The 57,671-nt window shown below is 34.8% G+C and carries 46 protein-coding genes, 2 pseudogenes and 1 riboswitch; of the genes and pseudogenes, 41 read left to right on the forward strand and 7 right to left on the reverse strand.

All coding sequences use genetic code 11. From position 1 onward, the window contains the following. From mobP2 to ACN6NE_RS29175, 11 genes and pseudogenes are all read left to right on the forward strand, one after another. Positions 1–951, forward strand: a 951-nt coding sequence (gene mobP2, locus ACN6NE_RS29125; protein WP_474328872.1) for a MobP2 family relaxase, incomplete at its 5' end; no start/stop codon positions are given. Next, on the forward strand, positions 951–1,385 hold the full coding sequence (locus ACN6NE_RS29130) for a hypothetical protein (RefSeq protein WP_474329142.1): 435 nt from the start codon (positions 951–953) through the stop codon (positions 1,383–1,385). The genes mobP2 and ACN6NE_RS29130, both read left to right, overlap by 1 nt. 50 nt (positions 1,386–1,435) lie before the next feature. After that, positions 1,436–1,711 (forward strand): hypothetical protein, encoded by a 276-nt coding sequence (locus tag ACN6NE_RS29135; protein WP_474328874.1) that lies wholly within the window; start codon positions 1,436–1,438, stop codon positions 1,709–1,711. After that, positions 1,704–2,705: pseudogene (locus ACN6NE_RS29140) on the forward strand (ArdC-like ssDNA-binding domain-containing protein); the annotation flags it as partial. The gene ACN6NE_RS29135 and the pseudogene ACN6NE_RS29140, both read left to right, overlap by 8 nt. Positions 2,706–3,113: 408 nt before the next feature. Beyond that, positions 3,114–4,148 carry a guided entry of tail-anchored proteins factor 1 gene (locus ACN6NE_RS29145; protein WP_474328876.1) on the forward strand — a complete coding sequence of 345 codons (1,035 nt, stop codon included), beginning with the start codon at positions 3,114–3,116 and terminating at the stop codon, positions 4,146–4,148. Between the two features lie 80 nt (positions 4,149–4,228). Beyond that, on the forward strand, positions 4,229–5,218 hold the full coding sequence (locus ACN6NE_RS29150; RefSeq protein WP_474328878.1) for a toprim domain-containing protein: 990 nt from the start codon (positions 4,229–4,231) through the stop codon (positions 5,216–5,218). Beyond that, positions 5,211–5,876, forward strand: coding sequence for a restriction endonuclease (locus tag ACN6NE_RS29155; protein WP_474328880.1), 666 nt, complete (start codon positions 5,211–5,213; stop codon positions 5,874–5,876). The genes ACN6NE_RS29150 and ACN6NE_RS29155 overlap by 8 nt, the downstream gene beginning before the upstream one ends. Positions 5,877–6,306: 430 nt before the next feature. After that, a complete protein-coding gene (locus ACN6NE_RS29160; RefSeq protein ID WP_474328882.1) occupies positions 6,307–6,867 on the forward strand; it encodes a L,D-transpeptidase in 561 nt (186 codons plus the stop codon). Positions 6,868–6,979: 112 nt separating this feature from the next. After that, entirely contained in the window at positions 6,980–7,198 is a 219-nt protein-coding gene (locus ACN6NE_RS29165) for a hypothetical protein (protein ID WP_071277214.1), read from the forward strand. 55 nt (positions 7,199–7,253) lie between these two features. Then, positions 7,254–7,568: a hypothetical protein gene (locus tag ACN6NE_RS29170; RefSeq protein WP_474328885.1), complete on the forward strand. Its 315-nt coding sequence runs from the start codon at positions 7,254–7,256 to the stop codon at positions 7,566–7,568. A gap of 22 nt (positions 7,569–7,590) precedes the next feature. Continuing rightward, complete coding sequence (locus tag ACN6NE_RS29175; RefSeq protein WP_474328887.1) at positions 7,591–8,217, forward strand: hypothetical protein; 627 nt, start codon at positions 7,591–7,593, stop codon at positions 8,215–8,217. A 381-nt stretch (positions 8,218–8,598) separates the two neighbouring features. Here ACN6NE_RS29175 and ACN6NE_RS29180 read toward each other — a convergent pair whose 3' ends face one another. After that, positions 8,599–9,168 (reverse strand): RBBP9/YdeN family alpha/beta hydrolase, encoded by a 570-nt coding sequence (locus ACN6NE_RS29180; RefSeq protein WP_474328889.1) that lies wholly within the window; start codon positions 9,166–9,168, stop codon positions 8,599–8,601. Positions 9,169–9,622: 454 nt separating this feature from the next. Between ACN6NE_RS29180 and ACN6NE_RS29185 the strand changes: the two are divergent. The 7 genes and pseudogenes from ACN6NE_RS29185 (at position 9,623) to ACN6NE_RS29215 (ending at position 20,459) form a co-directional block, all read left to right on the forward strand. Beyond that, positions 9,623–10,200 (forward strand): annotated as a pseudogene (locus tag ACN6NE_RS29185) (YdeI/OmpD-associated family protein). Between the two features lie 191 nt (positions 10,201–10,391). Further along, positions 10,392–11,780 (forward strand): aminotransferase-like domain-containing protein, encoded by a 1,389-nt coding sequence (locus tag ACN6NE_RS29190; RefSeq protein WP_474328891.1) that lies wholly within the window; start codon positions 10,392–10,394, stop codon positions 11,778–11,780. A 1,038-nt stretch (positions 11,781–12,818) separates the two neighbouring features. Beyond that, a riboswitch (SAM riboswitch) is annotated at positions 12,819–12,924 on the forward strand. Positions 12,925–13,505: 581 nt separating this feature from the next. After that, positions 13,506–14,924 carry an amino acid permease gene (locus ACN6NE_RS29195; protein WP_474328893.1) on the forward strand — a complete coding sequence of 473 codons (1,419 nt, stop codon included), beginning with the start codon at positions 13,506–13,508 and terminating at the stop codon, positions 14,922–14,924. A gap of 545 nt (positions 14,925–15,469) precedes the next feature. Further along, the gene (locus ACN6NE_RS29200; protein ID WP_474328895.1) at positions 15,470–16,657 is read left to right on the forward strand and encodes a M20 metallopeptidase family protein; all 1,188 of its coding nucleotides are present in this window, start codon (positions 15,470–15,472) and stop codon (positions 16,655–16,657) included. A 27-nt stretch (positions 16,658–16,684) separates the two neighbouring features. Continuing rightward, positions 16,685–17,497 (forward strand): VOC family protein, encoded by an 813-nt coding sequence (locus ACN6NE_RS29205; RefSeq protein ID WP_474328897.1) that lies wholly within the window; start codon positions 16,685–16,687, stop codon positions 17,495–17,497. A gap of 462 nt (positions 17,498–17,959) precedes the next feature. After that, positions 17,960–19,162 carry an aminotransferase-like domain-containing protein gene (locus tag ACN6NE_RS29210; RefSeq protein ID WP_474328899.1) on the forward strand — a complete coding sequence of 401 codons (1,203 nt, stop codon included), beginning with the start codon at positions 17,960–17,962 and terminating at the stop codon, positions 19,160–19,162. A gap of 166 nt (positions 19,163–19,328) precedes the next feature. Continuing rightward, a complete protein-coding gene (locus ACN6NE_RS29215) occupies positions 19,329–20,459 on the forward strand; it encodes a flavin monoamine oxidase family protein (RefSeq protein ID WP_474328901.1) in 1,131 nt (376 codons plus the stop codon). 1,073 nt (positions 20,460–21,532) lie between these two features. On the opposite strand, the gene ACN6NE_RS29220 is transcribed toward ACN6NE_RS29215, so the two are convergent. Further along, positions 21,533–22,225 carry an SDR family oxidoreductase gene (locus ACN6NE_RS29220; RefSeq protein WP_474328903.1) on the reverse strand — a complete coding sequence of 231 codons (693 nt, stop codon included), beginning with the start codon at positions 22,223–22,225 and terminating at the stop codon, positions 21,533–21,535. Between the two features lie 301 nt (positions 22,226–22,526). Between ACN6NE_RS29220 and ACN6NE_RS29225 the strand changes: the two genes are divergently transcribed. From ACN6NE_RS29225 to ACN6NE_RS29240, 4 genes are all read left to right on the forward strand, one after another. Next, on the forward strand, positions 22,527–22,850 hold the full coding sequence (locus ACN6NE_RS29225) for a proline racemase family protein (RefSeq protein ID WP_474328905.1): 324 nt from the start codon (positions 22,527–22,529) through the stop codon (positions 22,848–22,850). A gap of 624 nt (positions 22,851–23,474) precedes the next feature. Beyond that, positions 23,475–24,998 carry an alanine/glycine:cation symporter family protein gene (locus ACN6NE_RS29230; protein ID WP_474328907.1) on the forward strand — a complete coding sequence of 508 codons (1,524 nt, stop codon included), beginning with the start codon at positions 23,475–23,477 and terminating at the stop codon, positions 24,996–24,998. A 490-nt stretch (positions 24,999–25,488) separates the two neighbouring features. Then, positions 25,489–25,674, forward strand: a complete 186-nt coding sequence (locus ACN6NE_RS29235) for a YolD-like family protein (protein WP_474329144.1) — start codon at positions 25,489–25,491, stop codon at positions 25,672–25,674. 62 nt (positions 25,675–25,736) lie between these two features. Beyond that, complete coding sequence (locus tag ACN6NE_RS29240; protein WP_430136115.1) at positions 25,737–25,886, forward strand: FbpB family small basic protein; 150 nt, start codon at positions 25,737–25,739, stop codon at positions 25,884–25,886. 273 nt (positions 25,887–26,159) lie between these two features. Here ACN6NE_RS29240 and ACN6NE_RS29245 read toward each other — a convergent pair whose 3' ends face one another. After that, positions 26,160–27,041, reverse strand: coding sequence for a LysR family transcriptional regulator (locus tag ACN6NE_RS29245; RefSeq protein WP_474328909.1), 882 nt, complete (start codon positions 27,039–27,041; stop codon positions 26,160–26,162). A gap of 570 nt (positions 27,042–27,611) precedes the next feature. On the opposite strand from ACN6NE_RS29245, the gene ACN6NE_RS29250 reads away from it, so the two are divergent. From ACN6NE_RS29250 to ACN6NE_RS29325, 16 genes are all read left to right on the forward strand, one after another. After that, a complete protein-coding gene (locus ACN6NE_RS29250; RefSeq protein ID WP_474328911.1) occupies positions 27,612–29,234 on the forward strand; it encodes a PucR family transcriptional regulator in 1,623 nt (540 codons plus the stop codon). 186 nt (positions 29,235–29,420) lie between these two features. Further along, a complete protein-coding gene (locus tag ACN6NE_RS29255) occupies positions 29,421–30,878 on the forward strand; it encodes a CoA-acylating methylmalonate-semialdehyde dehydrogenase (protein ID WP_474328913.1) in 1,458 nt (485 codons plus the stop codon). 45 nt (positions 30,879–30,923) lie between these two features. After that, entirely contained in the window at positions 30,924–32,264 is a 1,341-nt protein-coding gene (locus ACN6NE_RS29260) for an aminotransferase (protein ID WP_474328915.1), read from the forward strand. Between the two features lie 1,065 nt (positions 32,265–33,329). Beyond that, positions 33,330–34,811 carry an alanine/glycine:cation symporter family protein gene (locus ACN6NE_RS29265; protein WP_474328917.1) on the forward strand — a complete coding sequence of 494 codons (1,482 nt, stop codon included), beginning with the start codon at positions 33,330–33,332 and terminating at the stop codon, positions 34,809–34,811. Between the two features lie 302 nt (positions 34,812–35,113). Then, positions 35,114–36,643, forward strand: coding sequence for an aldehyde dehydrogenase family protein (locus tag ACN6NE_RS29270; protein WP_474328919.1), 1,530 nt, complete (start codon positions 35,114–35,116; stop codon positions 36,641–36,643). Positions 36,644–36,670: 27 nt separating this feature from the next. Continuing rightward, positions 36,671–37,864, forward strand: coding sequence for an NAD(P)/FAD-dependent oxidoreductase (locus ACN6NE_RS29275; protein ID WP_474328921.1), 1,194 nt, complete (start codon positions 36,671–36,673; stop codon positions 37,862–37,864). 57 nt (positions 37,865–37,921) lie between these two features. Then, a complete protein-coding gene (gene dapA, locus ACN6NE_RS29280; protein WP_474328923.1) occupies positions 37,922–38,848 on the forward strand; it encodes a 4-hydroxy-tetrahydrodipicolinate synthase in 927 nt (308 codons plus the stop codon). Between the two features lie 76 nt (positions 38,849–38,924). Continuing rightward, positions 38,925–39,719: an aspartate/glutamate racemase family protein gene (locus ACN6NE_RS29285; protein ID WP_474328925.1), complete on the forward strand. Its 795-nt coding sequence runs from the start codon at positions 38,925–38,927 to the stop codon at positions 39,717–39,719. Between the two features lie 325 nt (positions 39,720–40,044). Beyond that, positions 40,045–40,317, forward strand: a complete 273-nt coding sequence (locus ACN6NE_RS29290) for a (2Fe-2S)-binding protein (protein ID WP_074683159.1) — start codon at positions 40,045–40,047, stop codon at positions 40,315–40,317. Further along, complete coding sequence (locus ACN6NE_RS29295; protein ID WP_474328927.1) at positions 40,314–40,649, forward strand: (2Fe-2S)-binding protein; 336 nt, start codon at positions 40,314–40,316, stop codon at positions 40,647–40,649. The genes ACN6NE_RS29290 and ACN6NE_RS29295 overlap by 4 nt, the downstream gene beginning before the upstream one ends. Further along, positions 40,646–41,857, forward strand: coding sequence for an NAD(P)/FAD-dependent oxidoreductase (locus ACN6NE_RS29300; RefSeq protein ID WP_474328929.1), 1,212 nt, complete (start codon positions 40,646–40,648; stop codon positions 41,855–41,857). Before ACN6NE_RS29295 ends, ACN6NE_RS29300 begins: the two co-directional genes overlap by 4 nt. 193 nt (positions 41,858–42,050) lie before the next feature. Beyond that, positions 42,051–42,584 carry an NAD(P)H-dependent oxidoreductase gene (locus tag ACN6NE_RS29305; protein ID WP_474328931.1) on the forward strand — a complete coding sequence of 178 codons (534 nt, stop codon included), beginning with the start codon at positions 42,051–42,053 and terminating at the stop codon, positions 42,582–42,584. Positions 42,585–42,893: 309 nt separating this feature from the next. Beyond that, positions 42,894–44,027, forward strand: a complete 1,134-nt coding sequence (ald, locus tag ACN6NE_RS29310) for an alanine dehydrogenase (RefSeq protein WP_474328933.1) — start codon at positions 42,894–42,896, stop codon at positions 44,025–44,027. Between the two features lie 407 nt (positions 44,028–44,434). Then, positions 44,435–45,256 (forward strand): pyruvate, water dikinase regulatory protein, encoded by an 822-nt coding sequence (locus tag ACN6NE_RS29315; RefSeq protein WP_474328935.1) that lies wholly within the window; start codon positions 44,435–44,437, stop codon positions 45,254–45,256. Further along, complete coding sequence (gene ppdK / locus ACN6NE_RS29320) at positions 45,253–47,928, forward strand: pyruvate, phosphate dikinase (RefSeq protein ID WP_474328936.1); 2,676 nt, start codon at positions 45,253–45,255, stop codon at positions 47,926–47,928. Before ACN6NE_RS29315 ends, ppdK begins: the two co-directional genes overlap by 4 nt. Positions 47,929–48,078: 150 nt before the next feature. Continuing rightward, positions 48,079–48,729 carry a YczE/YyaS/YitT family protein gene (locus tag ACN6NE_RS29325; RefSeq protein WP_474328938.1) on the forward strand — a complete coding sequence of 217 codons (651 nt, stop codon included), beginning with the start codon at positions 48,079–48,081 and terminating at the stop codon, positions 48,727–48,729. Positions 48,730–49,194: 465 nt separating this feature from the next. Here the strand turns inward: ACN6NE_RS29325 and ACN6NE_RS29330 are convergent, their stop codons facing one another. Beyond that, positions 49,195–49,413, reverse strand: coding sequence for a hypothetical protein (locus ACN6NE_RS29330; protein WP_474328940.1), 219 nt, complete (start codon positions 49,411–49,413; stop codon positions 49,195–49,197). Positions 49,414–50,142: 729 nt separating this feature from the next. Between ACN6NE_RS29330 and ACN6NE_RS29335 the strand changes: the two genes are divergently transcribed. Then, on the forward strand, positions 50,143–50,340 hold the full coding sequence (locus ACN6NE_RS29335; protein WP_074683420.1) for an IDEAL domain-containing protein: 198 nt from the start codon (positions 50,143–50,145) through the stop codon (positions 50,338–50,340). A 243-nt stretch (positions 50,341–50,583) separates the two neighbouring features. On the opposite strand, the gene ACN6NE_RS29340 is transcribed toward ACN6NE_RS29335, so the two are convergent. The 3 genes from ACN6NE_RS29340 to ACN6NE_RS29350 all read right to left on the reverse strand — a co-directional run bounded on the left by ACN6NE_RS29340 (position 50,584) and on the right by ACN6NE_RS29350 (position 54,770). Next, positions 50,584–51,525, reverse strand: a complete 942-nt coding sequence (locus ACN6NE_RS29340; RefSeq protein ID WP_474328942.1) for a sugar phosphate isomerase/epimerase family protein — start codon at positions 51,523–51,525, stop codon at positions 50,584–50,586. A 320-nt stretch (positions 51,526–51,845) separates the two neighbouring features. Further along, entirely contained in the window at positions 51,846–52,748 is a 903-nt protein-coding gene (locus tag ACN6NE_RS29345; protein WP_474328944.1) for an AraC family transcriptional regulator, read from the reverse strand. Positions 52,749–53,750: 1,002 nt separating this feature from the next. Further along, entirely contained in the window at positions 53,751–54,770 is a 1,020-nt protein-coding gene (locus ACN6NE_RS29350) for a LacI family DNA-binding transcriptional regulator (protein WP_474328946.1), read from the reverse strand. A 645-nt stretch (positions 54,771–55,415) separates the two neighbouring features. Between ACN6NE_RS29350 and ACN6NE_RS29355 the strand changes: the two genes are divergently transcribed. Continuing rightward, the gene (locus tag ACN6NE_RS29355) at positions 55,416–56,756 is read left to right on the forward strand and encodes a 2-hydroxycarboxylate transporter family protein (protein ID WP_474328948.1); all 1,341 of its coding nucleotides are present in this window, start codon (positions 55,416–55,418) and stop codon (positions 56,754–56,756) included. Positions 56,757–56,833: 77 nt separating this feature from the next. Continuing rightward, entirely contained in the window at positions 56,834–57,667 is an 834-nt protein-coding gene (locus ACN6NE_RS29360) for a DUF6282 family protein (protein WP_474328950.1), read from the forward strand. Positions 57,668–57,671 lie beyond the last annotated feature (4 nt).

The raw sequence follows: 57,671 nt of genomic DNA on the forward strand, positions 1-57,671 counted from the left end.
GAAAAAGCGCAAAAAAACAACAGTATTATGTGGCAAGATGTCATTACATTTCATAATCCTTGGCTCCAAGAAAATGGTTTATATGACGCTCATACTCATACAGTAGATGAGAAAAAATTAATGGACATTACCCGTGAGTCCATGAAGGAAATGCTTAAAAGGGAAAAGTTAAATGAATCGGCTATTTGGTCAGCTGCTATACACTATAACACTGGGAACATTCATATTCATATTGCAACAGTAGAACCACAACCTACTCGTGAGCGAGGCAAAAGAAAGCCTAAAACATTGGATGTAATGAAGTCAACAGTCGTGAATCAAATTTTAAATCGAGGTGAGCAGCACCAGAAGATAAATGAGTTAATTCGAAATGATATGGTCGGGAAAAAGAAGCAGGATTCTTCATTAAGGTGGAAGAATCGTGACATTCAACCATTATTTCTCCAAATCTATAGTCATCTTCCAGAAGATAAAAGGCAATGGCAATATAGCTATCGAACATTAAAACCAATGAAGCCATTTATTGATGTGCTGAGTCAAAAATATATTGAAAAGTATCATCGCAATGAGTATCAACAATTACTTAAAAAATTAGATAAAGAAGTAGACGAATTAAAGAAATCGTATGGAGAAGGAAAAGGAGATGAGAAGCGTTACAAGGACTATAAGCAAACGAAAATTGATGATCTTTATAAACGAATGGGCAATGCCTTTTTAAAAGAAATGAAAGATTATGATAAGCAGCAGCAACAGATTAAAAGAATGGTAGAAAGCGGGAAACAATCAAAACGTCCTGAAAGTTTTAATCAACATGTCTCCATGCATTTTGCATTAAAAAAGATGGAGCGAGCGTTTAAATCAGAATATGACAGTTGGAAAAATCAAAAACATTATGAGCAATTGCAAAAAGATATTGAACATAATCGGGAAGCTGAAAGGGGTTATGAATGATGGAGAAAAATCGACGTACCATTTCATTAGATACGAAAACAGATGAATATATTCAAGCTTATATGGAAGAACATCACTTTCGTTTTCCTGGGGAAGCAATTATGGATATTTGCCAAAAGTACCAAGAAACCAAGGACAAGGAATGGTCATTACAATATATTTCGGAAGTGGTTAGCAACAACTTACATCAAGCACTAAAAGAGGAATTAACTAGGATACGTCTTGGAGCAAACAGTGCCGATAAAAACTCACAAATTTTAATTGAATATATGAACGGTCTTTTCTTTCATCACGGTTTTGATGGATTAATGACAACCGATTTACAAGAGTTAGATAGCACAAAAGTTGCAAAGGAAGCTGTTGAAAAGCGTATTGCAAATCAACGTCAAAAACGAATTGATTGGGAAGAGTCCAAAGGGAAACAACCATCTTAATGATGGTTTTATATAAATATAGATTTTAAAAATTAAAGGAGGAATCATTCATGTTTTTTAACAAAGATTTAGTGTTAGCTTCGATTAAAGCTGTAGGAGAGGATCATGCCATTGTGCAATATCAAGACAAGGAAGTAGAGGTGAATTTAAGTCCAGAAGAAGCGAAGGAGTTTCATCAATATGTGGTGCATCAAGAGAATATGTTGGTGCCCATGAATACTAAAACACAGAAGCTTTTTGTGGATTTAGAAGAACCTTGGTATGAACAAGAATTAGAAGAGCTTAAGGGGATCTCCTATCAAGAAGAGGAGGATGAAAATGAGTAAAACGTATGCGAAAAAATCCGTTGAGGATAAGCGTAAAGAGGTTGAAGAGTTAACGAAAGGTATGGAGAAAAAAGTGGAGCAGCATTTTCATTCTGCCGAAGAACTAAAAGACTATTTATCTTTTATGGGTAAGTTTTATCAATACTCCATGTCAAACACAGCTCTTATTCAGGAACAGTTTTTTGGTGCTCAAGCTGTTGGATCATTTAAGTTTTGGAAAGATAAAGGGTTCTCTGTTAATAAAGGGGAGAAAGGCATTAAGATTCTTGTGCCAAATAAAACGGTTCCTAAATTTAAAGATGAAAATGGGAAATTAAAGTCCATTAATAAAGCTACTCCTCAAGAAAAGAAGCTAATTCAAGAGGGAAAAAAAGAAGTCACTCAAGGCCGACTGTACTTTTCAGTCGGCCATGTTTTTGAAATTTCGCAAACGAATGCAAAAGCGAGTGATTTACCTAGGATTTTCCCGAATCGTTGGTTAGAAGGCAACGTGGAGGACTACAAAGTACTTTATAAAGGAATGGAAGCCATTGCCGAAAAGAATGGCATTTCTATTATTCAACCAAAAGAGGAGCTTGGAGCTGCAAAAGGGGTTAGTTACACTTTAACAAAAGAAGTTGCGCTAAATCCTCGTAATTCAGAAAAGCAAAATGTAAAAACGCTTTTGCATGAACTCACACATGCCAAACTTCATACAAAGGACACATATCTAAACTATACAGCTGCGGAAAAAGAATTTCAGGCAGAAATGACAGCTTACACAGTTTCATCTTATTTTGGGATCGACACCAGTTCTTATTCGTTGGATTACCTCTCAAATTGGACAAAAGGAAAGACCTTTGAGGATAAAACAAAACTTTTAAAAGAAGTACATGAAACATCAGTTGGCTTTATTGAAACAATAGAAGAAACGTTGGTAAAAGAACGAGAAAAAAATCAGTCACCAGAAAAGAGCGATGAAAAACAGAAGCAAGCAGATCCTCTTTCTTCTGAAAATGTACAAGAGAAAATGAAAGAAGGATATGAAGATTATAAACAAAAACAGCAACAGGAATCGGCACAAAATGTAGATAGCATTTTAGATCGTGTCACGGCTGAAGAAAAATACTATTCAACCAAAACACAAGCGATCAAAAATGGATGGATGACAAAGGAAGAAGTCGTGAAACTTGAGCATCAGATTGATTCAACCATGACTAAAAACGAGAAGGGAGTCATCAATGGTCAAGTTCAGGAACAATCTCTTACTTTTCAAGAACGTGTTGAAGTGGGTAATCACATGCAATTCCAAAAACGTACAGGCACCGTCAAAAAGCAAAAAGAAGAACAGGAACTCGAAAGGTAAGGGAGCGTAGAAAGCTCCCTTTTTTATTGCCCAAATACTACTTAAATGGAGGAATATATGATGAAAAAAATTACGTCTCTTTCAAATGACCAATTTAAAACGCTTATTTCTGATAAACGAGAGTTAAAGAAGTTTATGAAACACCCACAAAATGAAAAGATCGAGGCAGGTTGGGCAAATATCAGTGGTGAACAGCTGCAAGACATTCCTTCTGGTGCTGTTTACTTAACACAGTCAGCTTTAGGAGAGGAAAAACCGCAGGTTTTACTTGTTTCTACGGATGAAAAAGGACAAAAACAAGCCTATAAAAGTGAAGCAACACTTGATTTTTTGAAGGGTCATGATGTGAATCCTGTTTTAGAGAAAGATCGAGAAACACAGCTCAAAACAAGCTATATTACGTTTTTACAGGTGCATGACAAAGAGAAACCTCAAGATATTGATAGTATGTTAGCCCGTGTGAATGCAGAAAACGATTATGTCATGTTGAAATCCAGTGCTTTAAAGGAAAATACGTTTACTCATGACCAGTTAAAAGGCATGGAGAATGAACTTTCTCATCAGTTTCAAGCACGAAAACAAGCACAAGAGAAGGATCAATATCAAGAAGATTACAAACAAGAAGTACTAGAAGTTATGCAGCAGCCTAGTGAAGAAACACAGTATAAGCAGCTATTTAAACAAAGCTTGTTAACTCAATTAGGCATATCGGATGAAAAAGATTCTTCTAAAGAAGCGAAAAAGGAAGCTGAAGCAGAAAAAGCTCCTGTTGAAAAGCAAATCAAGCAAGAAACACCTCAAGAAAAAGAGCAGCGTTTGGTCAAAATGAAGGAGTTTGAACAAAAGCATTCCTTTGATAAGGTGTACAAATTGAAAAAAGAGGTGCTGCAGGAATTAAAAGAGCTGAATTTGACTGATTCTCAACGTGAGAAATTAACAAAGCTTGAAAAAGCGTTAGATATGGAGAAAAAAGATCATGACAAGCAGAAAAAAGAAGAGAAATCGCAAAATGGGTTTACCAAGTTTTTCGCACGGAATAGTGGAGCAAATTCTTCAAAAAAACGAAAAGAAACGCAAGAAATAGAACGCTAAAAATGGCGAAAGATTGGAAAAGAATGAGGGGGGCTGAAAAGCTCCCTTTTTTCATATGGTGAAGTGAGGGAGGGATTTAGATGGGAGAACGAAAACACGTCAAGGAGGAGGAGGTTATGAAAGCGCGAGATGTTGATTTGTTGTCGTATCTGGAAGCCAAAGGCGAAACCTTTGTAAAAGAAGGAAAGTATTATCGTCATACGGAACATGATAGCTTACTCATCAAAGGAAATATGTACGCTTGGAATAGCCGGAATGAAACAGGATACGGGGCAATCAGTTTCGCTCAAATGTATTATGGGATGTCGTTCCCACAAGCTGTATTAGATATTAATAAAGGAGATTATAAAGAGCTTTCTCATTCTCACGAACAGCAGCCTATTTCCAAATCAAACGAGCCTTTTCGCTATCCAAAAGAGTTAGAAGTGAAGGATCAAAGCAAAGTAAAAGATTATCTCATAAAAGAGCGTAAAATAGATCCTCGACTAGTTGACTGGCTCCTTCAAAAAGATTTAATCGCCCAGGATAAACGGAACAATGTGGTGTTTAAATGGCGTGAACATGGAGGAAAAGGAAAAGTGATTGGGGCGGATCGTCAAGGAACAGCTTCGATAAAGAATAAGCGAGGTTCTTTTAAACAAGTCTTACCTAACGATAACCCCCATACCGGATTTTCAATTGACGTTGGTCGCCCAAACAAGATTCATTTCTTTGAAAGTCCAATTGATTTACTTTCTTATTGGAGTATACAAGAAAACCAATTGCAGAATACACGCCTTATTAGTATGAATGGTTTAAAGCCTAAAACCGTTGCTCAATCTTATATCGAAGCTCGTAGAGAAGGATTAAGCATTCAAGAAATGGTGTTAGCTGTCGATAATGACCAAGGAGGAAAAGAATTTATTGACAAAATGAACCAAATCGTTAATGCTGATTTAGTAAAAGCAAATATTCCAAAGGGAGCAAAAGATTGGAACGAGCAATTAAAGAAGAATGGAAAAACCATTCAACCTGTGGCATCACGTCTCCGGAATAAACAAACAGAACAGGAGCTTTCAATGAATGGATAAAGTGTTTCAAAGTGTATTTTATCTTTTTCTTATTATGATTTTATTTAAACTTTCTACATTTGCTTACCGTGTTCTTCGTGAACGGAAGTATATGAAAGAGTTAGCCCAATCAGGTATGCCTTATATTGATAAGATGGATGGGTATCAATTTGAGGTATATTTGCGAGCCCTTTTTCAACAACTAGGATACAAACCACAGATAACGCCAAAATCAGGTGATTTTGGGGCTGATCTAGTGATGAAAGGTAAAGAAAAGGTTGTGATTCAAGCCAAGCGATATAGCGCTAAAAATAGGGTCAGCCTTTCAGCAGTACAAGAAGTATACGCAGCAAAAGCATATTATAAGGCTAATCAAGCTTGGGTCGTGACCAATAGCTATTTCACGAAACAAGCAAAAGAGCTTGCAGCTGCATGTGATGTGACCTTAGTGGATCGTGCGGATCTTCAAAAGTTTATTAATGAAGTCAATCCCGTTTTTAAGGCACGAGAAATCTTTGAAAATATCACACCAGAACCTCGTAAGTGTTCGAAATGTGGGCAGGATCTAGTCGTACGAGATGGGAATGGTACTCGTTTTTTTGGCTGTTCCTCTTTCCCTTCTTGTCGTCATACAGAGAAAATTAATAAGGAAGTAAGTAAGAGCAGACCTTCATTATAGTAAGGTCTGTTTTTTCTTGCTCTAAAAAGGAGCCGATGTTATGAGTTCATACACTAGTCTTAACTGATTAGTGAAAGGGTATTTTTTATGTATAACTCATTAGAGTCATCACATAATAACAGTGTAATGGTATTGTTCTCTCTTCAAAGAGATTCAATCACACTTACCCTACTTCAATCTTCCTTCTAACTGATTGAGTGGGGTTCTTTTTTATGTATATTTTTAAGATGCTGAAATCTGCATCGAATGAGTACTTATACGCAAAATAAAAGTTAATTTCCTCAGAGAGCGTTTCTCTGCATGTTAAAACCGTCGATTAACTAGGTTTTTATTTATAAATGATTGTGACGAAAAAGCACCTTTCTAATTCATCTAATTGGAAGGTGCTTTTTTCGTTTCCTATAAAAATATAAAAAAGAGGAGAGTTTCTATGAAGAACATTTTTATTAAATCAATGACCGTTCTTACATTACTAATGGTCGCATTATGTGGGGGAAATCAAGGGAAAACAGAAGCAGCAAGTAAAGCTGCGAATCAAGATTTGATTATTATTAACAAATACTACAACAAGCTTGCTTATTTTCATAATGGCTATATTGAAATTGTTGATCCAGTAGCAACGGGAAAAACGTGGGATAAAACACCTGTTGGATTTTTTAAAGTGGTAAACAAAATTAAAAATCGCCCTTACTATACAGGACATATTCCTGGGGGCGATCCTCGCAACCCATTAGGAAACCGTTGGTTAGGATTAAATGCTAATGGTACGTATGGCGATACATACGGCATTCACGGCAATAACAATGAAAGCAGCATTGGAAAGTATGTGAGCCAAGGTTGTGTGAGAATGCATAATGCAGACATCGAAAAGCTTTATGATAAAGTTCAAGTCGGCACACCTGTTGCGATTACGTATTCCTATAAGAGCTTTGTTGATTTAACAAAAGTATATGGGTATCAGTTCAAAGGATACAAGTTAAAAAATAACTAATAATTAGGCAGCATTTCGTGTTTATCACGGAATGCTGTTTTTTCTTTGTCTTCTTTCCATATAGCCCTTATCATAGAAATAGATGAAAAATATGGTGAAGGAGGATATGGTTATGCGAGCAAAAATCGAAAAGGCTAAACATGTGGTAATGTTTAGAGCTACAGGAGAGTTTTATGCGCATGAGGTCAATCAAGATAAAATAAGAATGGGTTTTTTTGTCTGTCCTTCATGTGAAGTCACAGTACATTATAAACACGATCATTTCTTTTCCCGTGAACATAAACGAGATTGTATCTATGTGAAAGAACAATTTAAGAAAAAAGCCTACTAGGTAAATGAATATTCAATGATTTTATATGAGACTACGGAGAAAAGGAGGAAAGGATATGAAAAATCATGTTTACCAAAATGGACGCTTAATTCAAACGAATAAAAAGTTTTCAGCATTAAAGCAAAAGCAGAAAGAATGGATAACGAACGAATTAAGACAACGTTATATTAGTGCAATCAACTACCCTCATGTCAAATTAAACCCCCGGAAACGAGATCGAGTTTTAGACGAAGTTTATGATCTGATTGTAGCAAAGGACACATGGATACCATTTCATGAAGTGAAAAAACATTACTTTAGAAAAATCCCTTCTTTTATAAGTAGTCATCGAAAAATGATGGAAAAGCAAGAAGATGAGGAAACTGAGTAATTATTTTAAAGGGGAGTATCTAATGAATGTAGAAATAGGGTTTCTTCGGAAAAGTTATATAAGTAAAGTTCCAGCAGACGGTGATTTTTTTCCATTTGGAATAGATGGAGAAGGATCTTATATCATAGAGTACTACGAAAGCCAAGAGTTAGATCAAGAGTTAGATATAGAAGTCTTTTTTAACAATTGGATGGCACAGTTAAACAAATTTCCCATATACACAATTTTTTCATATGGAAAAGTCGATGAAGAAGAAATAGATCATACATTTTCATCTGCTAATATTGAGTATGTAAAACTTAAAATAAAAAGGGAACGCTTTATTAAATCTAAAGTACAAGACAATAAGCAATTTGAAATTGTTATGTCTTACTTATATAGACAAGGAAGTATCAATGATTTTGCTGGTTGGTCTCTTTCTGAAGACTTATTTAGCTTTGACAAACGAGATATGAAAACCTTATTTGGGAGAAGAAAAGTTCATATGCCCGTTGTTACACTTCAAAAAGACTCTACAATGTTTTGGATTTGTCATGATGGAAGCTCTGTTATTTCCATTTCCAATGACACCCTATTTTCTACATTTGATTCAATTATTAGCTCCTTTCCAACAGGTGTTAAAGGAATTAAATCTGAATATGAAGAGTAATTTCAAATTGTATATCGCATTCACTACTAGTTAACATAGTTCAGGTTCTCGGAAATAAAAAGCCTTTGTAATTTACAAAGGCTTTTTATTATAGATGATTCAAAAAGGTACACCTTTTTAGACTGTGTAGAATCAAATGACAGAACGTCTATTTATTCAATGAAATAAACCTTTATGTACGTATGAAAAGTAATTTATCTTTATAGACGATATATCATATTCAATTTTAGTTAACATAAACAACGTTAGAGGAAGTTGGTACTGTTTCATGACAAAAAAAGTTGTTTACTAGAACAGGCTACTTTCTTCAATAATCGGGCCAGATTGTTTAGGAACATTTTTTAACTTTAAGGTGTCACGACAAGGTGACATCCTCATTATTTATACAGTTTTCATCATGTTATTTAAAATATCATAAACCACTGGGAAAGTAATGAATCCATCATCTCCTCGAAAATGACCACCCTTTTCAACAGGATAAAATGATGTATCCAATTCTTTTGATAAATTTTGACTTAATTGAAAAGGAACAATATAGTCATCTTTTGCAGCAATAACAGCACGTGAATTCGTTGCAGAAATTATTTTTTTAAAATCCACCTTGTTAAGTGTAAAAGGATTTAGTGATGAGGGTAAGGATGATAATGGTTCAGAAAAGCCCGCAACAAGAATAAAGCCTCCAAAGTTTGGTAACGGGTCTAATCGTTCTAGATAGTTCAATATTGTGATACATCCTAAGCTATGTGTTACAAAATAAGTGTTATTATCTAAATTCTTTATTTTATTAGCTAATGTTTCCAACCATTCTTCCTTCTTAGGGTCAGATGAATTTGGCATGTGAAGAATCGAAACTTGATTATCATCTGCTATTAATTTTTCTTTTAACCATGGGAACCAATTTTTGTCTGGTGAAGATCCGTACCCATGGATAATATATACTTGTTTTCCCATTGCTACTAACTCCTTTAAATTTAACCTTTATATCATGCTTGTTCTCAAACTCTACCTGTTTTTTATTTGATATATCGCATCATAAATCCCATTAGCATTAATTAATAAGTCTCAATGGTTTTTATTCGTATCAAAAGTAAAGGTATACTGTTTCGTTAATCCAGTCTCTCCACTTTTCTTAATAATAGATTTAGGTCACTCAATATTCCTCACTATATTAATCGGAATAATAAGGAATGTCAATGGAAACGCGGTTGATATTTTTCTTTTTTTTCCCACTTTATCATGTGATGAGAAGAAAAAGTGCATTGTATATTCTATACACGTCCAGTTAACATAACCATGGTTATGTAAAATTTCATATTAACTAAATCACTTCGACAATATATGTAATGATTAACGTACTTTAGTTAAAATAGCGTTACTGCTTACTTATTTTGTAGAAAATAGTAGAATGAATCCTAAGGTTGATGAATTTTTAAGTAAAGCTAAAAACTGGAAGGAAGAATATGAGACGTTGAGAAACATTGTTCTTGACTGTGAGTTGACCGAAGAATTTAAGTGGATGAATCCTTGTTATACGTTTGGGAAAAAAAACATCGTTTTAGTACATGGGTTTAAAGAATATTGTGCGCTTCTGTTTCCTAAAGGTACTTTGTTAAAGGATTCTCATGGGGCTCTAGTCCAACAAACGGAGAATATACAAGGGGTGCGTCAGATTCGGTTCACCAATGTGCAAGAAATAGTTGAAATGGAAGCCATCTTGAAAGCTTATATTCATGAAGCCATTGAAGTGGAAAAAGCCGGTTTGAAAGTGAAAGTTAAAAAGCCTGAAGGATTGATTATTCCTGAAGAACTTCAACATAAATTTGATGAAATCCCTGTTTTGAAAACGGCTTTTGAATCATTGACTCTAGACGGCAAAGAGCATAAATTCTTTATTTTTCTACAGATAAACAATTTAAGACTCGAGAATCAAGGATTGAAAAATGCATGCAGAACATTCTCAATGGAAAAGGGTTAAATGATTAATGTTATTTAAAACATAGCCAATATAAGAAGCCACTTGTATAAAACAAGTGGCTCTTTGCTACGTTGAATACATTAGATCGTTCACGTATCATTCCTACTACTATTATAGCATAACTTATCTATATCAAAGAAGATTATAATTGTCTTAAGACTGGTACAATTATATAATTGTGTGAAAAAGGGTGCGTATTATGCCGATTAATTCTTTTGAAAACTATCAAATGAGCTGGAAACCTTCTATTGATAAAACTAAAAAGCCAATTTATAAGGTACTCGCAGAGCAATTGGAACGAGATATTTTAAACGGAGTTTTATTACCTGGAACAAAACTCCCCCCGCAGAGAGAACTAGCTGATTATTTGGATTTAAATTTGAGTACGATTTCAAAAGCATTTAAAGTGTGTGAGTTAAAGGGCTTGTTAAGTGCAACTATTGGGAGTGGCACATTTGTATCATATGACGCGTTGTCGAATGCGTATTTACTTGAAGATATAAAGCCAAGTCATTTAATTGAAATGGGTGCAACACTACCTGATAATACTTCATATGAGCCACTACTACTGCAACTAAAGAATATGCTACAAGAGACAGATTATGAAAAATGGTTTGGTTATGGGCGTCCAGGCGAAAGCCTTTGGCAAAAAGATGCTGCTGTAAAGCTAATCCAAAGAGGCGGATTTCAAACAACCGTTGACCATATTCTATTTGCTAATGGAGGACAAAATGCAATAGCTGCAACCTTGGCTAGTCTTTGCCAGCCTGGAGATCGCATTGGTGTTGATCACCATACATACCCAGGTTTAAAAACGGTTGCAACAATGCTTAGTATACAATTAGTACCAATAAAATCAGAGAATAATGAAATGAGTCCAACTGCCTTTGAATATGCTTGTAAAAATGACAATATTAAAGGCATTTACTTGATTCCAGATTATCATAATCCGACAGCTTCCTGTTTGTCTATGGAGAATCGAAAAATGATTGCAGTGCTTGCCAAAAAGTATAATCAGTTCATTATTGAAGATGCGACATATCATCTCCACAAAGAACAACCACTTCCAGCAGTGGCCTCATATGCACCAGAACAGGTTATCCATATTGCAAGTTTATCGAAATCAATAGCCCCAGGGTTACGGTTAGCCTATGTAGCAGCGCCGAGTCGATACAAGGAGCCAATATCAAAGGCACTTTATAATTTAAATATATCAGTTTCTCCATTATTAGCAGAATTGACTGCACGCACTATTGTATCGAATCAGTTTGAAATCTTAATCGAGAGGCATCGGGAGCAAGCAATTCGCAGAAATCAGGTTGTAAATCAATATTTTGCAGACTATACATGTTTAGGTGCTGACACAGGAATCTTTCGTTGGTTGTTACTACCAGGCAAGATTACCGGTGCTGAATTTGAAACATTAGCTGCGCAGCAGGGTGTACAAGTATATGCAGCAGAACGTTTTGTAGTGGGAAATAGTTGTCCAGAGAGAGCTGTAAGAATTGCTGTTTGTGCACCAGAAACACTTGAAGAGCTTGAACAAGGATTGATTATCCTTAGACGTTTGCTAAACGATTTCTCCTAATATTTTTAGCCATGCAATTATAATGTTGTATGGCTTTTTTACGTTTTATGATGACTCAATGTGTAAAATTGTGGATAATAAGTTTTTTCTGAAAAATACTTATTTTATTTGAATATAAAAATATCTAATCGGTTAATTAGACTTAATACAGAAGATAGGATAAGATAGTATACAATTTTGACGAATTTATTGACAGAAAAAATACAAATGCAATGAGTACAGATGATTTCCAAGGCTATATATTCGGCGCCAATGATTTGATGACTTTTCCTTATAAACATGTGAAGCTTGTCAGAATGTGAATTGCATGAAGAAATACGGAAACAGAGAGTCAGTACAAGGTTCGGAAAACTGCTAGGGAAGAGGAGTATGGTGAACAAAATTGAAGGTTGGTAAACGTTAGCCCGAAATCATGCAAAGGTTCACTTGGATTTTGGCAAGAGAAAAAGCAGATTCATAAGGCTACTTTTCTGCGTCCCACATCCTGTTCGGAGTAAAGAACCCACCTAACCTCTCTGTGTCTATAGGATGCGAAACTTGGTAAGCCCTATGTCTTCTGTGAGAACAGTAGGGAAATCGTATGGTCAAATGATGTGTTAGGAGGTAACGGATACGAGATAAGACAAATGCCATCATCTTGAAAGAGAACAGGAAAGCAGGAAACTGTATAACTGTACGGGTACTGTGGTACCTACGGACAATCCCATGACGGGTCCGAAAGGGAGCCCGCTTCTTGTTGGTCTCTCGCAGGAACATAAAGTTGTGACTATCCTCTGACGAAAAAATAAACCGTTATGTATACCTCCAATAGGAGCATCAGCTTACGATTTACTCACCTTAATGATATGTGAAGAAGGTACGTCATTGAATGAAATGGCAATAAGAGGCTTGAGCAGGATAAATTGAAAGGTTCCATTCCGGTTCTTAGGGGGTTGTGCTACAAGAAAACAGCTTTTCCCATAATGCTAGTGTCGTATATGCGATTGACTTTACTTATTATTCCGATTAATATAATAAGAAATATTAAACTCCTTAAATCTCTTATCAAGAGAGGTGGAGGGATTGATCCAATGAAATATCAGCAACTACAGTTTTATTCTATACGGTGTTAATTCCAGAAGAGCTTAGCACTGTAAAATAAGCAAGGGAAGCTTTTACGAACTATGGGTGGATGATTATTTAGACTTATATATTTATGCCCGAAGCATTGGTGATATATGATGCAACAAGAGATTATTAAAAAAACAAAAAATTCCCATAATAAAATTAAAAAGAAAACACCATCCTTCGCACTTAATAACCTTTTGAAAGAATGCAAACATATTAATGAGCAAATTCCTATAGTTTACCACCAATTGCGAGATTGATCTCCTAAGATCTATTTACAAGAGAAAGCTTTGTAAAACAATAGCGTATTTCATTAGATCGCCAGATTCATTTAGCAAGAAATCAATCTCTAGAGATTATGTAGTATACAATTGAGATAGCGCCATCATTTCGTGGAGTTTGTACGCTAAGGCTGAACCCCTTAATACATAAGGAATCCGGAGTATAAGTATTAAAAAATTACTTTTATGGTACTTGTATTATTAATCTTCCAACATCTCAAGAAACTTGTGAAAGGGAACATAGTTTTTTTGCTGGCAAGGTTCGTTGAGGTGTTAACATTATCTGTTTGGCACAAGAAAAAAATGAAATGCACAAAGTAATCAGGGGGAAAATGAAATGAGTGAAAGAATACACGTACAGTCTTACGAGAAAGAAGACTTGAAAAGAGGTCTGTCAAATCGTCACATTCAAATGATAGCTATAGGAGGGTCAATTGGTACTGGGCTTTTCTATGGTTCTTCCTGGGCCATTAGCGCAGGAGGACCTGCAATTCTGCTAATGTATTTAATAGTTGGGATAGCCATTTACTTTATTATGAGGGCTTTAGGAGAAATGGCTGTTGAAGAACCTGTATCAGGAACATATGTTTCTTATGCAAATCGTTACATTCATCGCTTTGCGGGGTTTCTATCTGGCTGGAACGCATTTATCTTTTTAATTGCTACAAGTGCAGCTGATTTTAATGCATTTGGAAGATATGTACAGTTTTGGTATCCTGGTATACCCATATGGGTTAGCTCTTTAGCAGTGGTATTAATCTTGTTCACCGTTAATATTATTGGCGTATCAATCTATGGAGAAGCTGAATTCTGGTTTTCTTTGATTAAGGTCACAGCAATTGTTCTTATGATAATATTTGGAGCTTTAATGATACTTTTCGGAGTCGGAAATCATGGTAACCCTATCGGGTTAGGTAATATTGTGAATCAAGGAGGCTTTTTCCCAACGGGAATGAGTGGGTTTGTATTATCGATTGTTATGGTGGCTTTTGCATTTGGTGGAGTTGAAAACCTTGGATTTGCAGCCGGAGAAGCAAAAAATGTAAAGACTACTGTTCCTAAAGCTGTTAACTCTGTATTCTGGAGAATTATGATTTTCTATGTTGGAGCCATATTTATTTTGGTAACACTTTTTCCATGGAATACTGTTGGTTCAGAAGGGAGCCCTTTCGTTGAGGTGTTTACTAAAATGAACATTCCAGCTGCGGCATCAATTATGAATATTGTAGTTATTTCGGCAGTATTATCTGCAGTAAACTCTAGTGTATTTGCTAATTCCCGTACATTCTACAACTTATCTTTACAGAAGAATGCTCCAGCCATCCTTAGTAAGGTTAACCGTAAAAATATACCGTTTGCGGGAGTAATGCTAGTTTTTGCATCAATGCTTTTTGGTGTTTTAATGAATTACTTTATTCCTGAAAAAGTTTTTTCATTATTTGCTTCAGTTACTGTTTTTGGTTTAATTTGTAACTGGTCTGCGATTCTAATAAGTCATTTAAAATTCAGGAAGATTAAAATTAAAAATAATGAAGTGGACAAACTTATTTACAAGATGCCTTTTTATCCGTATAGTAATTATTTCAGTCTGTTCTTTATGGCTACGGTAATAGTATGTATGGGCTTCCTGCCGGATATGAGAATTTCTTTGATAGTGTCGGCTGTATGGGTCGCAATAGTTTTTGTAGCATATAAATTCTATACAAAAAAGGATAAAAAAGAGGATATATTAAATAAAGAAAATTATAGTGCATAATTATTACTTTAGAAGGTCACTTCATTGGATTTAACAAGAATAATTGACAGCTCATAACGGAACATCATCGAAGCTATTTGGTATATTGTCAGGAAAATACCCTAATTAAACACAATAAGAGCATGTTTTGATCTATCTTTTTCAAAGCATGCTCTTTATATTTATTGGTTTATTAAAGCCAATGCTTTACTTAGATTAAGCTTTATTCTAAAGCTACATCATTAAATTCATTTTGGGATCGTATAAAAAGGTATTTTAAATTATCTAGTGATAATACTAGCCTACAATCCTACCTAACATTGTTATTCATGCAATTATAATATTGTATGTTTTTTTTCGTGTGCTATGATTCGTGTTAGATTTATCCAAATAAATGAAAGAGGGGTTGATAGCATGATTATAAAAGCCTATTTAGAAATTAAAATGAGTATTAAGGAAGCAACCAAAAAAATTGTTTGCCATACAATTATAACATTGTATGTGTTTTTAGTGCGTGTTAAGATGTTAAAATCTAGTTGGAGGATTATAAATAATATATGTAAAGGATGAAAGAGTTGGAAATTGATTTCTATAAAGAACTTGAAAATTGTTATGAAGAAATTGTTTCGTGGAGACGATATCTGCATCAAAATCCCGAACTATCTTTCGAAGAGTCCGAAACTTCTAAATTTATTGCTGGAAAGTTAAGAAGCTTTGGAATTGATGTACGGGAACGAGTTGGAGGAAATGGTGTTATGGGGGTTATTGAAGGTAACACCTCAGGGAAGACGATTGCGTTTCGAGCAGATTTTGATGCATTACCGATTCATGATGAAAAAAGTGTGCCCTATAAGTCAACAATTGATGGAGTTATGCACGCTTGTGGTCATGATGGTCACACATCGAGCTTACTAGGAGTGGCAAAGGTATTGAGCAAGCATCGTGATCAATTAAATGGAAAAGTTATGTTTCTATTTCAGCATGCTGAAGAGAAACCCCCAGGCGGAGCGAAGTTTATGATTGAAGACGGTGGTATAGATGGTGTGGATGTTATATTTGGGGGACATTTAGCAACGGATATTCCAGTTGGAAAAATTGCGACAAGACAAGGTCCAGTGATGGCGTCTGTTGATGCATTTAAAATTAAGCTTCAAGGAAGGGGAGGACATGGAGCCCAACCTCATGAAACCATTGATGCTGTTACAATTGGTAGTAATCTAGTGAGCCATTTACAGCAAATAGTCAGCCGTCGGATTAACCCAGTGGAACCAGCTGTTGTAACAATAGGTAGTTTTCATGCAGGTAATGCATTTAATATTATTGCAGATTCTGCACAGATTGAAGGTACTGTTCGTACGATAAACGCGGAAGTTCGTATGCAAATAGAGTCTGAAATTCGTGCCATTCTCGAGGGGGTCAGAAAAGCCGACCACATTGACTACAGATTAGATTATACACATGGTTATCCAGTTTTAGTAAATCACAAAGAGGAAGCTGCGCTTGTTGAAAAAATCATAAAAGAAAACATCTCGCCTGATTCGTTCGTAGAAAAGCAAATAGCACTTGTAGCTGAAGATTTTGCTTATTACTTAGAACATAGGCCAGGCGCCTACTTTTATGTTGGGGCGAGAAATGATCAGCCACAAACACAGTTTTCTCATCATCATCCACGATTTGATTTTGATGAAAAAGCATTGTTAGGGTTAGGGAATGTGTTTTTACAATTGGCAAAGCATTATTTAATTTCAAGATAGATCTTAATAATGGAAAGGGGAATGATTATGGGATTTCGATTTGATCATGTTGTACATTTAGTAAATAGTCCAGTGATGGCAATCGAAGAACTCCAAAAACTAGGCCTATATGCAGTTGAAGGAGGGAGACACGAAGATTACGGTACGTATAACTCCCTTAGCTATTTTGATTTGAGTTACGTAGAATTAATTGGTGTGTTCAATCAACAGTTAGTGGAATCAGTGGATGGAATAGAATACAGCTTTAGAGAGACATTCAAAAATGACAATTATGTAGAAGGTATGGCCAGAATAGCTCTTCGTTCGAAGAATTTAGAAGCTGATGCGAAGCGTTTCCGAAGTCTTGGTTTGGAAGTATATGGTCCTTCACGACTAAGCAGGAAAAGACCGGACGGTAGCCTTATCAGCTGGAAATTACTATACGTGGGAAAGCCTGGTGAACAGCTCGAGTTACCATTCTTTATTCAGTGGGATGAAGGGGATGAAAAGCGTAAACAAGACTTAATCAATCGGTCTGTTATAGCTGAGCATCCGAAAGGAGATATTTCATTATCATCAGTTGCATTTGCAGTCCACAATGTCGAGAACATAATTGAGAAGTGGTCGAACTATTTAGAATTAGAGGCTGAAGAGCCATTTGTGGATAAATCTTTGAACGCCAACGGTCAAAGATTAAAATTAGACGGTGGAGATATAGTGTTTTACAGTCCAATCGGGAAAGGGGTCGTCTCAGAAACTTTATATAACCGAGGGGAAAAGCCATTTTTGGTAGAGTTTTCTGGTTCAGATCAAGAAGAAGAATTTCAAGTGCTAGGCGCTACATATCGTTTTTCTAAATAGAACAAATAAAGGGACGACGCAGAACAACCATTAAAAAAGAACGAAACTTAGAGGTAAGAATTATATGTACTAATGTTTTTACAGAACTTACTTCATTTGGACTTGGCTGAAATTTTAATTTAATTAGTGGCACAACAATGCTTGTAGATGCAACTCCACCCTCTAATCGGGCTAAGTACAGCCTTCTGTAGATATTTTGATTGCTTTGTCAGGAGCATTTTGGAAGGAGGTTTATATGGAATAGCTGGAGCACATTCTATTTATGTACCCCTGTCCATTATTGGTATTGTGCTTTTATTACTACTTATCTCAATTGGTATTTAGGTAGTAAATGAATAAGGTCTAACGAAAATATAACTGAAAATTCGATATATTATTAGATTAAAAATATCCTATTAAATCTTTAAAATAGTTATCAAATAAATGTAAACAATTGTAAAAAAAGAAAAGGAATGCTTATAAATGGAAAATAAATTTGCGGAGAGAACTCATTTAGTAAAGTCTTCTGAAACACGTGAAATCTTAAAAGTAACAGAAAAGCCAGAAGTCATCTCTTTTGCAGGAGGTTTACCAGCTCCGGAACTTTTTCCTGTAGAAGCTATTAAAAGTGTATGCAATGCTGTATTAAATGAAGAAGGTGCAGCTTCTTTGCAATATAGTACAACTGAAGGATATGTTCCTTTGAGAGAAACTATTAGTCAAGGAATGCAAGTTATGGGTATTAACTCTTCGATTGAAAATATTCTTATTACATCGGGATCTCAACAAGCAATTGACCTTACCGGAAGATTATTTATCAATGAGGGAGATACTATAATTTGTGAAAGCCCAACCTATCTTGCAGCAATTAATGCATTTAAGGCATACAATGCTAAATTTGCTGAAGTAGCTATGGATGATTATGGAATGATTATGGAAGAGCTAGAGAAAAAGCTACAAGAGCATCCTCATACAAAATTTATCTATACTATTCCAGACTTCCAAAACCCTACAGGTCGTACATTAAAACTTGAAAGACGAAAAAGAATGATTGAGCTTGCTAATCAATATGATGTGCTAATTGTAGAGGATAATCCCTATGGAGCTGTAAGATTTGCTGGAGAGGAGCTCCCACCTGTGAAACATTTTGACACAGAGAGTAGGGTAATTTATATAAGCACTTTCTCTAAAATTTTCACTCCTGGTCTTCGACTGGGCTGGATTTGTGCAGACGAATCTTTGATTGATAAGTACGTTGCTTTTAAGCAAATAGCTGACTTACATACTGACAGCTTTGCCCAAAGAATAACAGCAAAGTACTTTGAACTTTACGACATCGAAAAGCACATTAATAAAATTAAAGGTGTTTACAAAGAAAGATGTACAGCAATGTTATCTTGTATCAGAGAATTTTTCCCGCAAAATATAAACTATAGTGTGCCGGAAGGCGGATTATTTATTTGGATTGAGCTTCCAGAGTCTGTTGATTCGGAGGAGTTATTTGCTAAATGTTTGGAAAATAATGTTGCGTTTGTTCCTGGTACCCCATTCTTTCCGAATGGAACAAAGAATAATACTTTGCGTTTAAACTACTCGAATATGCCTAAAGAGAAAATTATTAAAGGTATGAAGCGTATAGGAGAAGTATTGAATCGTGAATTAGAGAAAGAGACAACCCTTTTATAATTCAAAGCAGACAGTTTAAGTCAGGAGGATACACAAAGAAATAAAGCCGTGTGCTCCGATTTTATATATTTTATGCATTTCTTTTAAAAGGGAACTATATAAAAAGGAATAACCCTTTTAAAAGTACATTTATGCAACATGGACATAGTCAGAAGGAGGACAAAATATGAATAATCCTGTAATTATTGTTGGTGCTGGTTTAAGTGGCCTACGTGCTGCATCATTACTTACTGAACAAGGTATTAAATGTAGAGTTCTGGAGGCTAGAGATAGAATTGGTGGTAGAATTTTGAGTGCTTTTGATCCAAACAGACCTGACCTTGGCAGATTTGACCTTGGCCCAACGTGGTTTTGGCCGCAGTATGAAAGCCATATTGCCAATCTTGTTAAAGAACTAAATTTAAAAACCTTCGTTCACTATAACAAAGGAGATATACTTTTAGAGCGATTCCAAATCAAGCCACCAGAACGCTGCATTCTACAAGAGAATTCTGATGAAAAATGGATGCGATTGACTGGTGGTGTGCAGTCCCTTATTGATGCTCTAGTAGAGACTATTCCCTCAGAAATAGTGGACCTAGAAACTCGAGTTAAGAAAATTCAGCTGAATGAAGCTGGTGATATCACAGTTGAAGCAGAACTTGCTGATGGAAAGAGAGAAAAAATTCTTGCTGATACTGTTATTTTAGCGTTGCCTCCTCGCCTTGTAGCGCGCTATATTGAATTTTCTCCCTCTCTTCCGCCAAATCTTATGAATGACATTTTAAAGAAACCTACATGGATGGCTAATGAAGCCAAGGTAGTTGCAGTCTACGAACGTCCCTTCTGGAGAGAATCAGGACTTTCTGGATTTGTATTGAGTTCCGTTGGTCCTTTACAAGAAATACATGATGCTTCCCCTGATAAAGGATCTGGTGCATTATTTGGTTTCTTCGGAATGCCTGCGGAAGTACGTCAAAAGATGGGAAAAGATAAAGTTTTAAAGTTGGTTACTGACCAATTGGTTAAGCTCTTTGAAAGTGAGGCTAAAGACATAAAGGCTATTTTTTATAAAGATTGGTCCAATGATTCTGAAACAGCTGTTGAGGAAGACTGCAGCCCTCTTAAAGATTACCAGAGCTATGGCCAACCGCCGGTAGAAGGCGTATGGGAAAAGAAAATTATTTTTGCTGGTACGGAGACTAATTCACAATGTAGTGGGCATCTTGAGGGGGCACTTCAGTCAGCTGAACAGGCAGTTATTGAAATCGTTAATTTAAATAATCAGCCTTTAAGTCACAATCCTTTCAATAAATAACTTCTACAAAATAATTATATTTGTAAGTATTGTGTCTGAATTATGGGGGGAGTATATGATGAAAATGATGAGAGCTTTACCATACTTAAATGGTAGAGCTCTTTTATATCGGTCTCGTTTTATCCTTTGTAGAAATCGTAAAATACAATTCATTATAATACTGACCTTGATTCTTATTACCTTCTATTTTGTAAACGAAACATATTTTTATCCCTTGCCCATTCCATAAAAAATAAAGGCCAATAGTTCAGCCCAAGTATATAAAAATCGAGCATATTTTACATCAACACATACTCCTTAATGTAGTAAGGTTCCTTTTTTATTTTTTGAATGGACAGGCAAGCTTACTGCCGTAGTTATATATTATTTAAAGAAGTATAACCTCATTATTTATACAGTTTCCATCATATTATTTAAAATATCATAAATTAATGCGAGAGTAATGAAACCATCATCTCCTCGAAGATGGCTACCCTTTTCAACAGGATAAAATGATGCATCCAATTGATTTAATTAATTTTGAATTAATTAAAAGGAGAAAATATAGTCATCTTTTACAGCAATAACAGCACGTGAATTAGTTGCAGAAATTATTTTTTATAATCCACTTTTTTAAGTGTAAAAGGATTTAATAATGGGGTAAGGATGATAACGGTCCAGAAAAGCCAGCAACAAAAATAAATGCTCCAAAGTTTGGTGATGAATCTAATTGTTCTAGGTAGTTTAATAGTGTGGTAGAGCCTAAGCTATGTGTTACAAATTAAGTGTTATCATCTGAATTTTTTATTTTATTAACTAACGTTTCCAACCATTCTTCCTTCTTAGGATCAGATGAATTGGGCATCTAAGGAATCAAAACTTGATGATGATCTGCTATTAAAATTTTTTTAACCAGGAGAACCAATGGCTAGCTGGTGAAGCTCCATATCCATGGATAATATATACCTGCTTGCCTATTGTTACTCTCTCCTTCTTTTATAGATATAGAGAAATTATATTACTAATCCAAACCTATATGATAGGACGAACCCTTAAATAAGCAACTAAAAGAATTTTTTAAACACAGATCCTTTTCAATGCTTATTTCTACTATCTCTGATAACAACTTCTTCAACCAATACATTTTTTCGCGATTTGATGCTTTCCATGATGACATCTGCGACGTCATCCGGGTCCATGTAAGATTCTTCTGTATAAGCACCATCCCACAATTCAGTTTTCATATTCCCCATATAAGCTCCTAATACTCTAATGGCACTATCTTCAAGTTCAAGTGCCAAATTTTCGGTGAATCCCCTTGTACCAAATTTACTTGCACTATAAACTGATTCCGTAAGTTTTGCTCTCTTACCTGATAAAGATATAACGTTAATAATATAACCTTGATTTCTCTTTTTCATATCGTTTAATACTGCTTGAGTACAAAAGATGGTGCCTTTTAAGTTAGTGTCGATCATTTGATGGACAGAGTCTTCATCCAAATTTTCTGTTAGATTAAAGACGCCAACTCCTGCATTATTAATTAATAGATCAATTTGTCCATCTTCTTCTTTAATTACTTGCATAACTTTTGTTACTTCATTCTTAGATGAAACATCCACTTCATAAATAGAATGACTATGGTTTAATGTTTCAGCTGTTCGAATAAGTTTCGTTTTCGTCCGACCAAGCAAACATACATGACAGCCTAAATCTGAATACTTTTTTGCCAATGAAGCTCCTAATCCACTTCCCGCACCTGTAATAACTACGACCTTAATATCCATATGGATTTTCCTCCGTTTTCTCTGTAAAAGGATAGACTTCTATCCAATTTGTCTTTCTCATGTACTTTTTATCGCGGCACTTCTCTAATTCTTTTAGTACCTTCATTTACTGGTTTTAAAGATAAGCGTTAAATAATTTCTAATCCACATTTATAAATATAATTTATCTTACAAGCATCCAAATTAGACATAGTGTTAAAAAGTTAGGGTTATTAATTTCACATTAAAATTGGAGTGGATATAGTAAAATACTCAGTATTCTTTTGTACATCAAAAGAACAGTTGTGATTGAGTAAGATTAGTGAATGAGCAATCAAAAATTATTTATCCAGAAAATGAGAAGGTTCGTAATATATCAAGTAGTATATTTGAAGAGCCAATTCATCGTACTGGTAATAGTATTAAAGGTAAAAATTGTAGCGTCGTTCCTCATGGAAGGCTCAATCAATCCCCATGCGGAACCGGAACTAGTACTCGATTGGCAGTTATGGTTACAAAAGAATTATTCATTAATGAACCTTTAACAGGAACGAAATTTGGAAGCTATAACAACGAGCGTCGGAAAACAATTGCTCAAAAAAAAGCAGTAATACCAGTGAAAACAGGGCAAGCATGGATTGCCTGATAGGATAATTGATCATGGTATTGATTCAATAGATTCAATAGCTTATGGTCACCAGGTAAGTGATATTTGATTTTAAATTAAACGTTCCCCAAAAAGTGCTAAAGGCTGATTTTTTGGAGATCTTTTTATCTTTTGACAAAAACAATAGCATGTACATCAATACGAATTTTATTAATAATCATTTTATAATAGAATTTTAAATTCTTTTGTTTTTTAGGTGTAATGTCTAACTAATCAATTACCTTTTCATTTTTAAGGTTATATCCAGCCGTGGGGTATCCTGTCTCCTAAGCAATTCTATTAGACTCTTCATTATTTCTTGCCTATTCTACATCTATAGTTACTCTAAGCAATTCATTTTCTAATAGTAGCATAAATAAACTCCTTTCTTTTTACGTCACCCTTTCTTCTTAATTGGACTATAACTACCTTATTAAATTTGAAAAGAAATTAAACTGTACAGGCCTTAATTCATACCTATATTCATATTTACCAGTGACAGAGGGTAAGGTGAATTTAAATAAATTCTTACAAGTTGTCTAAAGCAAATAATAGTATTCCTTATATAATAATTTTTGTATTCAGAATTATCTGATTACAAAAAATGAAAGGTAGTGATATTCTATGTTGGAAATGGTCAATTTGTTAAATAATTTTGTTTGGAGTAATGCTCTAGTATTTCTATTCTTAGCTGTCGGACTATTTTTTACTGTTCGAACCAGATTTGTACAGGTCCGACGCCTTAAAGACATGGTTACTTTACTATTTGAAAAGAACAACGACAATGCAGGTATTTCCTCTTTCCAAGCATTAGCAATGTCTTTAGGTAGTCGTATCGGGACTGGTAATATCGTTGGCGTGGCAACTGCTATTAGTTTAGGCGGACCGGGAGCAGTCTTTTGGATGTGGATTACAGGATTTTTCGGGAGTGCAACTTCTTTTATCGAGATTACACTAACTCAAATTTATAAAAGTAAATTAGAGGGTGAGTATCGTGGTGGTACACCGTTCTATATTTACAAGGGATTAAATTTAAAACGGTTCTCTGTTATTTCAGCGATTATTTTAACAGTAGTAATCGGTATTTTCTGGCCTACTGTACAAGCTAATACAATAGCATTAACTGTCCAAGATTCTTTTAATATTTCACCTTTGGTTACAGGAACTTTATTAGCTTTATTAATCGCTGTTATTATCTACGGTGGTGTTAAACGTATTGCGACTGTTTCAGAATATTTAGTTCCGTTTATGGCGTTTGGATACGTCGGTATCTGTATCGTATTATTAGCTATCAATGTTTCTGAAATTCCAGCTATGTTTTCATTAATTGTTTCTAGTGCATTTAATTTAAATGCTACGTTCGCTGGTTTATTAGGTACTGCAATTGCTATGGGTGTACAGCGTGGAGTGTTTGCAAGTGCTGCAGGTCTTGGTACTGAGACTTTTGAGTCTGGAGCGACAAGTGTATCCCATCCTGCAAAACAAGGTTTGGTGCAAGCGTTATCAATATATATTGATACTTTCTTAATATGTACTGCAACTGCTTTTATGATTTTAATTACAGGAATGTATAATGTTATTCCTAACGGTGGAGATACTATTGTTAACAACTTACAAGGTACTGGTCCGGAATTATATGCTCAATTTGCAATGGGAACTTTAGTTTCACAGACCTTTGGTCAATATTTCATGACTGTTTCATTATTCCTATTCTGTTTTACAACTTTAATTACTTATTTCTACAAAATGGATACAAATATCGCATTTGTTAAGGAAACACTTAATCTTAAAAGTTCGAGCAACTTTGTTAACCACTTAGCACGATTCGGGCTTCTCGGAATGGTGATTTTTGGTGCTATTAACTCTGCTCCATTAATCTGGGGTATTACTGACTTAGGTGTTGGACTTCTCGGATGGATTAACGTAATCACAATTTTTCTCTTATCTAAAATTGCTATAAAAGCGCTCAAAGATTACGATGAACAGAAAAAAATAGGACTCAATCCTGTCTTTCGTCCAAGTAAAGTTGGTATAAAAAATGCTGATTTTTGGGAAGAGCTTGAAGCAAAGGAAAGTGCAGCTATGTTATCTAAACCAGTCAATAAAAACTTTAGTGATCCCAAACACTCAGACGTTTTTCTAAAGTAACGAAAAAAGCCCAATTTCTCAATTATAATATTGAGAAATTGGGGCTTTTTAGTATTATAATTCCCTTAACATTTATAAATATAATTTATATTACAAGCATCTAAATTAAACAGGGTGTTAAAAAAATTATAGCTATTAATTTTATATTAGAGTCGGAATAGATACAGTAAAGTACCCAGAATCTTATATTTAAGAAAAATGCTGAGATTGGATAAAAGTAAATTTTTTGAAGAGTATCTTCATTATTTATCAGTCATGGTGTAGAAAAAATTTAAAAATTTCTTTACACGCTGTCTAATGTCAGTATTTTTTATTGAAAATATAATTAAATTGTCAAACAGTGGAATTTCCAAAAGAACATAAAAACCTTCCACATCTCTTAAAGTGAAATAATTTCTTACATAATTCTGTGTTCCTCTTTTTAGCTTTTTATTAGTACACAATAATAGTGGCTCTATTATGCGGGATATGGATTAGAAAGGAGATAAATATAATGATTTTAAAGGAATTAACAAAAAATCGTCAAATCACTATTAGTTATTATAAAGACGGATTGTTGAGCACATGTAAGGGCCGTATTTATAATCTGGATTTACAGCAACAAAGTCTTTTTATAAAAGATGGACATCAGCAGATTTGCTCTATCCGGTTGGCTAGTATTAAGGAAATTTGTTGATTATCTCTAACAGCAAACAATATGAATAACGCATATTTTAATTAAGGCAGGAGATTAATCAAATGTTTAATAGACGATGCAATCATAAAAATCTTGAAGAATTAATAAAAGAAAATAAAGAAGAATTACTTAAGGATAAAAAGGCATTAGAAGTAATTGAAAGACGTATCGAAAAACGTCATGATTTCTCAAATAAAGTATTAGGTAGGTGATGATATTGTTCTTCGATTTATCTGTCGAACCAAGACTAGAGAAGAATTCTTTTTTAAAAGATATATAAAACCTTGGACAGTTGATAAACAAGGTAGCTTTTGAAGGAGGTTTTGCAAGTATTAATACTATTAAATTAAGCCGCAGATTAGATTTACTTTTAAGTAAATTAGAAACAGCTAGCCAAAGATGAAACCTGAACGGATTTGAAAATGCATTCAGGTTCTTTACTACTTGAGGCCTTAGTAGCATATAAGGATGTTAATTTTATAAAACTAATCGTCTAGTAAATTATGTTCCTTTAACCATGACTGGGCATAATCAATAAATTTCCTCGTTGCTGGAGAAACATTAGTTTTTGTTGCAATGCCAATAAGACGAAAACAATCCTTTTCCAAGTTAACCTTACGAACATGGTCAGGGATATAAGATAAAGTCATCTCTGGACGAATACTAATACCCAAATTATTTTGCACCATAGCCATAATTGTTTGGTCATCTGAAACCTCAAATTTTACATTTGGTTTTATATTATTTTCTCGAAATATTTGACTTATTTCATTATCCCAGCCTTCTCTAGGCATAATTAAGGGTTCTGATTCTATTTGCTTAAAAGAGATTTTATCTAGTTTATGAAAAGGATGTTGTTCTGATAAAATACAAACCATTCTATCCCTTTTTAAAGGTAAAAATTTAAAAGATTTTGATGAAGGTAATACCAGTAAACTGCAATCAATTACTCCACCTGAAACCCACTGTTCTAAAGTAGAATAATCACCTTCAAACAGTTTGATCTGAATGCCTGAATAATGGTCTTGGAACTGCTTTATAATATAAGGCAACCATTGAGTAGCGACACTTGTAAATGCACCTATTCTTACAACTCCCACTTCTAATCCATTAATTGCGGCAGCTTCTTGTTTCATTCCTTCATTCAAGATTAAGATATCACGTATATATGTAAGCATACGCTCACCATTGTTGGTTAAATGGATACCTGATCGATTTCTCGTTAGTAAAGAAAAACCTAATTCCTTTTCAAGGCTAGTAATAGCATGGCTTATACCAGATTGCGTTAATTTTAACATTTCTCCAGCTTTGGTTAGACTCCCGCATTGCACTATAGTGTAAAAGACTTCAAATCTGCTAAGGGTCATTTTCTCCCTCCTTATTGTATGAGATAACTTCATGTTTAAAATGATAAACATTCATTTTACTAATGTAAAGCAGTTAAGCTATACTAGAAATAATTCATAGGCTTCACAATATGAGCTTGAAATTAAACGAAACAATAAAGTGGTATGCAGTGGAGAATGTGCATATCATCAATATTGTTTATTTTGTGAAAGATGAAAATGTTTTTTTAAAATATTTGTAAGCGCTTTAAAAATAAGTGGTACGTACTGTATATTTGGTTGTTTTCACTTGATTAATTTATTGGAAACGTTGGTTTTAAAGATTTTTAAAAATGTATGTAAGGATTTGTGACCTAATAGTTGAATCTATATTTAGTTTTATTAATATATTTTATATTGAAGGAAATAATTAAAGGTAGTTATTGAAATCCCGATTATTTAATAAAGATTAAGCGAAAAAATAATTTCAATGTACTCTGACTATGCACCTTAGATATTAAGCTTACTTGAGGTAGAAGGTGAATCAAAGCTGTAAAGTAGATTCATAAAATTATCTAGTGTTTTTATATTCTAACCAGGGGGAAATAGCTAATGAATTTCGAAGTTAAATTATCGGTTAAAGAAATTTTAAAGAATAAACAATTTAAACACGCAAGGGTAATAGCTGGAAAATCTGGCCTCTATAGATTGGTTAGATGGGTGCATGTACTGGAAATAACCTCTATTGAAAATCTTTTAAATGGAAATGAGCTTATTCTCTCTACAGGGGTCGGATGGAAAGGGGATATAGGTTCGTTTAGCTCGTTGGTTCAACAGTCTATTGACTCTAATGCTGCTGGACTCTGTATAGAATTAGGAACTTATATATCTCAGATTCCTCAACATATTATAGATTTGGCGGATTCTTGTAAATTCCCTATAATCGTTTTCTTTAAAAAAGTAAAATTTATTGATATTACACAAGAAATTCATAGTTTACTAATTCAAAAACATTATAAAGTGCTTTCAGATTTAGAGGAATATTCGAGTAGATTAAATCAATTACTTCTTTCTTCTAATCCACATGAAAAAATTTTACAGCTTCTACATGACTATTTAAAAGTAACAGTGCTCTATGTTTCTAGTCGAGGCGAAACCCAAGTTATTTCAAAAAAAACAACGACAGAACAAGAACAAGTAATCCACCTTTTAAGGGAAGGTAAGGTGCCGGATCATATAAATATTGCCCATCAATCTGTACAGGCTTTAAATCAGACTTTTGCAGATTTGTTTATTATTTCAGAATGGGAAGAAATTACTGAATTTGAGTCTTTAATTCTAGATCGTAGTTCAACAGCCTTAGCCCAAAGTTTGCTACGAGAACTATATATTGAAGAACAAAAAAAGACTCATGAAGCAGAGTGGGTATGGAATTGGCTTCATGGAGACAGTAGCGATGAACAAATCTATAGGTATCTTTCAGAGCTAGAACCTAACTTAGAGCCGAATAAATGCACAGTATTACTTTGTACAGCTAATAACTTAGAGAAAATAAGTTCGGAACATACTTATTTAAAATTGTATATTCGTTCTATTTTTGAAAAAAAGGGTATTTTTCTTTTATCTCATCACGAAAAGAATAAGATGGTTTTCATCCTCCTTAACATGCGTGAAGATACTAGTTTTAAACATAGGGTACAAGAAGGAATAGAGTGTTTAAATGAGTCTGAATTTATAAAAAATAAGAAACTTTCTAATTTATCTTTTAGTGTGGGTAAACTTGTAAATAACCTAAGTGAAGTCAAAAATAGTTATTATACCGCAAAGGAAACAATGAATATTAGAGAAAAAATGTCAAATTTACATAGTTATTTCTATGAAGATTTATATATTTTTCGACTAGTTCTAGCAGCTAATGACCAAGGTGTTCTGTATGAATTTATTCACGACTATATAGGACCTGTACTATTGCATGATCAGCAAAATAATGGAGAGTTACTAAAGACCTTAAAAATATATTTACAATGCAAAGGGGCAAAAAAAGAAACAGCTGAACAACTCCATATAGTTCGTCAAACACTTTATCATCGACTTGATAGATTATATGAGCTAATTGGCAAAGACTTTATGGAATCTTATAAACGTCAAGCAATTGAAGTTTCTATTTCTGCATATGAATATGCTTCTACATCCAAATTTCCTTATGAATATGTGCCTATAGTTAAGTCATCTTGATTTATAAAGAAACCCCTAATAGGGGTTTCTTGTTGTTTAACAATGTGTAAAAAAAAATAGAAATATAATACATGTTGTAGAAAAAAACTCATTTAACATTTTACATAGTGTCTAATGATAGGCATTTTTATAAGAAATATAATTACCTCATAGAATTTCAATAGTCTTAAAACAGGAGGATTCACAATGGCGATAATACAAACAATACAAAAGCTAAAGAACTATATAGGAGGACAATGGGTAGAGTCTGAAACTAAACATATTGAGGATGTTCCTAACCCTGCTACAGGAGAAGTAATAGCTCGTGTACCATTCTCTACTCAAAAAGAATTAGATCAAGCTGTTTCTGTTGCTAAAGAAGCATTCAATAAATGGAAGAAGGTTCCTGTTCCTCGACGTGCTCGTATCTTATTTCGCTATCAACAACTTTTAGTAGAAAATTGGGAAGAACTAGCTAAATTGGTTACTTTAGAAAATGGAAAAAGTTATGACGAAGCTTACGGTGAAGTTCTGCGTGGAATTGAATGTGTTGAATTTGCAGCAGGCGCACCAACCTTAATGATGGGCGATCAACTTTCTGATATTGCTACGGGTGTTGAATCAGGTATGTATCGTTACCCTATTGGAGTAATCGGGGGGATAACACCGTTCAATTTCCCTATGATGGTCCCATGCTGGATGTTCCCACTTGCAATTGCATGTGGAAATACTTTTGTATTAAAGCCATCTGAAAGAACGCCATTATTGGCGAATCGCTTAGCAGAATTGTTTAAAGAAGCAGGGCTTCCAGACGGCGTATTCAATATCGTACATGGTGCGCATGATGTGGTTAACGGCATATTAGACAATGAGGATATAAAGGCTGTATCTTTTGTTGGTTCACAACCTGTAGCTGAGTATATCTATAAAAGAGCTGCAGCTAACGGTAAACGTGTACAAGCACTTGCAGGAGCAAAAAATCATTCGATTGTCATGCCAGATGCTGATTTAGATATTACTGTGACTAATATTATTGGTGCTGCTTTTGGATCTGCAGGAGAACGTTGTATGGCAGCTTCAGTAGTGGTGGCAGTTGGGGATGTTGCAGATGAATTAGTAAGTCGCCTTCAAAAAGCTGCGGATGAAATCAAAATTGGAAATGGAATGGATAAAGGTGTATTCCTTGGACCAGTTATTCGAGAGTCACACAAAAATCGTACGATTAGCTATATTGAAGTTGGTGAAGAACAAGGTGCTTCTCTAATTAGGGATGGAAGAAAAGACGCAGAAGGTGAGCAAGGATACTTTGTTGGCCCTACGATTTTTGACCACGTAAAGTCCGACATGAAAATTTGGCAAGATGAAATTTTTGCACCTGTATTATCAATTGTTCGAGTAAATACCCTAGAGGAAGCTATTGAGCTTACAAATAAATCAGAATTTGCCAATGGTGCCTGCTTATATAGCGATAGTGCTAAAGCAATCCGTGAATTTCGTGAAGAAATCGATGCAGGTATGCTTGGTGTCAATCTTGGCGTTCCGGCCCCGATGGCATTCTTCCCGTTCTCAGGCTATAAGAAATCTTTCTACGGCGACCTTCATGCCAATGGAAAAGACGGTGTAGAATTCTATACTCGTAAAAAAATGCTTACTGCTCGTTATTAAGATAGAAGTGTAAGGTCACCAAAAAGTAGAAGGAGGTTATTTATTATGCAAACAACAGAAGAAACAAAAAACTTACAAGCAATAGATGAAAAGTACCTTTGGCATGCAATGAAAGGATCAAATGCAAATCCCTCAAACTTAATTATTACGAAGGCAGAAGGTGCTTGGGTGACTGATATTGATGGAAATCGCTATCTAGATGGTATGTCTGGTCTATGGTGTGTTAATGTTGGGTATGGTCGAAAAGAACTTGCAACAGCAGCTTCGAAGCAACTTGAAGAAATGCCATATTTCCCTCTAACACAAAGTCATATTCCGGCTATTAAACTAGCTGAAAAATTAAATGAATGGCTTGGCGATGATTATGTCATTTTCTTTTCTAATAGTGGTTCAGAAGCGAATGAAACTGCTTTTAAAATCGCTCGTCAGTACCACCAACAAAAAGGAGATCATGGACGTTATAAGTTTATTTCAAGATATCGTGCTTATCATGGAAATTCAATGGGTGCACTTGCTGCAACAGGTCAAGCACAACGTAAGTATAAATATGAGCCACTAGGACAGGGTTTTTTACATGTAGCTCCTCCTGATACGTATCGAAATCCCGAGGATGTTCATACACTTTCAAGTGCAGAAGAAATTGATCGTGTTATGACATGGGAATTAAGTCAGACAGTAGCTGGTGTAATTATGGAGCCTATTATTACAGGCGGTGGAATTTTGATGCCTCCTGATGGATACATGGCCAAAGTAAAAGAAATTTGCGAGAAACACGGAGCGTTACTTATTTGTGATGAAGTTATATGCGGATTTGGACGAACAGGGAAACCATTTGGATTTATGAACTATGGAGTTAAACCAGATATTATTACCATGGCAAAAGGTATTACAAGTGCGTATCTTCCTTTATCGGCAACTGCAGTCAAGAGAGAGATTTATGAGGCTTATACAGGTAGCGAAGATTATGATCGCTTTCGTCATGTAAATACGTTTGGGGGAAATCCTGCTGCTTGCGCTCTAGCGCTGAAGAATCTGGAAATTATGGAGAATGAAAAGCTTGTAGAACGTTCCAAAGAACTAGGGGAACGATTGTTACTAGAGCTAGAGGATATAAAAGATCACCCAAATGTAGGAGATGTTCGCGGAAAAGGTCTTCTTTTAGGTATTGAATTAGTAGAAGATAAGCAAACAAAAGAACCAGCTACCATCGAAAAAATGAACAAAATTATTAGCGCTTGTAAAGAAAAGGGCTTAATTATTGGTAAAAATGGGGATACCGTTGCAGGATACAATAATATTTTACAACTTTCCCCTCCATTAAGTATTACAGAAGATGACTTTACTTTCATTGTTAATATATTAAAAGAAAGTATATTTCAACTGTAATTAATTAGCTGTGAAAAAACAACTAAGAACACTGAAAGAATGTTAAAGGAAAGCGTAGTTCCTTTTAAAGCAAAATGATAGGGACTGTCCTATCGTTTTGCTTATTATACGTATTCCTGTGCTTAATAATATTTGCACATCCGCTCTTTATTCTTAAGAAGGTGCAGGCTCATTTTAACTTTATAAAGTAGATTGGGCTTATTTAGTTTGTGAGGGAAGAGTGTTTATGTATGCTTAAATGCTAGAGAAAGTATGGAGTCGTAGTGATTTTAAATCCAATATTATTCTCCCTAGTTATGTATTATTCTTATTGTTAAGTCTATCCGTTTTTTTTTTGCGAATATTAATTTTGTCTTCCTGTAAGAGGAAGGCATTTTTTTGTTTTAATAGATTTTTTTATTTATTCATTTACACTAGATATATTACGCTCTCTAAAATGTATCTAAAGGTCTAAAATTTATAAACAATATAACAATAATTATTATATACTGATAGTAAATGACTTCTCAAAATACTAATTTACATAACATTAATGTAAAAATAACAAACCGTAATGTTTAACACTGTGTCTAATGTGAGTTTTTTAAATATACATTACATTTAGATAAATAAAGGTAAACACTCATCTACTGTATATGGCTCTACTGAAAAAATGATACATATTGGTTTGAAATTGAATATAGATGTTTTTAATTCAATATTTTGGTTGAAAAGTTTGATTACCAACGATATGTAGAACCAGCTCCAGAGTTTTGAATGAAATACTTTAATATGTAGATGAGTAGTTACAATGAAATATTTTCTACTCTATTCTAAGATTTAAGAAGCAATACAATTAGATTAGAGAGCGCTTACAAAAAAGAGATTTAAATTTCTACATAAAATTGAAAGGAGGTAATCCTAATTTTTAAATAGATTGCATATGAAAAACAAGTTAATTCCGATCTCTTTATTAAATTACGAGATTGTAGATTTTATTTTTAAAATATTTCGAATTTTATAAACAATATTTAGTTTTGGATATAAATATCTATTGAAAATCTATCTTTAGACAGGGGGATTTCGATGAATGACATTATAAGTTGGTTAAATGGTTATGTCTGGAGTCCAATATTAGTTTATTTGCTTCTAGGAATTGGTTTGATATATACAGTTCTCACACGCTTTGTACAAGTAAGGTTTTTTAAAGAGATGGTGAAGCTGGTTTTTGAGGGCGGAGGTTCTAAGGCTGGGATAAATTCTTTTCAATCATTAACTATGTCACTAGGAGGTAGGATTGGTACAGGTAATGTAGCAGGTGTAGCTACTGCTATCTCGTTAGGGGGACCGGGTGCTGTTTTTTGGATGTGGCTTGCAGCATTCTTTGGAAGTGCTACGTCGTTTGTTGAAATCGCTCTCACTCAAGTATACAAAAGCAAAATTGATGGCGAATACAGAGGGGGAACTCCTTTTTATATTGATAAAGGAGTAAAACTAAAGTGGTTTGCTGTTATATCTGCAATCTTAACACTACTTGTGATGGGTTTTTTATGGCCGGGAGTACAAGCTAATACAGTAGCATTATCAATACAGGAAGCTTTTGGAGTATCGCCAATGCTAACCGGGATTCTCGTTGTTATTGTACTAGGTGCTATTATTTTTGGCGGTACTAAGCGAATAGCAAAATATACTGAGATCGTTGTTCCGTTTATGTCTGTGGCTTACATCCTCGTTTGTTTAATCACTCTTACTTTGAACTTTTCTAGCATACCAAGTGTTATTTCCTTAATTTTTACGAGTGCTTTTAATTTAAGCTCGACTTTTGGAGGGTTAATGGGTGCTGCCATTGCTTGGGGTGTACAAAGAGGAGTTTATGCAAATGGAGCTGGTTTAGGTAGTGAAACGTTTGAATCCGGGTGCGTAGAGGTGTCTCATCCAGCTAAACAAGGTTTAGTTCAGGCATTCTCTGTCTACATTGATACTTTTTTAATCTGTACCTCAACGGCATTTATGATTCTTATTACGGGAATGTATGATGTGAAGCCAGTAGGGATGGAGCCAGTTACTAATAAACTTGGAGACGTAGCACCATCTCTTTACACACAACTTGCCCTTGAATCCGTGATCCCTAAATTTGGTGCGGCATTTCTCGCCATCGCTCTGTTATTCTTCTGCTTTACAACAATTTTGTCTTATTATTATAAAGCAGAAACAAACCTTGCCTTTCTTAAACATAAATTAAGAATAAAATCAGTTTGGCCCAATCATATATTGAAAGTTATCTTAATGGCCACTGTACTGTATGGTAGTCTTAAATCGGCAGAAACAGTATGGGCAATGGGGGATCTAGGCACAGGAGCCATGGCTTGGGTAAATCTTACTGTTGTTCTTCTTCTTTCAAAAACAGCATTAAAAGTATTCAAGGATTATGAAAGGCAGAAAAAAGAAGGGAAAGATCCTATATTTGAACCTGCAAAATTAGGAATTAAAGGGGCAGACTTTTGGGAAGAGGAATATAGAGGAATTGAGGAAGATATACCGACAGAAAAAAAAACATTATCAATGTAGAAATAATGTAGTAATCCATAGATAATGAAGGACCAATAGAATTAGATTTCAGATGTTTCCGAACAGACTTTCTTTAAAGGGAGTCTGTTATTTTTTTGTACAGCATAGTACATTCAGAACACAACCGAAAGGACATAGTGCCTATTACAGACCGAGTTATTTAATGCGGTGTTAAAAAAATTAGTAGATATATTTTACACACTGTCCAATGTAGGTTATCAGAACCTAAGGTATCTTTAAATTAATTAATATTAAAAATCTTAATTTTAAATTTTTTAGAAATTGAAAAAGAGGTGGGAGTAATGACTTTAGTAATAAATGAAGTTGAATCAGCTTTAGTTAACAATGAGATTACTCAGAAAATGTATATCAATGGTGAGTGGGTTCTAAGTGAAGGAAATAAGAGTCGTGAAATAATTAACCCAGCGAATGGAAAAATAATTGGAACAGTAACCGAGGGTTCAGCAGAAGATGCTAAAAAAGCAATTGAAGCCGCACGAAAAGCGTTCTATGAAAATGGATGGATGAATAGTAAGGCCAGAGATCGTGCAGAACTTCTTCTTAAAATTTCCAATAAACTCGAAGAAAGAAAAGAAGAATTTGCTTATTTAGATACTTTAAATAATGGAAAGACACTAAGAGAGTCATTAGGTGACGTTGAAGATGCTGTAAATCAATTACGTTACTACGCAGGGTTAGCCACAAAGCCACATGGTCAGACATATGATGTTCCGGATGATATTCAAGCAATGGTTGTTCGTGAGGCAATTGGTGTTGTCGGAATAATTGTTCCATGGAACTACCCATTAGTCATGGCAAACCAAAAAATCGCTGCTGCCCTTGCTGCAGGTTGTACAGTTATAGTAAAACCTGCACAGCAAACTCCACTTTCTGTCATTCGCTTGTTCGAGCTTATTGACGAAGTAGGACTTCCTCCTGGTGTAGCTAATTTAGTGCTAGGTCCTGGAAGAACAGTTGGATCAGAATTAGTTTCAAATCCAGATGTAGACAAAATTTCCTTTACTGGTGGCACTGATACAGGAATTAGACTAATGAAATCCGCAGCAGATACAGTTAAAAAAATCAGTTTAGAATTAGGTGGAAAATCTCCTAATATCGTTTTCGCTGACGCAGATTTTGAAACAGCTGTTGATTACGCTTTATTTGCTATCTTTGCAAACCAAGGGCAAGTATGTTCGGCCGGTTCTCGTTTATTACTTGAGGAAAGTTTGTATGAAAAGTTTGTACCGGAACTAGTAAAACGTGCCAAGATGATCAAAGTAGGTCCAGGCTGGGTGGATGGTATTGAAATGGGTCCCCTTGTTTCGGAAGATCATATGAATACTGTACTTGATTATATTGAGATCGGAAAAAATGAAGGAGCTACCTTGCTTTGTGGAGGCAATCGAATTGTAGAAGGTGAGTTTGGTAAAGGTTATTTTGTTGAACCTACTATCTTTGGAGATACAACGCCTAATATGAGAATTGTACAAGAAGAGATTTTTGGTCCTGTTTTAGCGATTCAAACCTTCAAGACTGAAGAGGAAGCCATTGAATTAGCAAATGGTACGGCTTTTGGTTTGGCGGGTGCTGTTTTCTCAACTGATGGGGCTAAAGCACAACGTGTAATTCGTCAATTACGTGCAGGAATTACATGGATCAATACGTACCACCCAACATTTAATGAAGCGCCTTGGGGTGGTTACAAGCAAAGTGGGATTGGCAGAGACCTAGGAACGTATGGTTTTGAAGAATATCTAGAAACGAAGCAAATTAATATAAACCTTAAAGTAGAACCATCAGGCTTTTTTGAAGGAAATAAGAACAATTAAACCATATTTTTTTAGAGGGGATTACAAATGAGAAGTTTTGACGTTATTGTCATTGGGGCTGGTGTAATCGGATCTAGCGTAGCATATCATTTAGTCAAAAAGGGTCTTGAAGTTGCATTAATTGAAAAAGGCGGTGTTGCATCAGGTACTTCTAGCAGATGCGACGCTGTAGCATTAATTTGTGATAAAAAACCTGGTATTGATACTGAAATCGGCTATGCTAGTATCCAACTTTTTAAACAATTAGCTAAAGAATTCTCAGTGGATTTTGAGTTTGCTTCACGAGGAAGTTTATATGTTTGTGAAACAGATAAAGAACTAGAAATTGCTAGAGGATATGTTTCTGAACAAGCTAAGGATGGCTATGATATGCGGATGGTTGATAGACATGAATTACAACAAATTGAACCATATTTAGCCGATGATTTAGCTGGTGGAATATGGACAGAAGTAGACTCCTCTATGAATCCATATAAATTATGCTATGCATTTGTTGAAGAAGGAAAAAAGCTGGGATTAAAGGTTTATGACTATCATTCTGTACAGAGTATTACACTAGATGACAAAGGAAGAGTTGAAAGTGTAGTAACAGACCAAGGAACCTTCAAAACAAAAAGAATTGTTAATTGTGCGGGAGTATGGTCACCTAAAATAGCAAGTATGGTTGGGGTCCATATACCAATTAAGCCCAGAAAAGGTATGGTATTAATCTCTGAAAAGACACCTTTTAAGGTAGCAAGCCAAAAAGTTCATGAATTTGGATATATGTTATCTAAATTTGAAGATATTAATTTTAAAAGAAATGTAAGTGAACTAGTTGAAAAACATAATGTAGCCTTCACGATTGAGCCTACAGACGCAAATAACTTTTTAGTAGGCGGCCATCGAGCTTTTAGAGGTTTTGATATCAGTTCAGAAGTTGAAGTCATGCGTGCCATAGCAGAGAGAGCCATTCGCTTCCTGCCAAAATTAAAAGATATTAACTGTATAAGAGCCTATGCCGGAGTAAGACCTTGGGTAGAAGACCACCTTCCAATTGTCTCAGAAGTAGAAGAAGTACCTGGATTTTACATCGCAAGTGGACATGAAGGGGACGGTATTAGTATGTCTCCTATCACCGGAAGAATGGTGGCTCAACTTATTACAGGTGAACCAACTGATTTTAATATTGATAAATTAAATTATTCAAGATATAAGAAAAGACAAGCTGTCAATATCTAAAAACAATGAATATAAATGAAAATTAAAATAATGGGTTAATAATAGGAGGAATAAATTATGAGTATTGCGCCAAAAGGAATTTTTGTACCATTAATTACGCCATTTAATGATGATGAAACGATTGACTTTCAATCTTATAAGAAAGTAATCGATTTTCAAATCGAGAGTGGAGTTCATGGTCTTCTAGTTGGAGGTACAACCGGAGAATATCATGTTATGTCATTAGAGGAACGCAAGAGTCTAATCAAAGCTGGTTGTGAATATGCGGCAGGAAAAGTACCTGTTATGGCAGGTGTCGGATGCTCAACAGCAAAGGAAACAATTGAACTTGCCAATTATGCTGGAGAATGTGGCGCTAAGTGGGGACTCGTTTTACCTCCTTATTATCATAAGACAAGTGAAGAGGGAGTTCGTGAATTTTTCAAGGAAGTAGCTGAAAAATCAAATGTTGGAATTGTCATTTACAATTATCCTGGAGCAACGGGCGTTACCCTTTCTCCCGAAATGATTTATGAGCTGGGTCAGGAAGAAAACATTGTAAGCGTCAAAGAATCCGCAGATTTTGGTCACCTATGCGAGGTTGTGGCTTTGACGAAGGATGTCGAGAACTTTACTGTATTTACTGGCGAGGAACACTTTATCCTTCCTACTTTCTCTGTTGGAGGGCAAGGGGCTTTTGGAATCCTTGTTAATTTGCTACCTAAAGAACTAGTAGAACTTTACGAACTGGCAGTTGAGAAGAGCGATATAAATGCTGCACGTGAATTAAATAAAAAATTATCAGGGATTTATGGCTTAATGGAAGCAGAAGGCAATCCATATCCAGGTCCAGTGAAAGCAGGCATGGATCTAATTGGAATTAAAGGCGGAAAAGTGAGAAAGCCTTTAACACAACCTACTGATGAGATCAAAACAAAGATTAAAGAAGAGCTGGTAAAGTTAGGATATGAAGTTAAATCACCGGTTGGTGTGACAGAAGCATAATGTAAATAGAATGAGATTAATTAATAGTTTCAGAGAATACATTTGTATTCTCTGAAACTATAAGGAGGAATCATAATTGACCACCAAAGCCTCTATTAATGAACGAGAATACGGTTATTTAGGAAAAGAAAAAGAAAGCACAATTATTACCATGAAAAAAGGCCAATATGTAGCCGGCTATTCAGTTGGAATCCTTTATCTAGATGAATGCTGGTACCCCGTACTACCAGGAAACGTTGCTAACCTATCTACGTATGATTTCCCCGTAAGGCTAAAAGTAGTACCAAATTGCAACCAGGAAAGAATTCATGTGGGTGATCCTACATTATTGGATGACATTATAAAGGCAGCAAAGGAATTTGAAGCAGAAGGGGCGCGTGCAATATGCGCAGCATGTGGATTTTTTGGGAATTTCCAAGATAAAGTGGCAGCATCTGTGGATATTCCAGTCTATCTTTCAAGTGTTGTTCAAGTACCTTGGATTAAAACGGGATTAAAACCTAGCCAAAAAATAGGTATGTTGACAGCAGATGCACATGGAATTACTCCAAATTTGTTTAAAAGTTGTGGTATAGATGATCCAAGTATTTGTGTGGTAAGAGATTTAGGCAGATTGCCCGAATTCTCAGCGATTATTGAGAGCAGAGGGTCCTTTGATAATGAGAAAGTCAGAGCAGAAGTAGTAGAATCAGCGATTAATATGGTAAATGAGAATCCTGATATTGGGGCAATTTTGCTGGAGTGCAGCGATTTACCGCCTTATGCAGCTGATATCCAAAGAGCCGTAAGACTACCGGTATTTGACTTTACTACTATGATTAGATGGGCTCATTATGCTACTAGTCAAAAGCCATATTACGGTTTTATCTAAAAAATAAAAAAATATTAAGATAAACGTAGCATGTACACACACTCAACGGGTTATTTTAACCATATTCTTTGATGTGCTACTCTGTACGTATGAGACATGTAACGTTCTCTTTTGCGTAAAATAGATGGCTATGCATCTATTTTATACGAAATGAATGTTGATGTCTTTTTATTTTATTTTATTTACCTTTAATCAATATTCAATTCCTCAGAAATCTTTAGATAGATAAACGAATATTAATTCCTTACCCGCCTAAAGAGACCCTGGATAAAATAAAGAGATCTAATTTTATTAAGTTAACTTATAGTATTGGAGGAGAAATTCCATGAGCGAAAATCGAACCGTAATATGTAGATGTGAAGAAATTACATTGGGAGAGATTAAAGAAACGGTTGAGCGTTTTCAATGTTCCTCACGTGAGGTAAAGCTGCGAACTCGAGCTGGTATGGGACCTTGTGGAGGACGCACATGTCGCGGCATGATTGATCGGCTAGTTGAACAATTGGGTGGTCCGGCAGTTTCTAATGAGGTGTCACTTAGCTATCGTCCTCCTGTTCGACCGGTTTCATTTGGTGTATTAGGAGGAGAAACAAAATGAAATCTATGAGGGTTAATGATCATCCAGTTCTAGGTAGCCTTGAGAAACAAAAGAAAATTAATATTTACTTTGATGGACAACCATACGTGGCTTATGAAGGAGATACCATTGCATCAGCTTTGCTTGCATCTCGGGTCCGGACCCTGCGAAAACATGAGGACAAAAATACTCCACGTGGAATATACTGTAATATCGGCCATTGCTTTGAATGTCGGGTACAATTAAACGGGAAAAACACAGTTAGGGCTTGTTTAACTCCAGTAGAAAACAATATGAAAATTGAGTCAAACATATCTCTTTCCCCGACTTCCCTAAAAGGAGGTACATTATGATGGATCTTGTAGTTGTAGGCGCAGGACCAGCTGGCTTAGGGGCAGCTATCACGGCAGCTGAAAATGGACTAAAAGTATGTGTACTTGATGAATTTGTAAAGCCTGGAGGGCGTTTATTAGGACAGCTACACGAAGAACCTGATGGAAAATGGGTAAATGGCATTGAAGAAGCCCAAAAACTCCATAGTCGTGCTATTGAACTTGGCGTAAATATCTTATGTGGAGTTTCGGTATATGATTTAATAAAATTGCCAACTGGATGGTGTGTATATACTACAGATAAAGCCATTGAGTCTAAGTGCCTTTTACTTGCCACCGGAGCTTCAGAGACGCCTCTTCCTATTTCAGGATGGACCCTTCCGGGTGTAATGTCAATTGGAGCCGCCCAAGTGATGGGAAATGTTCATCGTGTAAAGCCTGGAGAGAAAGGGATTATTATCGGTGTCAATGTGCTTTCAGTAGCTATTGCCCGGGAACTACAATTATGTGGAGTTCATATTGAGAACATTTTACTTCCAAAACCAGGTATTACATCTGGTGATTCAGCCAATCCAGAGAAAATGATGGAATCACTTTTACGACTTACCCACTTAGCTCCTTCACCTTTGATAAGATTTGGAGGCAAGTGGGTGAGTCCAAAACTCGGAGCACGCCTGTTTCCGAAAAATGGATTTAAAATGTGGGGTATTCCTATTCAACTGCGCAAAACAGCTCTTGAAATAGTTGGAGAAAAGCAGGTAGAGGGAGTACGTATTGCCGATATTTCCGCAACTGGAGAAATTGTACCTGGAACTGAGAAAGTGATAGATGCTGACTTCGTTTGTATTGCGGGAGGACTTACACCGATGTCTGAACTTGCTGCAGTTGCTGGCTGCTCGTTCTCCTATGTTCCTGAATTGGGGGGACATGTTCCTTTACACAACGAATATATGCAGACGAACCTGGGAGGTCTATATGTAGCTGGTAATATTACAGGAGTTGAAAGTGCTAAAGTGGCCAGGGCCCAGGGAAAAGTGGCAGGGCTTTCAATTGCACGTGAACTTAACGCTCTAAAGGATCATGCTGATGAAAAAGTTAGTGAGGCTATTGCCCAAATCATAGAAACACGACGTAATGCTCTAATTCAATTTCAACCCGGTATTGAAGAGGCTCGTACGGAACTTCATTACAAGTTTTATGAATTTGCTGAAAAAAGAATTTCTATTTAATTACAGATATTATTTTTTAATTTATTATTAATCTTTGACTTGAGATAGTTATTTCTGCTCTACGTAAAAATCTATCTTCCGTATTAGAAGAAAGTCTAATACGGTTATTTTTGATTTACTCGGAAAATTAATCCTGTTTTTATTTAGCTAAAATAGGAATTATTCAAAAATTATAAAAGGAGGATATATTATAATGAAGGTTTTAGTCATTTTAGCTCATCCTAATATTGAAAAGTCAATTGTGAACAGAACATGGGTAGAAGAATTGAAAAAACATTCTAATATAACGATTCATGAACTGTATAAACAATATCCGGATGAAAAAATAGATATTGAAAGAGATCAGAAGCTCTGTGAAGAACATGATCGAATTGTTTGGCAGTTCCCATTTTATTGGTATAGCTCACCGCCACTTCTAAAAAAATGGCAAGATGAAGTACTCACTCATGGCTGGGCTTATGGTTCAGAGGGAAATAAATTGCATAATAAAGAACTTATTTTAGCAGTATCGACTGGAAGTGCAAGAGAAAGGTACCAAGCTGGCGGCCGTAATAATTATTCGATGAGTGAGCTTTTAAAGCCATTTCAAGCAACTAGTAATTTAATAGGCACTAAGTTTTTACCGTCTTTTGTTTTCAATGGAACCTATTCTTCAACAGATGAAGAGATACAAGAAAGTGCAAGAACGTACGTAAATTATATTCTTTCCAGAGATATTTTTGAATGAACTATTAAGAGTTTATAGTGTAACATTTATCAAAATAAGAAATAAAAAACGGATATTTCCTAATTTTAAAGGGATATCCGTTTTTTTATTTCTAGAGAAAATAAAGAAGGTCTTCAACTATTGTAAAATGAACGTCCGTAATGTCTTATCATATCTAGCTCGTTTTTTACAGTGTGTCTAATGTGGTGCGAAAAGCCAATGCTTATACTTGAAATATAAGTCTAACCGTAATCAAAAGTAAGTTTAATTCAGTTAGGTTGATAAACACCATTAATGCCATCAAATACTCAATTTAGGAGGAAATTTAAAATGATTATAGGCGTTCCAAAAGAAGTCAAAAATAATGAAAATCGTGTAGCTCTTACCCCAGCTGGAATTGTATCTTTTATAAATGCGGGTCATAGAGTGTTAGTTGAGAGAGATGCTGGAGTTGGAAGTAGCTTTACAAATGAAGCTTATATCAATGCTGGGGCAGAAATAATCGAGAGTGCTGAAGATGTATGGGCCCAAGCTGAAATGATTATGAAGGTAAAAGAACCTCTTCCAAGTGAATATGTTTACTTCCGTGAAGGATTAATTTTATTCACGTACTTGCACTTAGCTGCTGAGCCAGAATTGGCTCAAGCTCTTAAGGACAAAGGAGTTATTGCCATTGCTTATGAAACGGTTGTAGCAAATAAAACTCTCCCTCTCCTTACGCCAATGAGTGAGGTAGCAGGCCGCATGGCAGCGCAAATTGGTTCTCAATTCTTACAAAAATCAAATGGCGGTAAAGGTATCCTACTCGCAGGAGTTCCAGGGGTTAGTCGCGGGAAAGTTACAATTATTGGGGGTGGTGTTGTAGGTACAAACGCTGCGAAAGTAGCTATTGGCCTAGGCGCTGATGTAACAATTATCGATTTAAGTGCTGATCGCTTACGTCAATTAGATGATATTTTTGGTAACCAGATTAAAACGTTAATGTCTAATCCTTTCAATATTGCTGAGGCTGTCGCAGAAGCTGATCTTTTAATCGGTGCTGTATTAATTCCTGGCGCAAGAGCCCCTAAACTGGTAAAGGAAGATATGGTAAAAGCAATGAAGCCTGGATCAGTTATCGTAGATGTAGCTATTGACCAAGGTGGTATTGTAGAAACAGTTGATCATATTACTACGCATGATGATCCAACTTACACAAAATATGGTGTAGTTCATTATGCAGTAGCGAATATGCCTGGCGCCGTTCCTAGAACATCTACAATTGCTTTAACAAATGTTACGGTTCCTTACGCATTACAGATTGCAAACAAAGGTGTATTCAAAGCGATTTTTGAAAATGAATCATTAAAACTTGGGTTAAACGTGGCCAATGGCGAAATCACTTATGAAGCAGTTGCCAAAGATCTTGCCTATAACTTCGTCTCCCCGGAAAAGGTTTTTGAGAAGGAACTAACAACTGTTTAAAAAGATAAATCAAGTAAAATTCATTTGAATACTATTGATAAAAACGCGATAAATATAGCGTTTTATAAATTAACAAAATAATGTTCATCTCATTGAATTGAAAAGATAAAAAATAGCCTAGTGCTTCTTTAAAAGCCTTGGCTATTTCTTTTACTCAAAACGCTAGGCTACACGTATAAATATATGTGGTCAAATCTATTGTATTTAATTATCTTCAATGTTAAGATAACACTTAAAAATATTAGTATGTCACAATTAAACTATTTTAATTAAATTAGTATGTAACTATTTTTGTTTAAATAAAGCATTAAAGTGTTAATGCTTTTAATTTAACTATTGGGTTAAATAGTAAATCAATAGACTGACGGAATTGTTAAAAATTAAATTAATAGGCAAGGAGAACCAACATGAGTAGGAGGAAAATTGTTTACATAGTTTCTGACTCTGTAGGAGAAACAGCTGAGTTAATGGTAAAAGCAGTTTTAACTCAATTTAATGAAGAAGATATTGAAATCCAAACTATCTCCTATGTAGAGGATCTCAAAGATATTAACAACATTATCGCTGTGGCAAGGTATAACCATTCTATTATTGCTTATACAATCGTTATTTCACCCTTAAAACAGTATCTCGATCAAAAGGCAAGAGAAGAAGGAATTGTAGCAATTGACTTAATGAATCCCCTTATGAATGCCTTTAGTAGAATATTTAATAAAGAGCCTAATTTTCAACCGAGGTTAATGAGAAAGTTAGATGATAACTATTTCCGAAGAGTTGCAGCTGTTGAATTCGCAGTAAAATATGATGATGGACAAGATATAGCTGGCATTAAACAGGCTGATATTGTACTCATTGGCGTTTCAAGAACATCCAAGACTCCTCTCTCTATGTACTTGGCTCACAAAAGGTTTAAAGTTGCAAATATACCTTTGGTGCCGGAAATCGCACCTCCTGATGAACTGTTTACTATTCCTAAAAATAAATGTGTTGGCTTAATCATCACACCAAATAAATTAAATGAAATTCGAAAGGAGCGATTAAAGAATTTAGGCCTAACATCTCAAGCTAACTATGCAGATTTAAATCGAATTCTTGAAGAATTGGACTATGCGGAGGAAATTATGAAGCGCCTTGGCTGTCCTGTAATAAACGTCTCAAATAAAGCTGTAGAAGAGACTGCTGATTTAATCTTAACTATGCTAAAAAAAGAGAGGAGTTGGATAGGATGAATAAGTTTGTATATATGTTTAATGAAGGAAACAGTGAAAAAAAGGAACTTTTAGGGGGGAAGGGAGCTAATTTAGCAGAGATGACTCGGATTGGTTTACCTGTTCCCTACGGATTTACCATTTCAACAGAGGCATGTAATGCCTACTATAATGATGGAAAGACTATTTCTTCAGAAATTAAATTTGAGATAGTAGAATCTCTGAAAAAACTTGAAGAAAAAACAAATAAAAAGCTTGGTGATCCAGCAAATCCACTTCTGGTATCTGTCCGTTCCGGGGCTGTACATTCTATGCCAGGGATGATGGATACAGTTTTAAATCTAGGAATGAATGATGAAACGGTCAAAGGAATGGCAGAGCTTACAGGAAATCCCCGTTTTGCTTATGACTCATACCGTAGATTTATCCAAATGTTCAGTGATGTGGTTCTACATGTGGATAGCTTTTACTTTGAGCAACTTTTAGAGGAAACTAGGGAAGCAAAGGGCTATGATTCTGACCCTGAAATGAATGCAGAGGATTGGCAAGAGGTCATAAAAGAGTATAAAAACATTGTCAAAAAGCATGCTAAAAGAACTTTTCCAGAGGATCCAAAAGAACAATTATTCCTTTCCATCAGTGCAGTTTTTGATTCTTGGAATAATCAGCGTGCCATTGTATACCGTCGTCTCCAGAAAATTCCTGGTCACCTTGGAACAGCAGTGAATATTCAAAGCATGGTTTTTGGAAATATGGGGAATGATTCGGGTACGGGAGTGGCCTTTACGCGTAATCCATCTACAGGAGAAGCAAAACTGTATGGGGAATATTTAATCAATGCTCAGGGAGAAGATGTGGTGGCTGGGATTCGTACTCCCCAACCAATTGCCACTCTAGAGAATGAGATGCCAGCAGTATACCAACAGTTTGTTGATACGTGTAACCTTCTAGAAAAGCACTATCAAGACATGCAAGATATTGAGTTTACGGTAGAGCGCGGTCAACTCTTTATTCTTCAAACACGTATGGGTAAAAGAACAGCTGAAGCAGCAATCCGAATAGCTGTTGAGCTAGTACAAGAAGGAGTTATTAATAAGAATGAAGCCCTCCTACGTATAGATCCTGACCAGCTTAATCAGCTGCTTCATCGTCGAATTGACGATTCATATGAACGAAAGCAACTAGCTAAAGGACTTCCTGCTTCTCCAGGAGCAGCAACAGGACAAGTGGTATTTAATGCAGACGAAGCTGAGAGATTAGCAAAAGACGGAAAAAAGGTAATTCTTGTCCGACCGGAAACTACGCCTGACGATATTCATGGAATTGTGGCTGCTCAAGCCACTGTCACAAGTCGTGGTGGAATGACAAGCCATGCAGCCGTTGTAGCAAGGGGGATGGGGAAAGCTTGTATTTGTGGCTGTGAAGCATTAAAAATTGATTTAAAATCACGGCACTTTAAAGTCGGAAACACCACTATAAATCAAGGTGATGTTATTACGATTGACGGTTCAGCCGGTGAGATTATGGTGGGGGAGATTCCAATGATTGAACCCCAACTATCTGATGAGTTTCAACTATTACTTGCATGGGCGGATGAGGAAAGAAAGCTGGACGTAAGGGCAAATGCTGACAATCCAGAAGATGCCAAGAAGGCGCTTGAGTTTGGGGCTGAGGGAATTGGATTGTGCCGTACGGAACATATGTTTATGGATACAAATCGAATTCCAATCGTTCAAGATATGATACTTGCTGAAACATATGAAGAGCGTGAACAAGCTCTTAGTAAACTGTTAATTATGCAACAAGAAGATTTTGAAGGGATCTTTGAAGCAATACAGGGTTCCCCCGTGACTATTCGCTTACTAGATCCTCCTCTTCATGAGTTCTTGCCTGATAAGGAAGAACTGCTAGTTGAGGTTACAAAGCTTCAACTAACAAATGGAAATTCTAAAGAATTAATTGACAAGGAACATCTTTTAAGAAAAGTGCATCAGCTACATGAATTTAATCCAATGTTAGGGCACCGTGGATGTCGATTGGGAATGATTCACCCTGAGATTTATATCATGCAGGCTAAAGCAATCTTTTATGCAATCACAAAAGTGAGACAAAAAGGAATAGACGTAAAACCGGAAATTATGATTCCTTTAGTTGGTCACGTAAATGAATTGAAAGAAATGCGGCAATTAGTTATGAATGCCGGACTGCAAGTTCAAGAAGAAACAGGACAGAATTATGATTACCCAATTGGAACAATGATTGAAGTCCCAAGAGCAGCCTTAACAGCTGATCAAATTGCCGAGGAAGCAGATTTTTTCTCTTTTGGAACAAATGACTTGACTCAAACCACTTTTGGATATAGCCGTGATGATGCAGAGGGTAAGTTCCTACAAGCTTACATTGAAAATAAAGTCCTTCCAGAAAACCCATTTGCTTCTCTTGATCAAGAAGGTGTAGGGAAACTTGTAAAAATGGGCGTAAAACTAGGTAGAGAAACAAAGCCAGGGTTAAAAACAGGAATTTGCGGAGAACACGGTGGAGAAAAAAGCTCAATACAATTTTGTCATAATGTTGGACTTGATTACGTAAGCTGCTCGCCATACCGTGTACCTCTAGCACGCCTTGCAGCAGCCCAAGCAAATATTAAAAATGAACATAAAAAATTCGTCAATATGCTTCAAGTTCAAATATAATGCTGAAGCCTTTGCTTTAATTAAGCAAAGGCTTCTTTAATTAAATAATTCATCGATTAAAAGGCGAAGGAGTTAATTTATAGTCTCGATTATTTCTTTTCGTAGTTTTCAATTTCTATAATAGATACAAAGTATCTTAAAATGGAGGCCATGATGAAAAATATACCTGTAAACTTATTATGGTTTGTTTGTTCAATTACATTGAATGCTTTGGGAAATAGCTTTATGATAATTGCAAACTTAGGAAGTTCTCCTTGGACGGCTGCAGGGCAGAATCTTGCATCCATAGTACCATTTTCTATTGGTACGTGCATTATTATTTTAAATTTCTGCTCATTTATCCTTAGCTATTTAATGAAAACCAAATTTACGTTAGGGATGATTATCAAAAGTATAGCTCTTGCCTGTGTGTTTGGAATGTTTATTGATTTGTGTGTGTACTTACATCACATTATATATATTCCGGAGACTTTATGGGTTCGTTGTTTATATTCATTAATAGGGCTCAACCTTATCGCAGTCGCTATATCTATTTATTTTCAATCAAGCTCCGTATATTTACCTTCGGACTATTTAATAAAAGCATTTGGAAAGCGAATGAAAAACTATACAGTTGGCACAATTATATGTATGTCTATACCGTTATCTATTAGTATTCTTATTATTCTCTTTCAACAGCACATAATTGGTCTGGGTATAAGCACTATTTTATTTGTATTAGGGAGTGGATTTTTAATTGATTATTATAATCGTTGGATTGTGATTAATAAAGCTCCACAACAAAATATGCACTCAGCGTAAAATTTGAAATCTCATTTACAGGTTTGTTATATGCTCTGTATATGTGTAACAGTTATACAAATTGTTATTAACGACCAGCAAAAAGGACAGGTATTCTTTTGGCACCTATTCTTTTTGTTGGTCTAACATTCGAACTAAGATTTTATTCTCTTATATACATTCCTAATATCTTTCATACATAGCAGCAAGCAATTTTTAAGAATTTGTGGAAAGATTACTTAAAGGTAAAAGAGTTTTAGAAGGATATTTATACTGAGATTTGCTCTGTGGCGAAATGAAGTCCATTTAAGCTGGATAATCAGTTATTCATTGCAAAATACACACCTATATAATATAAAAAAACATGTATATGAATTTTATTTAACTCAAACTAACAAAGTATTCCCCAATTTCCTGAATTTTAACAAGCCTTTGCTCCTGTTTAGCAAAGGCTACCTTTTTGACGAGTTTCCTCTATAGAATATGTCATTCTTTATAAAGACAGTTATATGCATGATTATTAGTAGATGCGACGATAAATGTTGGCTGTCCATTCTGAGGTTTATGAAAGACCTTTACACCACACTCTGGGCAAGCAAGAAAGCCTCTGGAATGCATGTAGCCGAATGTTGTGATTTCTTCAGGTTTAAAAACACCGATTTTCGTTCCACAATGAATATATACAGCTGCTTTTACACATGACATTGAATCATTCTTCTATATCTAGTATATAAGAGGTTGTCGGATAATTTTACCTTTTTAAACTAATTTAATATAAAGTTCAGAAAAATATTTCAATCCAAAGTTAAAAAGTAAAAGATAAATTTTCATTCGTATATCTTAAGGGAAACCTTTTTATACAAACAAACGTTGAAACAAAGACATTAAATGATAAGTAAATAATAAATATTTACTTATAAAAAGATATTATAGAAGTAATTTTAAATTTTAAATAATACTTACTTTTATTTTATATATAAAAGTAATAGTTAACGTATTTAATTAAAAATAATATTATCTATTACATACCTTGTAGAAAAACTGCGTATTTGTCGTCACTAAGTGTAAATAGTAAAACTTTAATTTATATAACATAGTTTATATATTTACTGTTTTAAATAAAATAAATTTTATTTTTACTTCAAATTTAATTCACCTTATTAAAAGTATATTGATACTAAATAATTATAAATTTTTATATTGGAATAAAGTGAATAAAAAAATATTTAGAAGAGGAATATAATATGTATTGGTATAGAAGTGGAGTGGGAATCTCTAATTGAAGGCAAATGAAGAATATTTAAAGGAAATAGGATCGTAGTCGTGTATATTAAATATTATTCTATATCTCAATTCATCTATCAACCTTGCATAAAAAGGGTGCAAAAGGGAATACTGTTTGCAAAAGAGAAAAGATAAAGGAGTTGGCGTTTTATGGATAATAATACACTTAACGGAATGAATCGAGTTGATCAAAATTTACGTGATGAAATGTTGGCTGAATTGTTTCTAGATCAAATGATGAATAAATTCAATAAAAGTAAGATCCTTGAGGAAATTGATCAGTCCTTAAAAAAGAAAGATAAAGAAGCTTTTTTTCGTTTAACAGAGGAACTTAAATCTGTATCTTAGTAAAAGTACTATATAATAGAAGAAACTCGTCAAATTATCTTATTTAGATATTTAATCATAGTTCTTCTTCTTTAATTTTCTCATTAATGCAATCTAAGATAGATTCTTATTACTTGTCATAATACAAAGAAGAGAAATATCAAAAAACTGCAAAGATTCCTTTGAGAATTACTTTGCAGTCTTGTTCTATTTATATTAATATCGATGATATGCCTTTTAGCCAAAACTCCAACCGGGGAATTATTAGAAGCTTAGCGTTTGTTTCAATGCATCGATAGAGGTTCTAACACCTGCTTCAGGAGACATAGTTAGATCTTCCATTTCTAAAGAAACTTCTTCATCATAGCCCATCATCTTGACCACTGAGAAAAATTCTTTCCACCACTGTAAGTCTTGTCCACAACCTACAGCTACATAATTCCACGCTCTATTAGCTACATCAGTAATTTCTTTTGTTTCTAATACACCGTTAATACCTGATAAGTGTCTTTCAAGTCTTACATCTTTTCCATGCACGTGATGAATAGCTGCTCCTAATTCTCTAGCAGCCAAAACTGGATCTGCTCCCATCCATATTAGATGACTAGGATCTAAATTTAACCCCACGATAGGTCCAACTGCATTACGTAATTTAAATAGAGTAGCAGGATTATATACTAATTGCGAGCTAAAATTCTCAAGGGCAATTTTTTCAACACCGCATGCTTCAGCTTTTTTGACTAGTTCTTTCCAATATGGAATTGCTACTTCGTTCCATTGGTAATCTAAAATATCTTTTAAGACTGGTGGCCAACTTACTGTATATGTAATCCAGTTAGGAATTTTATCTTCTGGACTTCCTGCTGGTAGTCCACTCATCATAATTACTTTCTTTACTCCTAACAGCTTTGCTAATTCGAATGTTTTATCTGTAACTTCTCGATGTTCTTTTCCAATTTCTCCTGGATCTAAAGGATTCCCAGAACAATTTAAAGCACATAGTTTAATATTACGTTTTTCTAACGCGTTTAAAAATTCACTTCTTTTATAATCACTTTCTAATAGTTCATCTAATTTCAAATGAGGAGCTGGAGACCATCCTCCAGTTGTCATTTCAACCATACTAATTCCCATCTCTGTAATAACGTCCAACATTTCCTCAAAAGGTAAGTGACCTAAGCTATCTGTTACATAGGATAATTTCATTATTTTGTCCTCCTCAAAATTCAAATGATGTAGGTAGAAATCTATCCAAAAATTAATCAGTTACAATTGCAATTACAAGAAAAAACTTTAATGATGAGTGTCTTATGAAGACATCTTTTTAGGGATATATCATGATTGCAAACGCTATTATTTTTGGAGTTGAATTAATATTTAATTACTTATACCTGCAAGTATAGAACAATATATAATAACCGTCTTTACATTATAAGGACCTATTTTTATCTTTTAAGGACATATTCAGGTAAATAAAACAAAAAAGCCTCTACTTTCAATGTATAACATTAAGTAGAGGACTTTTATTACTCTATATATTTAGTTGTTTTTAATTTCGTATAAAGTGAGCGAAAGCGCCCAGGTGAACTACGCATTGTAGAAGTGAAAACTCGAGTAAAATAGTGCACGTTTGAGAAGCCTGTTTCTTCAGCAATATCCTTAATAGATAAATCTGTTTTTTTGAGCAATATAGCAGCCCTCTGTACCCTCTCATTTTGCACATATTCTGAGTAACTTACACCTAGTTCTGTTCCAAATAATCGAGAGAGATGACGACTCGATATATGGAGATGGCTAGCGATATCCGTAATTTTTAAAGGGCTCGATAAATTATCTTTAATATATAATTTGGCTTGAGCAAGGATTCCAGAAGATTTTTTATGAACATGATTATCGTTATTGTGATTTAAATAAGGGACAAAGGTTTGCAATAACGAATGAATAAGAGAATACGCCAAGCATGTTAATAGCTCCTGGGACAAAGTATATTTATTGTTGGAAGCTTGAAGAAGGAGAGATTTCCAAATTAACGGAGCGATTGTATCCTCTTTTATGTCCTTGACTACTTTAGAACAGTTCTTGGCTTCTTTCATTATGCTTATCCACTCTTCATTTGACTCCGACTCTATTAATTCAAACCCCACATATATAATAAAAAGTCCATTCTCACTCTCTATGTGGTGTAAAACATCTGGTCTTGAAAGAAACATTGTATTCTTTTGGATTGGATATGTACAGCCATCGTCTATATAAATTCCTTGCCCCTCAAGTATATAACACACCTCAAAAAAAGAATGTTTATGAGGCAAATTATCATGATGTTCTGGCATAACTCCCCAGTAATGAACACAAAAAGATGCATCATTCTGCACTATATGATGGATAAGTTCATTCAGAGAGATTTTTGCTGCTACAAATTCATTTAACAAAAAACTTCCTCCCTATCCTAAAAATTTAAAAATCTGATTTAAGTCACAATTAATAAAACTATAAGTTAAATAAAAAAATTGTCTATATAGACAACAGATCATATAATCAATAACTAATTAACAGTAATTTAACTGAGAGTAAATATATATCTTCATTAAAAAGTAGTTTAGTTTTTACCTATATTATGGAAAAAAGCATACTTGTCGTCACTAAAAGTAAATATTAACTCTAAGCGTAGAAATCTATATTTGTTCAGAATTCCTATATTCGGTAGCATTTTTCTTCTTTAATTCCAGAAGAAGAGGAATAATCCCAATCAATCCACCTATCGTAAAGAGGTAAGAAGCAAATGGTAGAGGTTCATTTATTAATAAACCTCTAATTATAAAAACAAACAGGGTAATATTATTGATTAAACCAATCAAAACTCTAATATTTTTGCTAATGTTTTTCTCCTTCTTTTCTCCACGTTTTGATTTATTTATAATATTACACCATTACACCATATTAACTTATTTGATAACATGAATATCATATACAGAGCTAGTTTACATAAGGTCTCTTTCTGATAGACATACTAAAAGGAACCCCCATGAGGTGTAAGGGGGTTGTTGGGTTCCATATTTACGGAGTATGCAACTTTTTATACATATGCTCAAAGACCTCCTATATTGCTTTATTTACAAGTGTTATATAATTAATAAATTTTTTATGATGCAAAGTACAAGTAAAGGTTAAGTAGTTTATTTTATTATAAAAAGCCTAAATATGCTTTTTATTTAGTAAATATCCTAAAACAATTAGAATTTCACATATAACAATGATAACAGAAGTAATTGTAAAGTTATCAATAAATATGTTAATAAGTATTGTACCCAAGGCTATTAAGGCACCTACATATTTTAATGTTTTTCCTATAACCAAGACCTCACCTCTTACTAATAATATAAATAAAATCCAAGCACTAAATTTAGTGGAAAAGATAGCCGAAAAATATCTTTTTAGATACAGTTTTTATTTGCATTTCTGAAAGAATCTTTTTCAATTATAGTTCCACGTAGCCATACACCTTGGGAAACATCATTTTTGCCATTCACCTCATTGAGTAGTGTATCAATCGTTATCTCATTCATTTGTTCTATTGGCTGCCTCCATACTGTTAATAAATAAGGGGACCATGATACTATGGGACTATCATCTATACCAATCACAGATACATCATCTAAGACGGATAATCCTAAAGACTTTATTGCCTCAATAACCCCTAAAGCCATCAAGCTATTTACACAAACGATAGCATCAATTGGGGAGCTGGCCGTTAATAATTCTAGGGCTGCTATATAGCCACTTTCAAATGTATAATCGCCTTTTTTAAAAATAGGTTTTATGTTTTTTGAGTAAAGAGCATTATGAAATCCTCTTTGGTAATCAATGTTATTTTGTGTATTGTTATTACCTGAGATATAAGCAAAATATTGATGACCTTGGTCTAATAAATACTTGCCGATTTCTTTGCCAGCAAAATAGTTGTCACAACAAACAAAATGGGAGGGGAGATTCTCGGTGTATTGGTTATACAAAACAAACGGTACGTTATATTTAGAAAGAATAGATAAAATGTTTGGAGATAAGGTGACACCAGCCACAATTAAACCATCCACGTCATATTGAATGAATTTAAAAATATTTTCTGGTTTAACCTCATTACTTTCCGTGAACCCCGAGATAATTTGATATCCTTTTTCTTGTAACCTTTTTATTAAATCAATCTGAATTTGTGAATAAAAATGTAGATTATCCCCACCTATTAAAAGGCCAATTAAGTTCGTCTTCTTCGTAACTAAACCTTTTGCTAGTGCATTCGGATAATACCCCAATGCGTTAGCTGCCTCTAATATTTTTTTGCGTGTTTTAGTAGCCACTTTTCCTTTATCATTAGGGGCAAAAACTCGAGATACAGTTGATTGTGAAACCCCAGCTAATTTAGCCACTTCCATAGAATTAACTTGATTTGCACTCAAAAATCCACCTCCTAGTTTCAGAGCAATCTCATATAATTATTTATCCCAAAAGGCATCGATATGAACGAAAACATGGGACAAATGAATATATTAGTAAGACATTAACAAATTTAATTCGATTATAATAAAAAGCATATCTAAAAGAACCTATAGATTTAATTACGGGTTTTTTCGTTAGTTATTTTTATTCCATTCTTCACTTTGTTTCAACTTGCCTTTCTCCTTACCCTAACTTTAGTACATATATTTTAATAACTAAAATACCAATTTTAAATCTAATCCCATAGAATTTTTTAATCCTGTAACAACTTTAAATCTAAGTAGTGTCCTAGGGTAAAATACTGTGTTTTCGGCTTTTCATAAGCTTTAAATTTACTTGTAGAATAATTAAGAATGAAAATTATTGAAATATTCTATCTATACTAATAAAAAAACAATATTTTATTAATGTTATAAAGTGTCATACATTATTTTTATAGCCTTAAACAGCTTTTATTTATATCTAAAATTTATTTAAAGGATGTGAAAGATTAAAGCTAGTCATATTACAACTTTAGCCAAGATTAAGGTTATTTTTGTAAGCGTTATCTTGGAAGAGCTAAAAGTTTATGGACTAAATGTTACTAATTAAGAGGTGATAAGTAAGTGGAAAATAAATTAAAAACTATACAGGATAACTCATACGAACATTCTTCACAGACACCATTATGGGTGAAAATATTACGCTTTAAGGTAACACTTATCCCACTATATGTTTATATTCCTATGTTGATATTGGTTTTAATTTTGATTATTGAAGGGAAATACCCGACGGATCTGTTAGGTATAATACCTCTAATGACACTTGCAGGGTATACACTAGGGGAAATCGGAAAAAGAACACCTGTCCTTAAACTTATTGGCGGAGCCTCGGTTATGGTTACTTTCCTTCCTCCCTTTTTGATCTATATGAATTGGGTTCCATCGCCTATAGTAGAGTCGCTTACAACATTTATGAAATCTTCAAATCTTTTATATGTAAATATTGCTGTCTTAACAGTAGGTAGCATCCTTGCAATGAAACGGAGTGTCTTAATTAAAGGCTTTATAAGTATGTTTGTTCCCTTATTTGCATGTACACTAGCAGGTATGGTTGTAGGAGTTGGGGTTGGAAGCTTATTAGGTATAGGTGCTTATAGATCATTCTTCTATATTGTAATTCCTATTATGGCAGGAGGGATGGGAGAAGGAGCTATTCCTTTATCTTTTGCCTATGCTCATATACTCGGGAATTCTAGTACGGATATTTTAAGTGAAATCTTACCGGCGGTGATGATAGGAAGCTTATCAGCAATAATATTAGCTGGAGCGTTGAAAAGCCTAGGAGAGAAGAAGCCTGAACTTACGGGAAACGGTGTATTGATTAAATCGGGCGATAATAAACTATTTTTACACACCTCTAAAACAGGGAAAACGATGAACTATGAACTATTGGCATCAGGGGCAATGATTGCAATTGGTTTATATTTACTTGGTATGTATATAAGCGAATACATTGGTATCCCTGGACCGATTATTATGATTGTTTTAGCCATATTAGCCAAGGTATCAGGAATTCTGCCAAGTGAGGTAGAAGACAGTGCTGCTATGATTTCTCATTTTTTTATTACGCTTTTAGCTTTACCTATACTCTTTGGCGTAGGAGTTTCTATATTAAAATGGGAAAGTTTAATTTCCGTATTAAGTATCCCTTACTTAGTAACCGTTTTCTTAACAGTTTTATCTATAGTTGGCACGGGATTTTACGTTGGCAAATGGATGAACATGCATCCTATTGAAAGTGCAGTCGTAACTGCTTGTCACAGTGGCATGGGTGGCGCCGGTGATTTAGCTATCCTAACAGCTGCAAATCGCATGGTTTTAATGCCATTTGCTCAAATTTCTACACGAATTGGAGGAGCACTTACAGTTATTGTTGCAACTATCCTTTTTCGATGGCTAAATTAAACTTTAAACCAATTTTAAGTATACATATTATCAATATCTTAGAATTGAAATCTTAATAAAATGTGAGGTAAAGTCTAATGAGTAAAATAAACTTAAACGGAGTTATTGATATGCATGTGCATTCTGCGCCAGATATTCGTGAAAGGTCTCTAAATGATATTCAACTATCAAAAGAAGCTGAGAGAGTAGGAGCACGGGCTATTGTTATTAAATCTCATTTAGTTCCTACAATGGATCGAGCTTGGTTAGTCAATCAGATAAATCCAGGAGTAAAAATGTTTGGGAGCATTACTCTAAATGCCCCTGTAGGAGGAATTAATCCTCACGCTGTGGAGACGGCTCTTAATTTGGGAGCTAAAATTGTTTGGATGCCTACTGTTTGGTCTACCAAACATCGCGAGTTAGCAGGAAAGAGTGGGGGAGTAGAGACCGTTGTGGGGGGAAAGGTTGTTCCTTCTCTTAGAGATGTACTAAAACTAATTGCTGAAAAAAATGCTGTACTTGCTACAGGGCACTTATCAGCTGAGGAAATTTTTGTTGTTGTGGATGAGGCTAGAAAACAAGGCGTTAATAAAATTGTCGTTACACATCCTGAATTTCATGTTGTAAATATGTCTATTGAAGATCAAAAAAGAATTGTGAAAGAGTATGGAGTATACTTGGAACGGTGTTACGCTCAACCAATCGGCGGTGGAAAGTATAAGTCAAACCTTCCAGATAATTTACGTGCTATTGAAGAGGTAGGATATGAATCAACAATTGTCTCAACTGATGGTGGACAAGTAGAAAACCCTATTTGGAGTCAAGCTCTAACTCAGTATATTCAGTATTTAACTGATCATGGAGTATCCGATTATGCAATAGAGACGATGACTAAAAAGACTCCTGCTAAAATGCTAGATCTAGAATAAATTA

The sequence above is a fragment of the Priestia sp. 53B2 genome (assembly GCF_056099005.1).

What these genes read in the sequence shown, in the direction of transcription:
- ACN6NE_RS29130 (WP_474329142.1), top strand. Translation starts at nt 951, where the DNA reads ATGGAGAAAAATCGACGTACCATTTCATTAGATACGAAAACAGATGAA.
- ACN6NE_RS29135 (WP_474328874.1), top strand. Translation starts at nt 1,436, where the DNA reads ATGTTTTTTAACAAAGATTTAGTGTTAGCTTCGATTAAAGCTGTAGGA.
- ACN6NE_RS29145 (WP_474328876.1), top strand. Translation starts at nt 3,114, where the DNA reads ATGATGAAAAAAATTACGTCTCTTTCAAATGACCAATTTAAAACGCTT.
- ACN6NE_RS29150 (WP_474328878.1), top strand. Translation starts at nt 4,229, where the DNA reads ATGGGAGAACGAAAACACGTCAAGGAGGAGGAGGTTATGAAAGCGCGA.
- ACN6NE_RS29155 (WP_474328880.1), top strand. Translation starts at nt 5,211, where the DNA reads ATGGATAAAGTGTTTCAAAGTGTATTTTATCTTTTTCTTATTATGATT.
- ACN6NE_RS29160 (WP_474328882.1), top strand. Translation starts at nt 6,307, where the DNA reads ATGAAGAACATTTTTATTAAATCAATGACCGTTCTTACATTACTAATG.
- ACN6NE_RS29165 (WP_071277214.1), top strand. Translation starts at nt 6,980, where the DNA reads ATGCGAGCAAAAATCGAAAAGGCTAAACATGTGGTAATGTTTAGAGCT.
- ACN6NE_RS29170 (WP_474328885.1), top strand. Translation starts at nt 7,254, where the DNA reads ATGAAAAATCATGTTTACCAAAATGGACGCTTAATTCAAACGAATAAA.
- ACN6NE_RS29175 (WP_474328887.1), top strand. Translation starts at nt 7,591, where the DNA reads ATGAATGTAGAAATAGGGTTTCTTCGGAAAAGTTATATAAGTAAAGTT.
- ACN6NE_RS29180 (WP_474328889.1), bottom strand. Translation starts at nt 9,168, where the DNA reads ATGGGAAAACAAGTATATATTATCCATGGGTACGGATCTTCACCAGAC.
- ACN6NE_RS29190 (WP_474328891.1), top strand. Translation starts at nt 10,392, where the DNA reads ATGCCGATTAATTCTTTTGAAAACTATCAAATGAGCTGGAAACCTTCT.
- ACN6NE_RS29195 (WP_474328893.1), top strand. Translation starts at nt 13,506, where the DNA reads ATGAGTGAAAGAATACACGTACAGTCTTACGAGAAAGAAGACTTGAAA.
- ACN6NE_RS29200 (WP_474328895.1), top strand. Translation starts at nt 15,470, where the DNA reads ATGAAAGAGTTGGAAATTGATTTCTATAAAGAACTTGAAAATTGTTAT.
- ACN6NE_RS29205 (WP_474328897.1), top strand. Translation starts at nt 16,685, where the DNA reads ATGGGATTTCGATTTGATCATGTTGTACATTTAGTAAATAGTCCAGTG.
- ACN6NE_RS29210 (WP_474328899.1), top strand. Translation starts at nt 17,960, where the DNA reads ATGGAAAATAAATTTGCGGAGAGAACTCATTTAGTAAAGTCTTCTGAA.
- ACN6NE_RS29215 (WP_474328901.1), top strand. Translation starts at nt 19,329, where the DNA reads ATGAATAATCCTGTAATTATTGTTGGTGCTGGTTTAAGTGGCCTACGT.
- ACN6NE_RS29220 (WP_474328903.1), bottom strand. Translation starts at nt 22,225, where the DNA reads ATGGATATTAAGGTCGTAGTTATTACAGGTGCGGGAAGTGGATTAGGA.
- ACN6NE_RS29230 (WP_474328907.1), top strand. Translation starts at nt 23,475, where the DNA reads ATGTTGGAAATGGTCAATTTGTTAAATAATTTTGTTTGGAGTAATGCT.
- ACN6NE_RS29240 (WP_430136115.1), top strand. Translation starts at nt 25,737, where the DNA reads ATGTTTAATAGACGATGCAATCATAAAAATCTTGAAGAATTAATAAAA.
- ACN6NE_RS29245 (WP_474328909.1), bottom strand. Translation starts at nt 27,041, where the DNA reads ATGACCCTTAGCAGATTTGAAGTCTTTTACACTATAGTGCAATGCGGG.
- ACN6NE_RS29250 (WP_474328911.1), top strand. Translation starts at nt 27,612, where the DNA reads ATGAATTTCGAAGTTAAATTATCGGTTAAAGAAATTTTAAAGAATAAA.
- ACN6NE_RS29255 (WP_474328913.1), top strand. Translation starts at nt 29,421, where the DNA reads ATGGCGATAATACAAACAATACAAAAGCTAAAGAACTATATAGGAGGA.
- ACN6NE_RS29260 (WP_474328915.1), top strand. Translation starts at nt 30,924, where the DNA reads ATGCAAACAACAGAAGAAACAAAAAACTTACAAGCAATAGATGAAAAG.
- ACN6NE_RS29265 (WP_474328917.1), top strand. Translation starts at nt 33,330, where the DNA reads ATGAATGACATTATAAGTTGGTTAAATGGTTATGTCTGGAGTCCAATA.
- ACN6NE_RS29270 (WP_474328919.1), top strand. Translation starts at nt 35,114, where the DNA reads ATGACTTTAGTAATAAATGAAGTTGAATCAGCTTTAGTTAACAATGAG.
- ACN6NE_RS29275 (WP_474328921.1), top strand. Translation starts at nt 36,671, where the DNA reads ATGAGAAGTTTTGACGTTATTGTCATTGGGGCTGGTGTAATCGGATCT.
- dapA (WP_474328923.1), top strand. Translation starts at nt 37,922, where the DNA reads ATGAGTATTGCGCCAAAAGGAATTTTTGTACCATTAATTACGCCATTT.
- ACN6NE_RS29290 (WP_074683159.1), top strand. Translation starts at nt 40,045, where the DNA reads ATGAGCGAAAATCGAACCGTAATATGTAGATGTGAAGAAATTACATTG.
- ACN6NE_RS29295 (WP_474328927.1), top strand. Translation starts at nt 40,314, where the DNA reads ATGAAATCTATGAGGGTTAATGATCATCCAGTTCTAGGTAGCCTTGAG.
- ACN6NE_RS29300 (WP_474328929.1), top strand. Translation starts at nt 40,646, where the DNA reads ATGATGGATCTTGTAGTTGTAGGCGCAGGACCAGCTGGCTTAGGGGCA.
- ACN6NE_RS29305 (WP_474328931.1), top strand. Translation starts at nt 42,051, where the DNA reads ATGAAGGTTTTAGTCATTTTAGCTCATCCTAATATTGAAAAGTCAATT.
- ald (WP_474328933.1), top strand. Translation starts at nt 42,894, where the DNA reads ATGATTATAGGCGTTCCAAAAGAAGTCAAAAATAATGAAAATCGTGTA.
- ACN6NE_RS29315 (WP_474328935.1), top strand. Translation starts at nt 44,435, where the DNA reads ATGAGTAGGAGGAAAATTGTTTACATAGTTTCTGACTCTGTAGGAGAA.
- ppdK (WP_474328936.1), top strand. Translation starts at nt 45,253, where the DNA reads ATGAATAAGTTTGTATATATGTTTAATGAAGGAAACAGTGAAAAAAAG.
- ACN6NE_RS29325 (WP_474328938.1), top strand. Translation starts at nt 48,079, where the DNA reads ATGATGAAAAATATACCTGTAAACTTATTATGGTTTGTTTGTTCAATT.
- ACN6NE_RS29330 (WP_474328940.1), bottom strand. Translation starts at nt 49,413, where the DNA reads ATGTCATGTGTAAAAGCAGCTGTATATATTCATTGTGGAACGAAAATC.
- ACN6NE_RS29335 (WP_074683420.1), top strand. Translation starts at nt 50,143, where the DNA reads ATGGATAATAATACACTTAACGGAATGAATCGAGTTGATCAAAATTTA.
- ACN6NE_RS29340 (WP_474328942.1), bottom strand. Translation starts at nt 51,525, where the DNA reads ATGAAATTATCCTATGTAACAGATAGCTTAGGTCACTTACCTTTTGAG.
- ACN6NE_RS29360 (WP_474328950.1), top strand. Translation starts at nt 56,834, where the DNA reads ATGAGTAAAATAAACTTAAACGGAGTTATTGATATGCATGTGCATTCT.